General features: G+C 47.0%; 45 protein-coding genes and 1 riboswitch. Of the genes, 22 read left to right on the top strand and 23 right to left on the bottom strand.

Features of this window, described 5'->3' with window-relative positions:
• Positions 1-266 precede the first annotated feature (266 nt).
• The 3 genes from NDA03_RS24670 to NDA03_RS24660 form a co-directional block, all read right to left on the bottom strand.
• Positions 267-1,046 (bottom strand): superoxide dismutase, encoded by a 780-nt coding sequence (locus NDA03_RS24670; RefSeq protein WP_190535444.1) that lies wholly within the window; start codon positions 1,044-1,046, stop codon positions 267-269.
• A 180-nt stretch (positions 1,047-1,226) separates the two neighbouring features.
• On the bottom strand, positions 1,227-3,584 hold the full coding sequence (locus NDA03_RS24665) for a TonB-dependent receptor (protein ID WP_348239436.1): 2,358 nt from the start codon (positions 3,582-3,584) through the stop codon (positions 1,227-1,229).
• A gap of 92 nt (positions 3,585-3,676) precedes the next feature.
• A complete protein-coding gene (locus tag NDA03_RS24660) occupies positions 3,677-4,357 on the bottom strand; it encodes a tetratricopeptide repeat protein (protein WP_348239435.1) in 681 nt (226 codons plus the stop codon).
• A gap of 220 nt (positions 4,358-4,577) precedes the next feature.
• Between NDA03_RS24660 and NDA03_RS24655 the strand changes: the two genes are divergently transcribed.
• Both NDA03_RS24655 and NDA03_RS24650 read left to right on the top strand, forming a co-directional pair.
• On the top strand, positions 4,578-5,009 hold the full coding sequence (locus NDA03_RS24655) for a BlaI/MecI/CopY family transcriptional regulator (protein ID WP_190410694.1): 432 nt from the start codon (positions 4,578-4,580) through the stop codon (positions 5,007-5,009).
• Positions 5,000-5,842: a M56 family metallopeptidase gene (locus NDA03_RS24650; RefSeq protein ID WP_348239434.1), complete on the top strand. Its 843-nt coding sequence runs from the start codon at positions 5,000-5,002 to the stop codon at positions 5,840-5,842. Before NDA03_RS24655 ends, NDA03_RS24650 begins: the two co-directional genes overlap by 10 nt.
• Positions 5,843-5,939: 97 nt before the next feature.
• Here the strand turns inward: NDA03_RS24650 and NDA03_RS24645 are convergent, their stop codons facing one another.
• Complete coding sequence (locus NDA03_RS24645; protein ID WP_348239433.1) at positions 5,940-6,602, bottom strand: HupE/UreJ family protein; 663 nt, start codon at positions 6,600-6,602, stop codon at positions 5,940-5,942.
• 20 nt (positions 6,603-6,622) lie between these two features.
• A riboswitch (cobalamin riboswitch) is annotated at positions 6,623-6,773 on the bottom strand.
• A gap of 100 nt (positions 6,774-6,873) precedes the next feature.
• Here NDA03_RS24645 and NDA03_RS24640 point away from each other — a divergent pair.
• Positions 6,874-6,999 carry a hypothetical protein gene (locus tag NDA03_RS24640; RefSeq protein WP_277879644.1) on the top strand — a complete coding sequence of 42 codons (126 nt, stop codon included), beginning with the start codon at positions 6,874-6,876 and terminating at the stop codon, positions 6,997-6,999.
• Positions 7,000-7,011: 12 nt separating this feature from the next.
• Here the strand turns inward: NDA03_RS24640 and NDA03_RS24635 are convergent, their stop codons facing one another.
• From NDA03_RS24635 to NDA03_RS24620, 4 genes are all read right to left on the bottom strand, one after another.
• Complete coding sequence (locus NDA03_RS24635) at positions 7,012-8,760, bottom strand: ABC transporter ATP-binding protein (protein ID WP_190530465.1); 1,749 nt, start codon at positions 8,758-8,760, stop codon at positions 7,012-7,014.
• Positions 8,761-8,888: 128 nt separating this feature from the next.
• On the bottom strand, positions 8,889-9,935 hold the full coding sequence (locus tag NDA03_RS24630; protein ID WP_190410690.1) for a YdcF family protein: 1,047 nt from the start codon (positions 9,933-9,935) through the stop codon (positions 8,889-8,891).
• Between the two features lie 75 nt (positions 9,936-10,010).
• On the bottom strand, positions 10,011-11,498 hold the full coding sequence (gene pap / locus NDA03_RS24625) for a polyphosphate:AMP phosphotransferase (protein WP_348239432.1): 1,488 nt from the start codon (positions 11,496-11,498) through the stop codon (positions 10,011-10,013).
• Positions 11,499-11,727: 229 nt separating this feature from the next.
• Positions 11,728-13,218, bottom strand: coding sequence for a choice-of-anchor Q domain-containing protein (locus NDA03_RS24620; RefSeq protein ID WP_348239431.1), 1,491 nt, complete (start codon positions 13,216-13,218; stop codon positions 11,728-11,730).
• A 652-nt stretch (positions 13,219-13,870) separates the two neighbouring features.
• On the opposite strand from NDA03_RS24620, the gene NDA03_RS24615 reads away from it, so the two are divergent.
• From NDA03_RS24615 to NDA03_RS24600, 4 genes are read left to right on the top strand one after another with little or no spacing between them, the layout of a single operon-like run.
• Complete coding sequence (locus tag NDA03_RS24615; protein ID WP_348239430.1) at positions 13,871-16,525, top strand: filamentous hemagglutinin N-terminal domain-containing protein; 2,655 nt, start codon at positions 13,871-13,873, stop codon at positions 16,523-16,525.
• 59 nt (positions 16,526-16,584) lie between these two features.
• A complete protein-coding gene (locus NDA03_RS24610) occupies positions 16,585-16,728 on the top strand; it encodes a hypothetical protein (RefSeq protein ID WP_190410686.1) in 144 nt (47 codons plus the stop codon).
• Positions 16,729-16,773: 45 nt separating this feature from the next.
• Complete coding sequence (gene galE, locus NDA03_RS24605; protein WP_190410685.1) at positions 16,774-17,772, top strand: UDP-glucose 4-epimerase GalE; 999 nt, start codon at positions 16,774-16,776, stop codon at positions 17,770-17,772.
• Positions 17,765-18,166, top strand: a complete 402-nt coding sequence (locus NDA03_RS24600) for a hypothetical protein (RefSeq protein WP_190410684.1) — start codon at positions 17,765-17,767, stop codon at positions 18,164-18,166. The genes galE and NDA03_RS24600 overlap by 8 nt, the downstream gene beginning before the upstream one ends.
• Positions 18,167-18,210: 44 nt before the next feature.
• Here NDA03_RS24600 and NDA03_RS24595 read toward each other — a convergent pair whose 3' ends face one another.
• Positions 18,211-18,357, bottom strand: coding sequence for a hypothetical protein (locus NDA03_RS24595; protein WP_190410683.1), 147 nt, complete (start codon positions 18,355-18,357; stop codon positions 18,211-18,213).
• Positions 18,358-18,384: 27 nt separating this feature from the next.
• Between NDA03_RS24595 and NDA03_RS24590 the strand changes: the two genes are divergently transcribed.
• The 9 genes from NDA03_RS24590 to NDA03_RS24550 all read left to right on the top strand — a co-directional run bounded on the left by NDA03_RS24590 (position 18,385) and on the right by NDA03_RS24550 (position 27,368).
• Positions 18,385-18,696 carry a hypothetical protein gene (locus NDA03_RS24590; protein ID WP_190432809.1) on the top strand — a complete coding sequence of 104 codons (312 nt, stop codon included), beginning with the start codon at positions 18,385-18,387 and terminating at the stop codon, positions 18,694-18,696.
• A 240-nt stretch (positions 18,697-18,936) separates the two neighbouring features.
• Complete coding sequence (locus NDA03_RS24585) at positions 18,937-20,103, top strand: glycosyltransferase (protein ID WP_348239429.1); 1,167 nt, start codon at positions 18,937-18,939, stop codon at positions 20,101-20,103.
• Between the two features lie 160 nt (positions 20,104-20,263).
• On the top strand, positions 20,264-21,013 hold the full coding sequence (locus tag NDA03_RS24580) for a sugar transferase (RefSeq protein ID WP_190530365.1): 750 nt from the start codon (positions 20,264-20,266) through the stop codon (positions 21,011-21,013).
• Positions 21,014-21,566: 553 nt separating this feature from the next.
• Entirely contained in the window at positions 21,567-22,646 is a 1,080-nt protein-coding gene (gene gmd / locus NDA03_RS24575; RefSeq protein WP_190410680.1) for a GDP-mannose 4,6-dehydratase, read from the top strand.
• A gap of 129 nt (positions 22,647-22,775) precedes the next feature.
• Positions 22,776-23,720, top strand: a complete 945-nt coding sequence (locus tag NDA03_RS24570; RefSeq protein WP_190410679.1) for a GDP-L-fucose synthase — start codon at positions 22,776-22,778, stop codon at positions 23,718-23,720.
• 167 nt (positions 23,721-23,887) lie between these two features.
• Positions 23,888-24,460, top strand: a complete 573-nt coding sequence (locus tag NDA03_RS24565) for a 5-formyltetrahydrofolate cyclo-ligase (protein WP_348239428.1) — start codon at positions 23,888-23,890, stop codon at positions 24,458-24,460.
• Positions 24,461-24,783: 323 nt separating this feature from the next.
• Positions 24,784-25,581 (top strand): carbohydrate ABC transporter permease, encoded by a 798-nt coding sequence (locus NDA03_RS24560; protein WP_242030340.1) that lies wholly within the window; start codon positions 24,784-24,786, stop codon positions 25,579-25,581.
• Positions 25,582-25,910: 329 nt separating this feature from the next.
• Positions 25,911-26,387 (top strand): hypothetical protein, encoded by a 477-nt coding sequence (locus NDA03_RS24555; RefSeq protein ID WP_190535420.1) that lies wholly within the window; start codon positions 25,911-25,913, stop codon positions 26,385-26,387.
• Positions 26,388-26,750: 363 nt separating this feature from the next.
• Complete coding sequence (locus NDA03_RS24550) at positions 26,751-27,368, top strand: ElyC/SanA/YdcF family protein (protein WP_348239438.1); 618 nt, start codon at positions 26,751-26,753, stop codon at positions 27,366-27,368.
• An 82-nt stretch (positions 27,369-27,450) separates the two neighbouring features.
• Here the strand turns inward: NDA03_RS24550 and NDA03_RS24545 are convergent, their stop codons facing one another.
• Entirely contained in the window at positions 27,451-28,959 is a 1,509-nt protein-coding gene (locus tag NDA03_RS24545) for a CIA30 family protein (protein WP_348239427.1), read from the bottom strand.
• Positions 28,960-29,037: 78 nt separating this feature from the next.
• Between NDA03_RS24545 and NDA03_RS24540 the strand changes: the two genes are divergently transcribed.
• Together NDA03_RS24540 and NDA03_RS24535 are read left to right on the top strand one after the other, a co-directional pair.
• Positions 29,038-29,583, top strand: coding sequence for an HAD-IIIA family hydrolase (locus NDA03_RS24540; protein WP_348239426.1), 546 nt, complete (start codon positions 29,038-29,040; stop codon positions 29,581-29,583).
• A gap of 259 nt (positions 29,584-29,842) precedes the next feature.
• Positions 29,843-30,763: an alpha/beta hydrolase gene (locus NDA03_RS24535; RefSeq protein ID WP_348239425.1), complete on the top strand. Its 921-nt coding sequence runs from the start codon at positions 29,843-29,845 to the stop codon at positions 30,761-30,763.
• 53 nt (positions 30,764-30,816) lie between these two features.
• Here the strand turns inward: NDA03_RS24535 and NDA03_RS24530 are convergent, their stop codons facing one another.
• The 3 genes from NDA03_RS24530 to NDA03_RS24520 form a co-directional block, all read right to left on the bottom strand.
• The gene (locus NDA03_RS24530; RefSeq protein WP_348239424.1) at positions 30,817-33,270 is read right to left on the bottom strand and encodes an HD family phosphohydrolase; all 2,454 of its coding nucleotides are present in this window, start codon (positions 33,268-33,270) and stop codon (positions 30,817-30,819) included.
• Positions 33,271-33,511: 241 nt separating this feature from the next.
• Positions 33,512-34,399, bottom strand: coding sequence for an ADP-ribosylglycohydrolase family protein (locus tag NDA03_RS24525; RefSeq protein WP_348239423.1), 888 nt, complete (start codon positions 34,397-34,399; stop codon positions 33,512-33,514).
• Positions 34,400-34,491: 92 nt separating this feature from the next.
• Positions 34,492-35,184 (bottom strand): hypothetical protein, encoded by a 693-nt coding sequence (locus NDA03_RS24520; protein WP_348239422.1) that lies wholly within the window; start codon positions 35,182-35,184, stop codon positions 34,492-34,494.
• Positions 35,185-35,492: 308 nt separating this feature from the next.
• Between NDA03_RS24520 and NDA03_RS24515 the strand changes: the two genes are divergently transcribed.
• Positions 35,493-36,860 (top strand): mechanosensitive ion channel family protein, encoded by a 1,368-nt coding sequence (locus NDA03_RS24515; RefSeq protein ID WP_190535398.1) that lies wholly within the window; start codon positions 35,493-35,495, stop codon positions 36,858-36,860.
• 51 nt (positions 36,861-36,911) lie between these two features.
• Here the strand turns inward: NDA03_RS24515 and NDA03_RS24510 are convergent, their stop codons facing one another.
• From NDA03_RS24510 to NDA03_RS24500, 3 genes are all read right to left on the bottom strand, one after another.
• Positions 36,912-37,739: a DUF3153 domain-containing protein gene (locus NDA03_RS24510; protein WP_348239421.1), complete on the bottom strand. Its 828-nt coding sequence runs from the start codon at positions 37,737-37,739 to the stop codon at positions 36,912-36,914.
• Positions 37,740-37,795: 56 nt separating this feature from the next.
• The gene (locus NDA03_RS24505) at positions 37,796-39,103 is read right to left on the bottom strand and encodes a TldD/PmbA family protein (protein WP_348239437.1); all 1,308 of its coding nucleotides are present in this window, start codon (positions 39,101-39,103) and stop codon (positions 37,796-37,798) included.
• Between the two features lie 291 nt (positions 39,104-39,394).
• Positions 39,395-39,919, bottom strand: a complete 525-nt coding sequence (locus NDA03_RS24500; RefSeq protein ID WP_190410669.1) for a tetratricopeptide repeat protein — start codon at positions 39,917-39,919, stop codon at positions 39,395-39,397.
• Between the two features lie 333 nt (positions 39,920-40,252).
• On the opposite strand from NDA03_RS24500, the gene NDA03_RS24495 reads away from it, so the two are divergent.
• Entirely contained in the window at positions 40,253-40,813 is a 561-nt protein-coding gene (locus NDA03_RS24495; RefSeq protein WP_348239420.1) for a hypothetical protein, read from the top strand.
• 24 nt (positions 40,814-40,837) lie between these two features.
• Here NDA03_RS24495 and argB read toward each other — a convergent pair whose 3' ends face one another.
• The 3 genes from argB to NDA03_RS24480 form a co-directional block, all read right to left on the bottom strand.
• On the bottom strand, positions 40,838-41,731 hold the full coding sequence (gene argB, locus NDA03_RS24490) for an acetylglutamate kinase (protein ID WP_190410667.1): 894 nt from the start codon (positions 41,729-41,731) through the stop codon (positions 40,838-40,840).
• Between the two features lie 89 nt (positions 41,732-41,820).
• Complete coding sequence (locus tag NDA03_RS24485; RefSeq protein ID WP_348239419.1) at positions 41,821-42,396, bottom strand: shikimate kinase; 576 nt, start codon at positions 42,394-42,396, stop codon at positions 41,821-41,823.
• Between the two features lie 73 nt (positions 42,397-42,469).
• Positions 42,470-43,921 carry an NB-ARC domain-containing protein gene (locus tag NDA03_RS24480; protein WP_348239418.1) on the bottom strand — a complete coding sequence of 484 codons (1,452 nt, stop codon included), beginning with the start codon at positions 43,919-43,921 and terminating at the stop codon, positions 42,470-42,472.
• A 270-nt stretch (positions 43,922-44,191) separates the two neighbouring features.
• Between NDA03_RS24480 and NDA03_RS24475 the strand changes: the two genes are divergently transcribed.
• Positions 44,192-44,419 (top strand): hypothetical protein, encoded by a 228-nt coding sequence (locus NDA03_RS24475; RefSeq protein WP_190410665.1) that lies wholly within the window; start codon positions 44,192-44,194, stop codon positions 44,417-44,419.
• A gap of 46 nt (positions 44,420-44,465) precedes the next feature.
• On the opposite strand, the gene NDA03_RS24470 is transcribed toward NDA03_RS24475, so the two are convergent.
• Entirely contained in the window at positions 44,466-45,974 is a 1,509-nt protein-coding gene (locus NDA03_RS24470; RefSeq protein WP_348239417.1) for an NB-ARC domain-containing protein, read from the bottom strand.
• A 381-nt stretch (positions 45,975-46,355) separates the two neighbouring features.
• On the opposite strand from NDA03_RS24470, the gene NDA03_RS24465 reads away from it, so the two are divergent.
• Positions 46,356-46,547, top strand: coding sequence for a hypothetical protein (locus NDA03_RS24465; RefSeq protein WP_190410913.1), 192 nt, complete (start codon positions 46,356-46,358; stop codon positions 46,545-46,547).
• A 129-nt stretch (positions 46,548-46,676) separates the two neighbouring features.
• Here the strand turns inward: NDA03_RS24465 and NDA03_RS24460 are convergent, their stop codons facing one another.
• The 3 genes from NDA03_RS24460 to NDA03_RS24450 all read right to left on the bottom strand — a co-directional run bounded on the left by NDA03_RS24460 (position 46,677) and on the right by NDA03_RS24450 (position 50,484).
• A complete protein-coding gene (locus NDA03_RS24460; protein WP_348239416.1) occupies positions 46,677-47,414 on the bottom strand; it encodes a LapA family protein in 738 nt (245 codons plus the stop codon).
• A gap of 78 nt (positions 47,415-47,492) precedes the next feature.
• Positions 47,493-48,101 carry a flavin prenyltransferase UbiX gene (locus tag NDA03_RS24455; protein ID WP_190410662.1) on the bottom strand — a complete coding sequence of 203 codons (609 nt, stop codon included), beginning with the start codon at positions 48,099-48,101 and terminating at the stop codon, positions 47,493-47,495.
• 79 nt (positions 48,102-48,180) lie between these two features.
• On the bottom strand, positions 48,181-50,484 hold the full coding sequence (locus NDA03_RS24450; RefSeq protein WP_348239415.1) for a ribonuclease R family protein: 2,304 nt from the start codon (positions 50,482-50,484) through the stop codon (positions 48,181-48,183).
• Between the last annotated feature and the right edge of the window lie 365 nt (positions 50,485-50,849).

The raw sequence follows: 50,849 nt of genomic DNA, 5'->3' as shown, positions 1-50,849 counted from the left end.
AATCAAAACCAAGCGACTGTCAATTGGCGCTTTTCTACAGTCGATGCTCGCACAAAGTTCAAGCGTCTCTATCCAACTCCTAGCCTGTCATAATCTCTATGGTTAACTACTAGGCCGGGATGGCACTAACACAAAGAGTTTGCAAATAAATTTCCGGATTAAAGCTAAAGTAAGCTTTAACTTACTGGTCAGCCTTTAAACCCGTTTAAACGGGTTTAAGCTATTAGCCCAAACTTTAGTTTAGGGCTGAAATCAGCGGCATTCAACTAAGCTGATGCTTTCTCAAATCGCTGGTTTACTGCATTCCAATTAACGACGTTCCACCAAGCATCTAAATAATCAGCACGCTTATTTTGGTATTTCAAATAGTAAGCGTGTTCCCAGACATCATTGCCCATAATCGGATACATTCCTTCCATCAACGGACTATCTTGATTCGCCGTACTCATCACTTGCAACTTACCATCCTTGCCGCGAACCAGCCAAGCCCAGCCGCTGCCAAAACGCTTGCTACCGGCTTCATTAAATTGCTTTTTGAAAGCGTCAAAACTGCCAAAGCTTTGATTAATCGCTTCGGCAATTCTTCCCGTCGGCGCTCCACCAGCATTGGGTGCCATGATTTCCCAAAACATCGTATGATTTACGTGACCGCCGCCGTTATTGCGTACTGTAGTACGAATATCTTCTGGCACGCTATTGATGTCACGAAGCAATTCTTCAGGACTCTTGCCTTTGAGTTGCGAGTATTTATTCACGGCTTCATTCAGGTTTTTGACGTAGGCGGCATGGTGTTTATCATGGTGAAACCGCATCGTCGCCTCATCAATATGGGGTTCCAGAGCATTGTAGGCATAAGGTAAAGGCGGCAGTGTAAAAGTATTTGCCGTTTGCCCCTGCTGTTGTGCTTGCGGTGTCTGCTGCTGTGCTTGCTGGTTTTCACTTTTTGGAGTTGTTTGAGCTGCACAAGCTGCGGGGAAAGCCCCAATGACGGCTGCTCCGGCAGTGCCACCTAGCAGAAACAGGAAATTTCGACGATAAAGAGCCATAATTCAATCAATTTCGGTAGAAAGTTGCGCTTTCATCAAAAATTACACCTGTCTAGCGGCATAAATACCTCTATCTCAAGGAGGTAATTTCGGGATGACGACAGGATTGCGTTAAGCGATCGCTCTGACAAAAAGCAGTAAAATTCTACTCTTACCCTATCCAATACCCGTCCAAAACTTTTAGAAATTAGATTGTAAGCCAACTCGTAAAGTTAAACCGGGGTGATAGATTCGATTTGCTTTCTCGTACCTTACATCAGCCAAATTTTCTAAATTCACTGTAATCCCAAAATTTTTAGTAATCGGAATCCGACCGCTCAAATCTAGATTTAAGAAAGACGGGGAAAAATCTTTGTTACTCTCGCCAGGATTATTAAAGAAAGCTCTCCGTGCCCCGCCGTGGTAACTTGCATATAGATTCAATTGCCATCCTCCACTCGCATAACCAATCCCGAATTGTCCTACTGAGTAAGGAATTAAACCTAGCTGTAATCCTTTCTCTAAGCCGGTCTCAATTCGCGCATCTGTATAAGTATAGTTAAGAAAAGTTGACCATTGCGGAGTCATTTGCCACCGTAATGCTGCCTCCAACCCATTTGTATTAACTAAACCAATATTCGCCCAGCGTCCTGATATAACTCCGAGGCGATTATCTAAACGGCTGCCGAAATAGGTAAACTGTCCTACCAAATTTTCTAAAAACTGGATATCGACTCCAGCCGTCCAAGAAGAGCCGGTTTCTGGATTTAGATCCGGGTTCGGCAACCAGTTATGAACCGTATCAAAAACATACAATTGATCTAATCCAGGATTGCGCTGCACTGAAGCCCAACTGCCCCGCACAGCCACCGTTGGAGTAACAGCCCACCGTCCCCCGACACTGGGATTCAAATAGCTCCCAAAGTCACTATTAAAATTTTGCCGCAGACCAAAATCTGCCTGTAATGAGTTACTTATTTTCCAAGTATTTAAGGCAAATATTGCTGTATGAAACCTATCTCTGTTTTCACTTTCGTTCAGGGTAAGCTGATTAGGGACTGTACTTAAAACATTCCCATTTAAGTAGCTATTTTGTACATCGAAGCCCCAAGTTAGAGTATTTCGAGGAGATGTTTGCCATTGATGCTCTACCCTAGCATTGAGAGCTTGGGAATTCAGAGTACCAGTCCGGTAGAAGATATTTTGAGTCGGACCATAAGTATTAAAGTAATCCTGATTGTAAGAAAGTGTCGTTCTCAGAACAGAATCTTCACCTTCTCCTAGCAAAGCCTTCCAAGATAACCCAATATTAAAAGCATCGTGGTCTAATCTGTCTCTTTGCAGAGGAAACCCGAAATAAAGTAACCCCCGACGACTGCTAATTTTAGAAGCATCTAAACTAAGAGTATTTCTCGAATTCAAATCTAGCGAGATCCCGCCAAAGTAGTTACTAGTTGCGGTATCTCCGTTAAATAGAAGACCTTCAGAATCTCGATTTGCTGCACCTTTAGGGACAGCATAACGATTATCTGCTTCGTACTCTTCATAGCCGAGATTAAATCTTAGATTGTCCGCAGAACCCCCGTAGCTAATCCGATAGTTGGACTGATTAAAAGAGCCATATTCAACTGAAGCATTGAGTTTAGGAACTTCTTGCCCTTGTTTGGTGATGATATTAACAACTCCTCCAAAAGCTTCCGAACCATATAAAGTAGAACTGGTGCCGCTAGATAATTCCACTTGTTCAATTGCTTCTACTGGAATACTATTAAGGTCGGTAGCACCATGATAAGTATTAATATTCGTGTTGATAGGTCTGCCATTGAGGAGAAAAACAGATTGATTAATCGAATGCCCTCGGTAGTAAGTACCTGTATGAATATCTGCCCCGAAACCGGCATCATTAATGGCAAATCCAGGAAGCCCTCTCAATACTTCTGCTGCACTATTAGCGCCTTGCTTCTGGATTTCTTCTTGATTAATTGTATAGACGGGCGTAGATGTTTCTGGAAAAATTTCTCTTTTCGCCGTTACGACTAATTCAATTTCTTCATTTGTTCCTACTTGAACTTCTGGCTCAGTTGCCAACTCGCTTGATTCAAATGCTTCAGGCGTTTCATCAGACTCGCTATCAGGCTCAGATGCTATGGAATCAGTAGTATTATCTAGGTTGAAAATAAGCGCGGAATCACTTTGATTAACTTCTCCGGGCGGAATCCCAGCCTTTCCAATTATGACTACCTGAATACTATTAGAATCCAAAGGAGTAACAGATACAGCAGTGATTGCATCAGTAGGGTTGTTTTGATAGAAACGATTTCCTTCGGGTAAGCTCAACTGAGCATTGATGATGTTAGCGGTAAAGATATCGTTGTTGCTGGATGTCAAAATTCGAGAAAGTGTACCACCCGTAGTTTCTAAAATTACCTGAATGCCGTTACTTGTTGGAATTAAACGAATGCTAGTGACTTGTGTAACTTCAGCTAGAACTGGATGGCAAACTAATACTGCTACAGCATTCGCTACCAAAAAGCTATTGAACAGTAAGTGTTTATTCATATATTTTTTTCAATAAAGTTTTAGTTAATAATCGTTTTAGCTAATTGCTTTGAGTTTTAGCGATCGCATGGATGATTCAAGGTAACAAATGATTAAGAAACCAGAAAATGACTTGACGAATGAAGCTCTTTAATTTCTTGTAGTAAACTTTGATATTGTTGTCGTTTCCCTTGTTGTAGATAGAGATCGGTGGCTTTCTCAAAATCTGCTCTCACTCCCTGCTTATCTCCCAGCGTGTAGTGAATGAGACAGCGACAGTGATAGGCATCGCCATCCTGAGGATTGAGTTCAATCGCTTGGCTAAAGTCTTCTATTGCTCCCGGATAATCTTGTAGTTGGGAGCGGACAAAACCCCGATTATAGTAAGCTAAAGCGAGGCTGGGGTCGATCTCAATTGCTTGGCTAAAGTCAGCGAGCGCTCCTTGCGTATCTCCGAGGGCAGCGCGGGCAAGACCTTGATTCGTGTAAGCTTGAGCATTATCGGGATTGAGCCGAATTGCTTGGTTTAAATCAGCGATCGCTTCAGGGTAATCTCCGCTCAATACCTCGTAAACTCCGCGCTTGAAGAAGTCCTCAGCGCTCATTTGATCTGTATCGGTACTCGCCGTTAGCGTGATTTGTAATGGCTGAGCTTGAGCCATCGACGGCGAATTCAGCAGTGCCATTACAATGCTGAAGATAATGCTGAAGATGACAATCTTGCGGGAAAGGCGACTCATAACATAGACGTTGAGAACATAGATGTTGAGAAAGCACTGCGTAACACCCGTCATTTAGTAGCTAATTGCTCACAGGCTTTGTTTGTGTAGCCACAAACAAAGCCTGCCTACGCAGGCTCAATGTCAGTAGATTTTGCTCTGACTGGGATGCAACCCCATTATTTTGAGTTGAGTCGTTGTTGCCGTCAAAAGACAAGCTGTCAAACTTGAACAAGAGTGCAAGTCTGGAGTGTAAGCTTATTCAGAGATTGCACAAGGCACAAAGTTCAGATGTATGGTTCCTCTACCTAACTACCGTCCCAAACAACTTTCTCTTGGCCCTTTAGAAGCGGAGATTTTAAATATCGTCTGGGAACTCGGCTCTGCCACCGTTAAGGATGTACACGATCGCATTCTGGCTGACCCAGACCGGGAGTTAGCTTATACTTCAGTAACAACGGTGCTGCGTCGCCTGACCCAAAAAGGTTGGCTAGCTTGCGATAAACAAGAACGAAGCTTTTGCTGGCAACCTTTGGTATCGCGGGAAGAAGCGCAAGTCATTAAAGCTCACGAACAGTTACACCAGTTTTTGGCAGTGGGGAACCCGGATGTCGTCGCCGCCTTTGCAGATAGCCTAGATAGCGCTAGCGTAGAGCAAATAGAAGCGATCGCGCTTCGTCTTCAATCCGCACGCAAAGCGAGAGAGGAGGGAAAATCATGCATCTAGCGATGATTCTGACGGCGTTAGGATTGGCGTGGTGTCTGAGATGCACAGGGTTAGAGCCATCAGGAACTTGGACGCAACGCTGGCAACGATCCTTTGGGTTATTTTTGTTTCCGCCGCTGCTATTGATCGTGACAGCGATCGCAGTTATTTGCATGGGTGCAGACGGAAAGATGGGAGGACTGCAAGCCGGATGGTTCAGTTACTCCTTCGCCTGGGGATTTTTAGGCGTTGCCGGAATTTTATGTCTAAAGCTGGCACATGAAGGATGGCGTTCGGTACAACAGACACGCACTTATCCCCAAATCGAGCTTGAAGGTAAATTGGGTCGCCTTCTCAATGCCAGCGTTCTATTTAGCGCCCAAATTGGTTTCTGGCAGCCTGAATTAGTCGTCAGTCAGGGATTGTTAGAAACCCTCGATCGAGATCATCTAGAAGCAGTTCTCGCCCACGAACAAGCGCATTACTATTATCGGGATACGTTTTGGTTTTTCTGGCTTGGCTGGGTGCGCCAGATAACCGCTTGGTTGCCGAATACAGAAGCTTTGTGGCAAGAACTTTTACTATTGCGGGAACTTCGTGCGGATCGATGGGCGGCGCAACAGGTAGATCCCTTGTTGTTAGCAGAATCTCTGCTATTGGTGGTGAGTGTCTCGCCAGTACAGTCTGAAAGTTTCTGTGCGGCGTTCAGTGCCGTTGCCCCTCGAAACCGTTTAGAGGAGAGAATCGAAGCGCTTCTGGCACCATCAGAGGAGTCAGCTTCACCCAGCTTATGGCTTTGGCATTGGATACTTTTAGGGTTTCTGCCGCTAGTAACCGTGCCGTTTCACACTTAAATTTTGGCGTTGCACAATCAGGATAATTTCCTTTCAAATTTCGCGCAAAGACGCAAAGTTTTTGTTAGCGTCTTTGCACCTTTGCGCGAGATTATCATTAACCGAGGACGGAATTACTTAAGAAAACCACTCCAATCGAGCAGATAACCAAACCGGCAAATCGCTGCCAGGATAAAGGTTGAGTGGCAGATTTCCGGCTCACTGCATTGCCAAGCAGCATGGCAACCAAGGCAACGCCATATTGAATGAAAGTGAAACCCAGAAGGTAAGCAACAAGCGGCGTCATACCAGCACCGACGATTGCCTCGCCATAAGCATAGCCGTGAAATAAACCAGCAAGCGCTCCCAGCGCCAGAATAACCAGCCAGTTTGGTTTGTTTGGCGTTAGCAGCAGCGCCCCGAAGACAATCACGGAACCGGCGATCGCTATCTCAGCTGCCGGTAAATCTAGATTGAGTAAATGAATCCCAGTTCCCGCCAGTGCTGCCAATACAAACCCGGCTGGGATGAACGCGCCCCGCACTTGCCCAACCGCCAGTAATCCAATCGCCACCACAAACGCAAAATGATCCAGTCCAATCAAGGGGTGGGCTAGCCCTGAAAAGAACCCTTCAAAGAAATTAGACGGCGTCTTGCCACCCATTGGATGGTGAGCGATCGCCCGCTGGGCACATAGGAAAGTGCTAATTAAAACCAAAAATACAATTACCGTTCGGCTTTGCATCAGATTTAAGAAAGCAAAGCGTCTATCTTTAGACATATTCTGTACCTCGCAGATTTCGCAAATCAATTTCTCTCGGCGGGTATTCTGGCTGAGAGACCAAAACGACGGATCTCATTACAGCTGCGGGACAGCGACGGTTTTACACCGAACTTTCCCCGTTACCTCTGGTGGCTGCTCCCCACCAGAACCGATTGAGTAGGGCAATCATATCACTTCAGTGCTGGCATTTTAAAAAGTATGGGTAAAATGAACCTCAACTCAAACAGATGACTCCAAGAGCCGCTTTATTTGAGGAGGAATCGGAAAAATGTGCGTTAATTGTCTGCTGGGTTCGGCTTTAATGTTCTTTACACCCAGCGTTTCCGAAGTACCATCCAACCCGACGAATCAAATTGCATTACCTCAAGAAACTCAAATAGCGATCGCTACTTGAGTGCTACTAAAATTAGCTGAGGATTTCCTTTAGCTCGTGCTGGTTCCAAAGCGAACGGTAAAGTCCAGGTTGTTGCAAAAGTTCGGCATGAGTCCCAGACTGCACAATTTGACCTCGATCCATCACAAAAATGCGATCGGCAGTTGCAGCCGCAGACAATTGGTGAGAGATAAAAATAACCGTTTTGCGCTGGATGCCTTCCGAAAGATTATTCAAAATGGCTGTGGCAGTTTGATTATCAACGCTGGAGAGAGCATCATCCAAAATCAGAATCGGGGAATCCATCAGCAAAGCACGGGCGAGAGCAGTTCGCTGTCGCTGTCCCCCTGAGAGGGTGATGCCGCGCTCTCCGACAATGGTTTCGTATTGCTGGGGAAAATTGAGAATTTCCGGGTGAATTTGCGCTTGCTTGGCAGCATTAATAATCTCTGTCTGTTCGCTCAGAGGATTGCCGTAGCGAATATTGTTTTTGATGGTGGTACTAAACAGAAAGCTGTCTTGCGGGACATAAGCGATCGCTCCGCGCAAATCGGGCAATTTGATCTGCGTAATATCATTGCCATCTACGAACAAACTATCGCTTGGAATATCCACTAATCGCGGCAAGGCATTGGCAAGTGTCGATTTTCCTGAGCCAATTGGTCCCACAATCGCCACGGTTTCCCCTGGTTCAATCGTAAAGCTAACATTCTTCAGCGCGGGCGTTTCGGCTCCCGGAAACGTATAACTGAGTTGACGCGCTGTTAATTTACCGCTTACTTTTTCAACGGGTAATGCGAGTGCATTCGGAGAATCTTTAATTTTGGCTTCTGCCATCAGAATCGACTCAATGCGGTCGATACTCACCTCACCTCGTTGGTAAGCAGTAATCGTAAAACCTAGTAAGGCGGTCGGGAAAACTAATCGTTCAGTATAGAGAATCAACGCCAGAAAATCGCCAATTGTGATCGCACCCGCCACAATTGATCGTGCTCCAACCCATAGCAATATCAGTAAGCTGATAAAAGCCATGCCTTGAATGATTGGAAACAAGACATTTCTGGTCTTTGCTAATTGGATATTGGCTTGCAACAGGCGATTATTTAACCGGGAGAAGGCACGGCGTTCGTTCTCCTCCTGAGCGTAGATTTTAATCAGACCAATCCCGCTCATATCCTCTTGAATCAACTCGCTGATGCTAGAGAGTTCCTCTTGCAACACCAGCTGTTCGTTCCGTAGGCGATCGCTAAATAGCTGCACAGCGATCAGCATAAACGGATAGACTGCGATCGCTAGCAGACTCAGCTTCAAATTAATCGATAGCATCACCGGCAATGTCAGTCCGTAGGCAAAAACTGTATTCGCCAAACTCAATACGGCAAATCCCAGCAGACGCCGGATATTATCCACATCGCTAGTCGCCCGGTTAATCAAATCTCCAGCAGTGTTGCTCGCAAAATAAGACGGTTCCAGGGTGAGTAGATGCTGAAAAATCTTTTGTTTCAGGTCAAATTCTACTTGTCGCCCGACTCCAAACAGCAAGATGCGCGAAGCCATCCGCACTACCCACATTGCCGAAGCCAGAATCAGGATTAGCGCTACATACTTCCAGATTTGAGCGAAGTCGAACGCTTGGCGGAGTTCGTCAACGCTATCTCGAATCAGCAAAGGGATATAAACGCCCACTGCATTCACAACAAACAGCGCGATAACGCCTAAGGTAGCCTGTCGCCAGTGGGGACGCAGATAAGCACCCAATTTTTGCAGCCGAGAGTGAGCCATTCTGTGAGGACTGAGGATTAAAAACTGAGAAAAGGCAACAGACAAAAAACTTTCTTGCAACCTGCAAGAAGCTTTCGCCTAACATCCAATCCCAAACCATCGTAGACGAATTGGCGCTTGTGCTGCTTCTATAAAACGAGGGGTGTCAACCAGCCGCGTAAGAAGTAGTAGATGAAAGTGAGATATTCTTCTACCACTCGCGTTGTCGTGACTAGCGCTTCCACGGTGGGAACAAAATCCGTGACGGTGATGCGTCGGGCAGGCGTTGCCCCACTTTGAAAGGTAAAGAAATCTGTAGCTCTGGGAATGACCGTGACGCCCAAATTGGCAAACGTAAGGTTGGCACGGCGAATATTTAAGCCGGAGGCAACGAGAATAATCCGGCGCGATCGAATACCGCGCTGCCTCAAGATTTCCTCAACCCTGACGGCACTGGTGCGGAGATCAACCCCACGCGGTTCAATCACAATTCGGTTGCGGGGTACACCCATCCTGACCAGCAGCGCCGCGACATCGTTAGCCTCGTTAACACTATCTTGATTTCCTGTCAGCTCCGCTCTAGGTCCTGCACTGACAATCACTAAGGGGTCATTACCGCTCCGTAGCTGTTCTTGATACAGCTGAGCAGAGTATAGAATACGATCGCCCGTATCAGTTAATTGAATCTGCGTCCGGTAGGGAAGATTGGGTTGTGTCGTCCCTCGCCCCAGCACCACAATCGCCCCCACAATTTGAGATCCGGTCGGCGTAATATCAGCCGGACATTGAGTTTGACAAATCAGTTGCCGTCGTTGCTCCAGTTGAATCGCCTCCACTTCCGCTTGCTGAGCCAGCCAGTAGGCAACGATTGGCAAACTAGACAACAGCAAAACGAAGAAGGCTATCCTAAGTTGGTTCCAGGCTACGCCTGTTAGCGCATTCTTTTTCACTCCACCAATGGCGAACAACAAAAGCATAATCGACAACCCCAACGGTTTGAGCGGAAACGAAAGAATGTTCCAGGCACTCGATACCAACCTTTCATTGGGGTTGTAAAACGCCATCACCATGATGACAAACAACAGCAGCCCGCCCAACCAAGCGAGATATTGTTTGGGAATCCATCGCACTAACAAAAAATAGACTAAGGTGCCAATCAGCAGCCACAGCAGAACCCGCGTTAGTAGTAAAAACATAGTAGGTAATTGGTAATGGGTAATTGGTAATGGGTAATTGGTAACGACTATTCACCAGCGATTACCGACTGCCTCTTATTGACGTTTCAATTTTGCCCGAATCGCCTCGGTTACGGTTTGAATTACCTTAACACGGGCATAGTATTTATCATTCGCAGCAACAATTGTCCAGGGAGCGTTAGGAGTGTTCGTCCGCTGAATTGCTTGATTGACTGCCACTTCATAGAAAGCCCAATTGTCCCGATTTCGCCAATCTTCGGCGGTGAGTTTGTATTCTTTAAAGGGGTCATTCTGACGCGATATGAATCGCTGATACTGTTCTTCAGGACTAATATGCAGCCAGAACTTGACCAAAACGTAGCCTGCATTCGTCAGTTGGCTCTCAAACTCATTGATTTCCTGGTAGGCTCTGCGCCATTCCAGTTCTGTGGCAAAACCTTCAACACGCTCTACTAACACTCGCCCGTACCAGCTGCGGTCATCAATGCCAATTGTCCCTGCTGTTGGCAACCACCGCCAGAACCGCCAGAGGTAGTGATGCGCTTTCTCTTCATCCGTAGGTGCTGCGAAGGGATGAACGGCATAACTGCGGGGGTCGAGGACATCGGTTAAGCGTTTGATGGCTCCTCCTTTCCCAGCCGCATCCCAACCTTCAAACAGCACCAAGACGGGCACTTGATGTTTGTGAATCTTCATCTGAAGCTTCAGCAGTTCTACTTGGGCATCGCGTAACTGCTTTTTGTACTCATCCCTGGAGAGAGCAAGATTGAGATCGACTTGCGCTAAGAGATCCGGCTCTGCTGGGTTGAGGTGTTTTTGAGGGGGTACAGGGGTGATAGGCGTCCGAATGTGAAGTCGGTCGAGGGCTTCTGTAAGAGTGGCAGCGAATTGGGTGAGGACTTTGACCTGCGCCCAGCGTTGGCAGTTGCCCTCCACTAATGTCCAGGGGGCGGAGCCAGTGCTGGTTTGGACGAGCATTTCTTCGGCATAATCTACATATTTACCGTAGTGTTTCTCTTGTTTCCAGTCTTCCGGACGCACTCGCCAAGCGTCTAACGGATCTTTGGCATATTCTTTGAGTCGGTGCTTTAATTCTTTGCGGCTTAGATGAATCCAGAATTTAGCGATCGCATTTCCATCATCCACCAGTTGGCGCTCAAAGGCGTTTATCTGGGCCATCACGCTTGGGATTTTTGAGTCCTCGATTCGTGCAAACAGCCGGTCTTCTAAAACATGGGTGTACCAGCTATGATAAAAAATCCCAATACTGCCCTTTACTGGCAGTCTCCGCCAGAAGCGCCACAAAAAAGGGTATTGTTGCTCTTCCTGGTTGGGAGGCCAAATCGGGTGAACCGTAAACCCTCGCGGGTCCATGTAATTGACCATTTTCTTGACTAAAGCACCTTTCCCCGCTGCCGCCCAACCTTCCAGCACGACAATCATGGGTAGCTTTTTGTCCCAGCAAGCCTTTTGAAGCGATCGCACCTGACGCATTAGCGTCTCAATCTGAGAATCATAGATATTTTTATCGAGGCAAAGATTCAAGTCCAGCGTATCTAGCATGATGTTGACTAGAAAAGAGCAGTACCTTTAACTATCTCCTAGTCTTGCACTTGTTGCGCTGACTATTCAGTAACAATCTGCAAATGTCAAAGCTTAGACATAAAAATACAGGAGCCAAAAACAAGAAGACAAAAGCGCTTTTTCTTCTTGTTTTCGGCTCCAGGCACTAGATAGTTTGAAAAGAATCGGTAATTGGTAAATTACATCCCGTTACCAACTACCCATCTGATTATTTTGCTTCAAATGCTCCGATATCGCAAACACCACCTTGCGGTCTGGCAACACCTCGTTGATCCGTTGCCAAGCAAGTCGCGTTATTTCCTGTATTAATCGCTGGACTCCCTGCTAATAAGGGTAGAGTCTGAGTCAAACCACCAGTCGCAGAAAGTGCACCTAGCATTGGTTCAACAATCGTGATGCCAACCGCGCAGTTTTTGTCAGTGGGATCGTTTGGGTTTTTGGCGGGAAATTGGATATTGTTGCCGCCATTAGTCATTTCGTCAGAACAATTCTGCTTAATATTCCAGGTATTCCCGCCATTATCCGCTTTATTGTTAGCGATAATTGTATTTTTCAGGGTTATATCTGGACTGCTGCCAAAAATACCAGCCCCCATAAACCCAGCATAATTGTTAGCAATCGTGACATTATTGATGGTCATCTTGCCACTGGTTCTCATGATTGCGCCGCCTAGACCCCCCTTGGCATCTGGAGTCACAGCACGATTCCCTGAAAAAGTAGTATTAGAAACTTCTGCGCTTACGTCATTTCCCGTCCACAGTCCCCCGCCCTGATTCGCAGAAATGTTGCCAGAGAAGGTAGTGTTCCTCACTATAAAAATAGTGCTGTTTGTTCCGGCAGTGTAATTAGGGGCAGTTGTGGTGCCACCGACCACGAAAATAGCACCGCCAAATCCTTTGTCGCCAGTGCCCGTAACGCTATTTCCAGAGAAGGTGTTATTTTCGATTGTCGTCGTATTGTTGTTATAAAGTTGATTAAAAAAAGCCCCACCTTGATTGGTGGCAATATTGTTTGTGAAGGTGTTGTTCCGGAGAATAATTTTACCTAAATTACCATTCGCACCATCATTATAAATGGCACCACCCGCCCCCCCAGGAGCCACAATTCCAGCGGTATTTCCCGTGAAAGTGCTATTCGTTACGGTTAAGTCGCTGAGCAAGTCATAGATTGCTCCGCCAAGGCTAGCTTGGTTTCCGGTAAAAGTGCTTTTATCTACAACAATTGTACTTTCACTTTTACTATAGATGGCACCGCCTCCGGCCTCTCCAGGCTTCGTGGATTTGTTGTTGTTAAAGGTACAGTTAAGTACCACTAACTTACCTCTGTAGCCGCTATAAACGCCGCCACCATTTTCGGTACTAAAGCCATTCGCAATAGTGAGATTTCTTAGGGTCAATTGAACGAGGCTATCAGTGGAAAAAATCCGATTAGTTCCATTTCCGCTGAGAGTTACTACACTTCGTCCGTCGATTACTGTATTCGCGGAAAGTACCTTTTCTTTCACTACAATCGTATGCGGACTAGAACCACAATTAAAGGTTACAGTCCCCCCGCCTACTAAAGCAGTATCTAAAGCAGCTTCAGTACAACTTGCAGCGGTTCCGTTCCCGACAGTTCCAGCCGCCTCAGCTTTTTGATGTGAGGAAATCGTTAAGGCAACACAGAAAGCGAGAGTTAAGAAATAGAGTGGTTGTTTCATACCAAAAACCTCATTATTCAATATTAGAAGAGATTTATTGTTTGCAATTGCATGACCAAATGAGCTTACTTATTTTTGGGCGTAGAATACTGTGCAATTGCAAAAAAAGTTGGAGGTGAGAAAAGTTAGAAGCTGAGCTAACAACCCAGATATTTGACAGACTCAATATTTGTTGGTTCCCTAACAAATCCGGCAGTCTCAGATCGAGGAATAAGTTGTAATCTGAAATAGAGTCTTTACCGAAAATAGGAATTTTAATCCTCCGCGAATATACGTAGTTTTAACTTTGTAAAATTGTCTTACAACAAGCCTTGTTAAATACTTCTTTGTTATAGCTGTCAATCCGGAAACCTTTTCAATGTTCAGTAAATTTACACAGGTTTTATAGTATTAAACCATTGCCAAAGTACAAATATGTTTTTATTTAAAAATAGAAATCATGGTTAACCGTAGAATTAGCTATTAATTCGTACTTCTGCGTACACAATAAAAGTACTTTTATCCCTATATTTACACAAATAGAGTTTAATAAAATTCGCTTTTAGAAATATTTTATTTATTTATTAATGAAGCCTGTTTGAGATCCTGATAGTTCTATCAATCCTGGTAATGAGGAGCAGGATAAATCATGACCCCAATGGGTTAACACCAGATGAAATCAGCTTTTGAAAGTTCTGGCGTATTGCTTAGCTTACTTGCCGTTGCACCAGCGATCGCTGTGAAACCGGCACAGGCAGAAACGATTGTTCCAGCTCAAGACGGTACGGGCACAATTGCCGCTCCTGAAGGCAATACAATCAATATCGGCGGAGGAAAACTGTCTGGTGATGGAGCAAACCTTTTCCACAGCTTTGAGCAATTTAACCTCAATGCAGACCAAATCGCTAACTTTATTTCTAATCCCAAAATTGAAAATATTTTAGGCAGAGTAGTGGGTGGAGATCCCTCTACCATTGATGGCTTAATTAAAGTCAGCGGAGGAAATTCTAATTTATACCTGATGAATCCATCGGGGATTATATTTGGTGCCAATGCCAGATTGGATGTGCCGGGAAGCTTTACCGCAACCAGTGCTACAGGGATTGGTTTTGGCTCTAATTCTTTTAATGCTAGCGGCGATAATAATTACGCAACCTTAACGGGAATGCCCAGCAGTTATTCGTTTAATACTGCTCAACCGAGTGCTATTGTCAACTCTGGAGAACTAGCAGTTAAAGAAGGGCAAAATCTTACCTTGCTGGGTGGCACTGTTGTTAGCCAGGGAACGCTGTCAGCACCAGGAGGTAAACTGATTGTGGCAGCAGTACCAGGACAGAATACCGTACGGATTAGTCAACCCGGTCAATTGCTAAGTTTAGAAATTCAACCCATTTCTTCTGATGCTAGTCAGCCTTCAACCGGAACAGTTTCCTCTCTACCCCAACTACTAACGGGTAGTAAAGCGGGAAATGCTACGGGACTCACCACAAATAGCAAAGGAGAGGTAGAACTAACAGGTTCTGGTATCAAAGTAGAAGCGGGGGATGTGGTAGTCCGTCAGCTCAATGCGGGAACAGCTACACTTTCAGCCAACCATAATTTGACCCTGGTTGAAAGCCAAATACAGACATCTGGGGATATGAATTTGCTGGCAAAAGATACCGTGCGAGTGCGGGATAGCGTCGCGACTCCTTTTGTGGCAAAGGCGGGAGGGAATCTCACCGTTCAAGGCAATCAAGCGGTTGATATTTTAGCGCTGAATCATCCAGAAACACCCTTTCAAAGTGGCGGCAACCTCAGTTTAATCAGCGATGGAGTGATTTCTGGAGATGCTCACTATTCAGCAGGGGGTAATTTCTCAATTCTCAACTTATCGGGAGCAGGTGGCAAGTTTCAAAGTATCTATGACCCCATCATTACTTCCGATGGCGATGTCATGCTTGATTCTTATACGGGCGCTTCCCTGAAGATAATCGCAGCCGGAAAAATTACGATTAGCGGAGATATCGTCATTAATGCGATCGATCCAGAGGTAGACCCTAATAGTCGTGCCTTGATTTTACAAGCAGGTGCCGCTGGGACAACTGATAACGTACCCTTCGCCGAACCCTTTCCGGGTGCCTCTCCGGAATATTTTGACGATGCAGGCGCAAATCCCTCCTACACAACCTTTGTGAAATCTCCTACCTCAGCCGGAACGATTACAGTTGCAGGAACCATTAAATCTGATGATTTATTGGGACCAGCGGAACCTTTAAATGTTACCTTGTCGGCACCGGGTGATATTAATGTTCAAACCATTCAGTCGTCTGGTGGAAATATAAGTATTAGCAGCACCAGCGGTTCTATTAATGCCGCCGATCCAGTTAATCAAGTTTACAATTTAGACTCTCGCAATCGCCCTGGTAATGCAGGTGCAATTACCCTCAGCGCCCCATCGGGAAATATTACAACCGGAGATATCTTTTCCTCTTCTGATAACTTTGGCACGGCTGCTTCTGGGACTGGCGGCGCGATCGCAATTAGCGCCGGAGGCAATATCAAGACTGAAACCATAGATTCCAGTTCTAAGTGCAATTCTTGCTCTTCCTCTGGCAATGGCGGTGACATCACGCTGATTGCTGGTAATGATATCGCCGCCAAAATCATTGATGCTCAGAGTCTTGGCAGTGGCACTGGCGGTAATGTAACTATCGCGGCGGGACAGAATCTCACCGTTGATAATAAGTTTGTTACTTTTACTTACAATAACCCCAGCATTAACACGACCGGAACGGGCGGGGGTGGAGCCATTAATATCAACCATCACGGGGGAGTCCCAGTCCCTGCGACTCCATTTGTCGTTGGAGATCCCACAACGAACGGAACTGCCCAAGCCATCACCACGGGCACTTCGACAATTTCGCCCCCCGAATCTTTCCCCGGTGGAACTGTTCAGGGCAATATTACGATCAATACCACTCCTCCACCGCCAATTCCCGCGCCAATTCCTGCACCAAGTCCTGCACCAACTCCCGTGCCAAGTCCTGCGCCAACTCCTACCCCCATACCCAGTTCAAATCCCCAACCGGAACCTGGGAACCAACCCAAGACAGAAATTGTGACAGACTTTCAAGGAAATACACTCTCACCTGTACCAGTAGCGGGTGCAGAAAATCAAAGACCGATTTTGTGTACGGTAGAGAGTCTCGAAGATGAAAAGCTGCCAATTTTACACAGGTTGCCTCGCTGTCAAGAACGCCGCGATCGCCGCAATCAACCACCGGCAAGCTCTAAAACCCTGTTTGTTCCCCGACAACAAAGCGATCGCGCGATCCCTCAAAAGTAATCAATGTCGCTAAAGCGCTGGGTTGTAAGCTCAGCCGCAAAAATCTCTAAGATATAATTTTGAATCGCACAGAAATGGGGATGCTTCCGCGTTTCTGTGCGATTTTCCGACGAAAGAGGTATGCGATCGCTAGTTTGGTGAAGGAAAGTATTTATAAGGAACACAAGCTCTCTTACCGAGGACAACGCATTGCCCTCAGTTAGCTATCCTTATAAAGCACTGATTCAAAGTTTGAGAAGGTATTGAACGTGTCGCAAGTCAAACCAACCATTCTGGTGACGGGTGGAGCTGGATATATTGGAACCCATGCCGTACTGGCGCTGATCAAGGCAGGCTATGGGGTAGTGGTATTAGATAACCTGGTGTACGGACATCGGGAATTGGTGGAAAATGTACTCAAAGTAGAACTGGTAGTGGGAGATATGAGCGATCGCGCTCTCCTCGACCAACTCTTTGCCACTCGCAACATTGCGGCAGTTATGCACTTTGCCGCCTATATTGCGGTGGGAGAGTCCGTCACCGATCCCGCCAAATACTACCAGAACAACGTCGTTGGCACTTTGACACTGCTAGAAGCAATGGTGGCAGCAAACGTGAAGAAATTTGTCTTTTCTTCCACTTGCGCCATCTACGGGATGCCCCAGGAAGTTCCCATGACCGAACACCATCCCCAAAATCCCCTCAGTCCTTACGCGACGAGTAAGTGGATGGTAGAGAAAATTCTGGCAGATTTTGATATTGCCTACGATTTAAAGTCCGTGGCGTTCCGCTATTTCAATGCTTCTGGTGCGAATCCCGATGGCTTACTCGGTGAGGATCACGAGCCAGAAACGCACCTGATTCCCCTGGTACTTCAGACAGCTTTGGGCAAACGGGAATCTATCTTCATTCTCGGCACCGATTACCCGACCCCAGATGGCACCGGAATTCGGGACTACATCCACGTCAGCGACTTGGCAGATGCTCACGTTTTAGGGCTAGAGTATCTCCTGCAAGGGGGAACGAGCGATGTCTTTAACTTAGGCAATGGCAATGGTTTCTCAGTCAGAGAAGTGATTGAGACAGCCAAGGCGGTCACGGGGCGGGAGATCAAAGCAGTAGAACGCGATCGCCGTGCCGGGGACGCCCCTATTTTAGTCGGCAGCAGCGATAAAGCAAAAAAAATCCTCGGTTGGTGTCCGCAATACGCAGACCTGAGTAAAATCGTTGCTGACGCTTGGCAATGGCATCAGCATCGTCATGGATAATTCTGGAGTGGAAGTTAGATTAGGTCGTTTAGAATCGATTGTTGAACAAATTGCAGAGGCAGTACTTGCCAGCGCTGACACAATTGACCGTCTTGGCGAACGAGTAGATGCTCTTACAATTCAAGTTCAACAACAGGGAAATCTTAGGGAGGCAGTAATTGCTACTAATGAGACAATTAACCGCCTTGCTGACCGAGTGGATGCCCTGACAATTCAAGTACAAGAACAGGGGCATCAAGTCCAACAGCAGCACTATCAAATTTTTGCCTTAAGCGATGCGGTGCAAACCTTGGCAGAAACCCAAGATGATTCTCTTGTTCGGTTGATGCAGCTAACAGAAGCTTTACAACGCCTTGTGGATGCCATTGAAGCAACCGAAGAGACCGAATCTTAATCTCGGTCTCTGGTTTGCCATCGTATCCCGATTGGCTGTCAATCCTAGGGAAATAAAGTGGAAGTACCCATCAACTCATCAGGAGAGTTTTCATGCACTTTCTTCGTCGGTACGCTGTCATCCTTCCCGTGACTGCCGCCGTCAGTTTCTCGATCGTCAGTTGCACCGAAAGCAAAATCACTCAGTGTCAAAAGATTTTCAAGATTACCAATGAAACGGTGAATGAAACCAAAACCGTGACCAATGGAGGTCAGAATAGCTCTCCAGAAGCGCTAGCTAAAACAGCCGAGATTTGGGATAAATCAGCTCAAAAAATGACAAATATTAGCGTCAACGATCCAAAGCTTAAAAAGTTTCAAGCTGATTTTATTAGAATGTATCGAGAGAGTAGTAAGGCAACTCGCGAATATGTTTCAGCTCTCAAAAAAAGGGATTTTCCCGCAGTTGACGCTGGATTTAAAAAATTGCAGAAATCCTATAATCCAGAAAAAAATTTAGTAAACGGGATAAACAGTTACTGTGGAAGTTAACCAAAAGCTGCCTGCGATTTCCACTCGCTCTCTAAAGCTCAAAAAAGTAGTAGAAGAGAAGAATCAGGCTATTTTTCTAAGCTAAGTTCTAGGAAGTCTATTTTTAATTCCCTGTAATCCAGTGTCAGGCGTGCAAAAGGGCGGTAATGCACTTAGAGTCTACAGCGATCGCTCTTGAGCTAGCGATCGCTGGCTGAGGAGTGAGTAAAATTTACACTCAGCCCTTAAGTACGCGCAACTGTGAAGTCAGCTTTGTCATTAAAGTATGCCCTCGTCCATGAATGGTTGACCCCCGAAGCTACTGGCGGGTCAGAACTTGTTGTCCAGGAGATCCTCAAGCACATTGATGCCGACCTCTATGCCCTAATAGACTTTGAATCCACCAATCCCGAAAGTTATCTCTTCAATCGCCCCATTGGCACCACATTCCTGCAACACTTCCCGAAAGCCCGCAGTGGCGTCCAAAAATATCTCCCTCTATTGCCGCTAGCAATTGAACAGCTAGACTTACGTGACTATGACGTCATTCTCTCCTCTGCCCACGCTGTCGCCAAAGGAGTCCTCACCAGCCCACAACAACTGCATATCTGCTACTGCCATACGCCCATGCGCTACGCCTGGGATTTAACTTTTGATTATCTAGACAGTAGCCGACTAGGACGGGGTCTCCCAGGCATCCTGACGCGGTATCTCCTTCATCAACTGCGTCAGTGGGATGTACTCTCCGCAAACCGCGTTGATTATTTCATCGCCAACTCCCAACACACCGCACGTCGCATCTGGCGCTGCTATCGGCGGCAAGCAGAAGTCATTTATCCACCCGTCAATGTTGAGCGATTTTCCTTTCAGCCCCAAAAAGAAGATTTTTACCTCACCGTTTCCCGGCTGGTGAGTTACAAGCAAGTATCTTTAATTGTCCGATCTTTTAACCAACTGGGACGCCCGCTTGTGGTGATTGGCACGGGGCCGGAACTTGACGAAATGCGCCAGCTAGCGAAACCCAATGTAAAAGTGCTAGGGTCACAACCAGATGATGTTGTTGAGCAGTATATGGCTCAAGCAAAAGCATTTGTATATGCAGCCTGTGAAGACTTTGGCATGGCGTTGGTAGAAGCCCAAGCTTGTGGCACTCCTGCGATCGCCTATGGTGCTGGTGGGGCATTAGAAACCGTTCTGGATATTCGGGAACACCCGACACAGGGAACTGGCTTATTTTTTCCAGCCCAAACAGAAGCGGCTTTGATAGAAGCGGTAAAAACCTTTGAAGCATCGCAAGGATTATTTAATCCGGAGATTGCTAGAGTCCGCGCTTCTCAGTTCGCCCCTCAAACTTTCCAGAAGCGCTATCTAGCCTTTCTAGAGAGCTGTTATCAAGAATTTCAGTCATCCTCAGCCATTCGTCCCTAATCATCAGTCATGCTCTTTAGCCGGTTGCTAAAAACTCATGACTAATGACCAATGACCCATGACTAATGACCAAATTCTACTTTCTGGGACTCCATTAGCTGTCTTCAGGCGTCTTGTGGCTTTATGATCGGGACTGTGTGGTGTGAAGTGAAGGAGTAAGATGACTGCCGAAAGCCAACTTATCTCCGGCAAGATGTTGTGGGCGTTCGTGAAGCGAGGTTTTCAACCACTCGCGCCGACAGGTAGGCCCAGAGGTTTGAGCAAACAGCGAGACCTCCCCCTACAGCGTCTAGACCGAGATTTCGCTAAGCGATGTTTTGATGTTCTGTTTTCACTGTCGGTTTTGATTTTGTTTTCTCCCGTTTACCTGTTGTTGGCCTTGCTGATTGCTCTGAGCACACGAGGTCCAATTTTTTATGTCCAGGAACGAATCGGGAAAAATCATCAGCCTTTTGGTTGTCTCAAATTCAGAACGATGGTGCCAAATGCAGACGAAGTGTTGCTGCAAATGATGGCAACCTCACCTCATCTGCGTCAGGAATTCGAGGATAATTTCAAACTCAAAGACGACCCTCGAATTACATGGATTGGTAAATTCCTACGGGTAACTAGCCTGGATGAGTTTCCCCAATTCTGGAACGTTCTTAAAGGGGACATGAGCGTTGTCGGGCCAAGACCTCTCGTTGCCGAGGAGTTGTCAAAATACGGACATCACATTGACAAAGTGCTGACGATTCGACCTGGAATCACCGGATTATGGCAAGTTTCTGGGCGCAATGACATCCCTTATCCGCGCCGAGTCCAGATAGATGTCTATTACGTCAATGCCAGGAATTTCTGGCTGGATTTGTGGCTAGTTGTAAAAACAATTGGCGTTGTCGTTTCCCCCAAAGACAATGGTGCCTACTGAAACATAGCTAATGTTCGGCAATCTATAACTCAAGTCAAGTTCTTTGAACAACGGCTCCTACAGCTTTCCTCCTTGTGTAGAGAGAGCTGTAGTATTTTGTCGTTCATCGTTTGATGAGTTAGTACAGCGCTGGGAGTTACGCTTGCCTCTACAGCAGGTAAACTCTTCATGTCTAATTTCAGAGTTTAGATAAATTGGTTGTTGTAATGGCGATTAATTAATTTGTGTCGCTCAGAATTTATGCAACAGGTATTGTAGGTACTCTTGCAAGAAGCTTTTCCCCTCTTCTTTGCTCAACATTTAGTCCACCGTCGAAATACGTAAGTCTTATTGCCGAGGCTTAGAAGAATCTACGTATATTCCTGATGTTGCGCCAGAGATTTTGCGTTAACGTAAGGAGTGAATTAAGGATTTCCTCTACTTACAGAGGGATTTTTCATAAATTTGGGTGCAAGTGACTCTTGCTGCAATGTTAGCGAGAGAAAGCTTACAGGATAATTACCAGTTACTGTTAAGACGATTGTTTCGTCACAGGCTATAGGGAATACTAAGTATGACGCAACGCAAGCGAGCGCTAATTACGGGCATTACGGGACAAGACGGTTCTTACTTGAGCGAATTTTTGCTTGAGCAAGGCTATGAGGTTCACGGGATCATTCGCCGGACTTCTACATTTAATACAGACCGAATCGATTATATGTATGAAGACCCTCACAAAGAGGGGGTGCGGTTGTTTCTGCACTATGGCGATTTAACCGATGGCACAACTCTACGCCGGATTTTAGAACAAGTCCAGCCGGTAGAAATTTATAATTTAGGTGCCCAATCCCACGTCCGCGTTAGTTTTGACTCGCCGGAATACACCGTTGATGCGGTTGGGATGGGGACGCTACGCCTTTTGGAAGCGATTCGGGACTACCAACAACGTACTGGCATTGAGGTACGGTTTTATCAGGCGGGTTCTTCTGAGATGTTTGGTAAGGTACAAGAAGTGCCTCAGAAGGAAACCACACCGTTTTATCCTCGCAGTCCTTATGCTTGTGCGAAGCTTTACGCTCACTGGCAAACGGTGAATTACCGAGAATCCTACGGGCTGTTTGCGTGTAACGGGATACTTTTTAACCATGAAAGTCCGCGGCGAGGAGAGACGTTTGTAACGCGCAAGATTACCAGAGCGATCGCTCGCATTGTTGCCGGGAAGCAGAAAAAAATCTACCTGGGCAATCTCGATTCCAAGCGGGATTGGGGCTATGCAAAAGACTATGTAAGAGCAATGTGGCTGATGCTACAGCAACAGGAAGCGGATGATTACGTTGTAGCCACAGGAGAAACTTACTCCATTCGTCAATTCCTGGATATTGCCTTTGAACACGTCAATCTAGATTGGAAAGACTACGTAGAGTTTGACGAACGCTATTTGCGCCCAGCGGAAGTAGATTTACTGATTGGCGATCCCACGAAGGCGCATCAAAAGCTGGGTTGGAAACCATCGGTTACTTTTGAAGAATTAGTTCGCTTGATGGTAGAAGCGGATATGCAAGCTTTGGGCTTGAATTGTCCGAATGGCAATGGTTCGCACTCCCCTCTGGATCTTGCCACGATTCGCCAGAATGTAGGTAGTATGCACGATTAAGTCGTTTTGACTTGTAGGGGCAAGAACGATCCCCGCGCCCTACTGAGTGATGAGTGATGAGTTTTTCATTAACTCATCACTCATCAATTTTTGGAGATATCCTGAATCCAGTGGAGGATGGCAAGAGATATGGCTACTTTAGATTTAAGCGATAAACGGATTCTCGTCACTGGCGGAGCTGGTTTTTTGGGGCGTCAGGTCGTAGATCGGTTGTGTAAAGCCGGAGCCGATCAAAACAAGATTACGATACCGCGATCGCGCGAGTACGATCTCCGCTCTTTAGAACACTGTCAACGCGCCGTTGAGCAGCAGGATGTCGTGATTCACCTCGCCGCTCACGTCGGTGGCATCGGTCTGAATCTGGTAAAACCCGCTGAATTATTCTACGACAACCTGATGATGGGCACTCAACTGATTCATGCTGCCTATCAAGCAGGAGTTCAAAAATTTGTTTGTGTAGGGACTATCTGCGCTTATCCCAAGTTCACGCCAGTACCATTCAAAGAAGATGACCTCTGGAATGGCTATCCGGAAGAAACTAACGCCCCCTATGGCGTTGCGAAGAAAGCTTTACTGGTGCAACTCCAATCCTACCGGCAGCAGTACGGCTTTAACGGCATTTACCTGTTACCAGTGAACTTGTATGGGCCGGAAGATAACTTCGATCCCAAGAGTTCCCACGTAATCCCCGCCTTAATTCGCAAAGTCCACGAAGCTCAAGCTAGAGGCGATAAGCAGCTACCTGTATGGGGCGACGGGAGTCCCACTCGCGAGTTTCTCTACTCTACAGATGCTGCTTTGGGTATCGTCATGGGTACCCAGGACTACAATGGCGCAGAACCCGTCAATTTGGGAACGGGTTATGAAATTTCTATTAAGGATTTGGTAGAACTGATTTGCGAACTGATGGGCTATCAGGGCGAAATTATCTGGGAAACCGATAAGCCGAACGGTCAACCGCGCCGCTGTTTAGATACAGAACGGGCGAAGCAAGAGTTTGGCTTCACTGCCCAAGTGGACTTCAAGCAAGGGCTGAAGAACACAATCGATTGGTATCGGCAACACGCTGAGTAAGCGTGAAAAACTCGCCAGTGTAAAGAACCCGTTTTGCCGAACAAAACGGGTTTCTGCGTTGTCAGGAGCGAAAGTAGCGGTCGCGATCGCAAAACAAGTCCGCAAGATATCGAGTCCAAGGATGGACGATAGCCTCCCCTCGCCACAAACCTTAAGTGATAAGACTTGTGAACAAAGTCAATCATCAACTGGATAAACAGCAATTGAGGCGATCGCTTCTCAAAACACGGCAATTGATGCCGGTGGAGGAATGGAGAGAAAAGAGCGATCGCATCTGTACCCACCTGGAATCTTCCCACCTATTTACCCAATCCAAAACGGTCTTAGCTTATTTCAGTTTTCGACAAGAACCTGACCTTAGCCCTCTCATTAGCGCTCGTCGCCAATGGGGATTTCCTCGCTGTGTTGGTGATCGTCTTATTTGGCATCTCTGGAAACCTGGAGACTCCCTACAAAAAGGTGCCTATGGTATTCTTGAACCGCACCCAGATAGCCCTGTTTTACACTCAACAGAGGTAGATTTAATTCTTGTGCCATCTGTAGCTTGTGATGTGCGGGGATATCGTTTAGGTTATGGTGGTGGTTATTACGATCGCTTGCTCAATTCATCTGAATGGGCAACCAAATTAACTATCGGCATTGTCTTTGACTTTGCTTTTTCCCTAGAGTTGCCAATTGATAGCTGGGATAAATCTTTGCAGGGCATCTGTACAGAAACGGGGTTGAGGATGATGCGATGAAATCTCAATTTCTCAATTTTTATTTTTTAATTTCCGCGCAGAGGACATTGTCCTCTGCGCTCCAACCACCTACTTAGAACAAGCATTTGGTTAGACCAATACACTTACTATAATATGACTTAATTAGATTAAAAGCAAGATTTTTTCCAAGAATAAACATCATAAATTATTAATAATAATAGAAATAATTATTTATTTTTTATTGACTGATTCCAATTAAAGAAAACAGCTATTGTCGCCCAATGATAAATTCCAAAACTCAAAAAACAAACGTGATATATCGCCTTTTTACAACTCAAAACTCAAAAGTTAAAACTTTTTGGATGTATGGGTTCCTGGGAGCGATCGCGCTAGTGATGCTTTTTCCTCTACTTTGGCTCATCAGTACTTCCTTAAAATCTCCCACTGAAAATATCTTTCAGTTCCCACCCCAGATAGTGCCACAAGAGCCGACATTCCAGAACTTCATCACCGTTTGGCAAACCAATCCCTTTGGTCAGTATTTGTTCAACAGTACCCTGGTGGCAGTGCTGACAGTGGGCTTAAATCTGCTATTCTGCTCGCTTGCCGCTTACCCCTTGGCACGGCTGGATTTTCGGGGGCGGGACATGGTTTTTGCGGCTGTCGTCTCCACGATTATGATTCCGTTCCAAATCGTGATGATTCCCCTGTACATCTTGACCGTACAGCTAGGTTTGAGAAATACCTATTTGGGTGTTATTTTGCCAAGCATCGCCTCTGCCTTCGGGATTTTCTTGCTGCGGCAAGCATTTCAGGGCGTGCCCAAAGAACTAGAAGAAGCGGCTCGGATGGATGGCTGCTCGGAGCTAGGCTTGTGGTGGCACGTCATGCTTCCAGCAATTCGCCCAGCACTGGTAACGCTGGCAATTTTTGTCTTTATCGGTTCTTGGAGTGACTTTCTCTGGCCCTTAATTGTCCTCGACCGACCCGAATATTACACCCTCCCCTTAGGTGTCGCTACCCTTGCCGGGGCATTATCCCTGGATTGGCGACTGGTAGCAGCGGGTTCTGTCATTTCCATTACTCCAGTGCTGCTTGTCTTCCTCTTTTTGCAACGATATATTGTGCCGACAGATGCAGGGAGCGGCGTCAAAGGTTAATGGTGCTTCAGATCAAGGCGATCGCGCAAAGATTTATCAAAGCACCCTATCCAACCAGAAATTTCCCTTAGAAACAGAGCGGTGCCACTGTTAGCTTTATTTTCAGTTCCAAGAGTCCTGAATTCAACCCGAAAGCGATCGCGCACGAGAGATTTAAGTGGATTCACCTCGATTTAAGTCATGCAATCAGGTGATGGAAACTCACCCAATCGGGTGAACTTTGTGGGAACAACCTGGCTGTTTGCGAAATTTCAATGACTCAGATGGATGTTTCAGAAGTACCTAATTTAAATTCTTGCAGCGATTTCCTTCAGGAGCAGTCACTCTCTATGATTCACCACATTTCTCTCCCCGCTGAAAATCCCCTTCACGTCGCCAATGTCTTTGCAGAGATATGGAATGGGAAGGTTGCCCCATTCCCACCAAATCCAGGCAGTTATATCGTTATTGCTGGCGATGAGTACGGGACGATGATTGAGATTTATCCGGTTGGTACCGAAATGATACCTGGTGAAGGTTACGAGCAGGCAGCATTCATTCAAAACGTTTTGTACTCACCGTTTACAGCTACCCATGCTGCCATATCTGTACCGACGAGCCAAGAACAGATTGAGAAGATTGCCACCCGTGAAGGCTGGCGCGTGCTGCGCTGTAACCGGGACTCGTTTTTTGATGTGATCGAGTTGTGGATTGAGAACAAGCTATTGATTGAACTGCTACCCCCGGAGATTGCCCCTCAATACGTAGCATTTATGCAGCCACAAAACTTGGAGAAGTTGTTCTTTGCCACTGCTAGCGCAGCGTGAAACGTGGATTAGACAGGCTGGGCGTTTCCTACTCTGCCTAATTAGACAAAGTTGATTCGCTCGTTAATCTTTCAAATTCCGATCGGAAGAACAACTGAAGACGTAGAGGTATAGAAATTAGTTTTCTTCCGGATATAGCTACGTTGTCTATGTAAAACAAAGATTAGTTAGATGCACCCTGATGTTTACCCCTGGAGACAAGCCAGGGGTTTTTCTTTTTAAGGGGTTATTTTGGCCGATTGATATTTTCCGGAGTTGGGATGCAATTCCTTGAGGCTAGCTAGAACAGATTTCTGATAACGTTTGGGGGGAGTTTGATTGAGCGTGCGTCAATGGTTTTTGTCTAACTGGCGTCGTGTTTTTCTGCTCCTCTTGTTGGGAAGTGCCGCGATCGCTCCAGCGACGATCTACTATGTGAATGCAGTTACCAGAAGCGATCGCTATACCGATCCTGCCCAAGTTCCGGCTGAGCGTGTCGCCATTGTTCTTGGTGCAGGCGTATTGCCCGACGGTAGCCCCACACCGATGCTAGCCGATCGGGTGGAAGCGGCTGTGCAACTTTATCAGATGGGTCGCGTTAAAAAACTCTTAATGACGGGCGATAATAGCCGCACCGACTACGATGAAGTGAGCGTGATGCAGCGCTACGCAAGCGATCGCGGTGTACCGGCTGCTGATATTGCTCTGGATTATGCTGGTTTCAGCACTTATGAAAGTTGCTATCGCGCACGAGAGATTTTTGGGGTGACACAGGCGGTTGTCATCACGCAGCAGTTCCACTTGTCACGCGCCGTGTATACTTGCCGTCAATTAGGTGTGAATGCGAGCGGCTTGGGTACACCCGATTGGGGACGGTATGGAGATGGGGTGATGAAATCTTATACAACGCGGGAAGCACTCGCGACGGTGAAAGCCGTTTTAGAGGTGAATCTTCTCCGTCCTCAACCAACTTTTTTGGGGCAATTTGAGGGAATAAAGTAGGGACAGGCAAATATCTGTAAAGATAGTAGACTTCTTGCACGGAGTTTTTTATAAAACCGCAGAGGCAAGAAGTCTATTTGTTTTACGATTTGATTGCTGCAATGCGATCGCTTTGCAAGCTGGAGAATAAGCTTTCCCAGTCGGGATTTTGGCTATCTTCTGCCTCTTTTACCTCAAAGGTGAGATTACACGCTTTCGGTTCTTCTAGCGATCGCAAGCACAATTCGGCAATATCTTCCCGGCTGACTTTGCCCCGAATATTGTCACCTTGCTCGAAAACTAACGCCTTGCCTCCCGGTTCTTCAGTCAACGCACAAGGTCTAATAATTGTGTAAGGAATTCCACTTTCCCGGATACTCTCTTCCCCGCGCAATTTCCAAGTAAGGATTCCTCCTAGTTGGTCATTCATTCTCACCGCTGGTGGTTCTTCCTCTAAATTAATGCCAGGACGACCAGGACGAGTTACACCTGCCGAACTGACCATGATAAATTGAGGCACCGCGCCGCCATAAGCTTTGATTGATTCCACCTGCAAAGCAAAGCCGCCTGGTGAAAATTTTGGATTTAGTTCTCCGTCGTATTCAAACTTGCTCAGCATCAACTGGAACGAGCAAATTTTGCTAGGGTTAATTGCTTCGCCATCTTGCAAAGTTTTGGCGCGAAACACAGGAGTTAAGTCAGCGAAGGGAACGCGAACATCGATCCAGGTATTTGCTACGGTATCAAAAGAATAAGAATAAGCAACGCCATCCCATCTGGATTCGGTGCGGATAAAAAATTTGTAGCGTTTTCCATCGCCTCTAACGCGCAATTCCACACCCTCGTATCCTGCCAAATTAATCGGAGTGTCGAAGTTGCGGGTGCGAACGGAAGCAAAACCTCCAGAGTTGTCGGTTGATACGTTACCCGCAAACAGCGCTGTGCCTTCCACCAGTTGTATCCCACTTTGGCTTACGCCACCCATAACGACATCATCCACCGCACCCCAAGTATTCTTGATGTCATCTGAAAGGTTGCTAAAATCAAATACTACTTTTTCAGCTCCCCCCTTCGTCTGAGGGCTAAAGTAGTTGGCAGCAACTTGCACTAAGTTCTTGATGCCTTGATAATCCAGGATTTCCGGGCTGTCTACGACTTCGGGCATATAAAACTTGATACCCTGATAATACTTCGCCCGATCCGGTGTATCTCCCTCAACTGGCTGCACTCGAACACCAGTGCAACAAATCACAGCACTAACGTTCGACATCATTTCCGGAGTCAACGTTTCTGGGATGGTGATATCTCCCTCAAAGAGTTCTACGTTGTCGCCAAGCATTTCCCGCGCTTTCTGAGTATTTCTGACAAGGGCACGCACTGGATAACCCCGTTCAACCAGTCGCCGCACGACTCGCTTACCAACACCACCCGTCGCCCCAGCAACCAGTATCACTCCCACGCGCTTTCCTCCAGTAGGTTTGTCTTGATTATCCTTGGTGCGACCTTGCAGCAACCGCTGAAGGCAGTTGAAGAAAGGAATCACCTCGAAATAGGTCAGCGTTTGCAAAAATCTGCCGAAATCCCATTTAGATCGGTTATTTTGATTCGTCATTTTCTTGTAAAATTCACGTTTTTAGCTGATTCCCTTTATCTTTGTTTAATAGCCCACTGATTTGAAAACAACTCTCTAATGGAGCAAGATCCTTCAGCCGTCAATGCTGAAACGAATTTACTCATCCTCGATCTTGATGGCACGGTGCGATCGCCACTCTCAGATAACAAGTTTATCCAGCGTCCCGGCGATCAGCAGATTATTCAAGGCGCTGAGGGAGCGATCGCTTACTTTGCCGCGACTGGCTGGAAAATTGTCGGCGTAACCAATCAAGGGGGTGTCGCCAGTGGTAAAAAATCTCTGCAAAGTTGTATTAGAGAGCAGCAATACACTTTGGGATTATTACCAGAGATAGAAGAAATTTATTTCTGTCCTGACTTTGAAGGAAAAAAGTGTTTTTGCGTAACCTCCAGCGATGTTGTTAACCACAGCCAGCACTCTGAATCTGGGAAGTTTCGCAAACCGAATCCAGGAATGCTGAATTTAGCGATAGAAAAGCACTTGCCAGACAAAGTGTTAATGATCGGCGATCGCTCGGATGACAGAAATGCTGCAAAAGCCGCAGGTATCAAATTTCAGCAAGCAGAAAGCTGGAGGCAAACTTATGGCGATACTGACGTTTGAACGGATGGGAATGAGGATGCGATCGCCAACTCACTCTTTCCAATCCCAATCCGGTAGGTGAGTTAACAATTATTGTGCCAGAATCAGTTATTAATGCTTACGCAACTGTAATTGCAATTGATTTTGCTCCAGCAAATGCAGATTCATCGGTTACTATTTCCTTTAGTCCAAAATTGGCTGTCTTTTAACGCAAAGAGCGCAAAGGTAAGCGCAAAAGTACGCAAAATTAAAGATGTAAGCTTAAGGTTTGTTAGCGCTTATGCTTCAGTTTCAGCCGCCTGGTTTTGAGCAAAAAGTCATAGAAACCTCCCTCGGTTCGATGGTTTACTATACCGCAGTAGAGGACTCGTGGTTAGGGCAACGACAAGCTGAATTGCCACCGTTAATCTTCCTGCATGGCTTTGGTGGCGGAGCTTCTGCCTACGAGTGGTCGAAGGTGTACCCGGCTTTTGCAACGACTCACCGTATATTCGCACCAGATTTAATTGGTTGGGGAGAGTCAGCTCATCCAGTCAGAGATTATCAAATTGCAGACTATTTGAAGACGCTGACGGAGTTTATTGAGAAAATTGCGATTTCTGGAGGAGAGCAAAGCTTTACCCCGGTAAAAGTTGTGGCATCTTTGCTGACGGCGGGTTTCACAATCCGTCTGGCAACTGAACGTCCGGAGTTATTCCAAACGCTATTTTTAGTATGTCCATCTGGGTTTGCCGATTTTGGGCAAGATGCTGGGCGCAGATTACCGCTTCAAGTAATTGGGACGCCGCTGTTAGATAAGCTAATTTATACGCTTGGGGCGACAAACGAAGTGGCGGTGCGGAGTTTTCTCGAACGGTTCTTGTTTGCTCAGCTAGAACGATTGTCTGAAGAGATAGTAGAGGCTTATTTGGCGTCAGCGCAGCAGCCGAATGGGGAATACGCGGCGCTAGCGTTTTTGCGGGGCGATCTTTATTTTGACCTCGCCCTGTATATCCAGCAATTGACGGTGCCGACTTTTATCCTGTGGGGTGAGGAGGCACAATTTATCAGTGTGAATCTAGGGAAACGTTTGGCTGCACTCAATCCAAAAGCAATTCGCCGGTTTCAGCCAATTGTAGGAACGGGAGTGCTACCTCATTTAGAGCAACCAGAAGTCGTAATTGGACTGCTTCAAGGTTATTTCTCAGCAGCGAATTGCTAATTGTGTTTTTCTCAGCCTGCGAAGTAGAGCGCAGCTACGCGAATCCTCTTCTATTAAACGGATGCTTTACATCCTTTGTCTGAGCTAACCGTAAATTTGGGATAAGCAATGCGTTGGTGATTATATTGTTGCCAGACTTGGACGAAAACTTCCGCAATGCGGGATAGTTCTTCTCGCGTTAACCCAGACTCAGCTAACTGGCTGTCTTGCCAACGGGCGCGGAGAATTTTGTTAATCATAGAGAGGGCTTGTTCTGGAGTTGCATCTTTAAGCGATCGCAATGCTGCCTCACAGGAATCTGCCAACATCATTATCCCCGTTTCTCGCGACTGGGGAATCGGGCCATCATAGCGGAAATCTTCTTCCCTCACAATTTTAGTGGGGTCTTTCTCGGCTATCTGCTGCGCTTGGTGATAAAAATAGGCAATCAACATTGTTCCCTGATGTTCCGGGATAAACCCCTGAATTGCTTTGGGCAACCGGCATCGCCGCGCCATCACCATGCCTTCAGTTACGTGCTTTTTAATAATCTCAGCACTCTTCCAGGGGTCATTAATTTCATCATGCTTGTTGGGACCGCCCATCTGATTTTCAATAAATCCTAATGGATCGTGCATTTTCCCAATATCGTGGTATAAAGTACCAGCCCGAACAAGTTCTACATTGCAGCCCAGTTCCCGCGCTGCGGCTTCTGCCAGGGTGGAAACGAACAGCGTATGTTGAAAAGTTCCGGGCGCTTGAGCGGCTAAACGTTTCAACAAGGGACGGTTGGGGTTCGCGAGTTCCGCCAGACGAATCGGTGTCACCAAGTCAAAGACGTGTTCTAGATAGGGACTCAGACCCAGCGCCACAATACTCCACGCTAAACCGGAAAAACCGCATAAGGCAGCTTCTTGGAGTACGGTGTACCAAATTGAACCTGTTGCGGCACCGAGAATCAGATTTACAATCAGGTAGACAGTGCCTTGAGTTAATCCGACGCCAACGCCAAGGAAAGCGAGTTCTTCGCGCGATCGCATTTTCCCTGCCAGTAAGCTCATCATAATTCCACCCGCAGCACCCGCCACCAAACAATCCCAAGTAATGGGCAGGCTAACCGATAACACGCCACCCAGCAGTCCCACAACGGTGACACCCAACGCAGAACCGTAGAAACTGCCCACCAATAAACCAACTGCTGGCAAATTCGTATAGCGAATACCCAAACTCACTAGCACTGGCGTACTCAAAGTCAGCAGCAATATCAGCAAGTGATCTCGTTGCCGGATTTGGGGATAAAATCGCTGTTCCACCCGCCAGAACGTACACACGCCACCCGTGACCAGAATTCCAAAACCAATCAATCCAGACCAGCTAAGGCTCCGGCGGCTTAATTGAAAATACTCTAACAGCACAAAATCTGCCTGGGAGATGGTTTCACCGGCGCGGACAATCACCTCATCCTGCCGAACTGCGATCGTTTGCAGTGCCACCGCTTTTGCTGCCTGTTCTGCCAGTTGTTTCGTTTGTTCTGGATCTTCTATTAAGTTGGGGCGCAGTCCCCAGAGCAACATTTGGGTTGCCACCGGCTCAGCTTCCGGGGGAACGAGCAAATTCATTTGCACTCTCAACGCTTGCTGTAAGATACTGTTAGGCAAGCCTGGGGGAATCCCTTGGGTGAGCATCCGTTCGGCAACCTGGGGGATGCCGGTTTTTGTTTGCTGCCAAGCTTCATTTGACAAGTCAAGCAGGGAGGCATCGTAGCGCCTTTCTGGATTGCCATCTGAGAAGGCGGCGACAGCTTTGGCGTATTGCGCGCGGGCTTGGTTAATCGTGCTTATTAGGGCTAAAAAATCTTGAGGACTTGCGGCCTGATGGTAAGCTTGGAGTTCGGCGACAGCAGGTGTTGCGGAAATATTCGATTGACCGTTGGCATCTGGCAATAACCCTGACTGGGGTTGATTCACTTTCATGTCAGTGTCCACCGCGGCCAATATAGAGCGCCACTCCCACTCCGCGCACTTGCGGAGGTCAATCTGAGTGGCAGCAGACAATATGGCAGTCGGAACCATTGGAAAAGAACCGGCTAGTTGTCGGAGGTCGTCGGCGGTACGAAGCGATCGCTCCAAATCATCGTAAACTTGTTCGGTTACGTCTTGCTGGATCGTCAAGACGGGCACGGCACCTGTGCGGGCTGCCTTCCGTTTTTCTTCTGTGGTGAAAGTATCTACGACATTAGCGTCAAAGGTTGCCCGAATCGTCTGCGGTGCTATCTTGCCGACGGCGAGCTTTGGCGCATTGTAGTAGCGCTGCCCCATTGTTCCGGTGAGGGACACCACTGCCAGCAGCCAAACAATCCGAGGACGGTTTCTGCGGTTTTGGAGAGTAGCGCCAAGACCTAATCCTAGACCTTGCCCTGGTATAGCGGCAGGCGAATCAAAAAGTCGGGATGGTAAAAGACTGCGAAGGGGCTGGTACGTCCGCCGCCATTGATCAAGCTGGTGCGTCAATGACTGAAGCGTCTTCATGTTTATAGTATGGCTGTCGTTTTAGGCGACAGGAGTGATGGTAGCGAAAAGTAGATTGGCATTCATAAAAGGCACCTTACAGCAATCTTTACCCTTAATGGCACCCCTTTGTTGGCTTCATCCTACCTTACAAAACACTGCCCAAATTGCCTATCCCCCTTGGGGGATTTATCCGATTAAATTTAATTTTCTTTGACCAGCTTAGCTTGCATGGAGTAGCGATCGCTGGTATTAAAAAAAATTAACGCCGTTGAATTACATGGGGCGCTGCTACGGCGCTTATTTGCTGGACTTGCTTTGCTGTTGAGGCATCATAAACACCAGACCAAACAGCAAGGAGATTGTCTGCTAGTTGAAACAACTGAGCATCTGAGGCGATTCCCCACTTAGGTTGATTCCAAGATAGCCGCCATCCCATAGGAATGCCCACTGTACTGTTATACGCTCCCGATAAAGCACCCGCGATCGCGCAGGTAATCGGGGGTTGGTAGCCGCTACGGGCAGCACGGGCGACACTCAGGCGAAAATCTTCTAGAGTACTGAGGAAGCAGTAAAAACCCAGAGCGATGGGGGTACTCTGGGGCTGGGCATTCCGACATAGTTGAGCGATCGCTATTTCTAAGCCCGCATTTTCTGCTAATAAAATTTGGACTTGCTCTAATTGTTGCACCAGAGGCGTCTGGGAATCTCCTAAGAAGGCAAGGGTTTTGGGAATCAAAGTAGCCCGATTGAGTTTTTCTCGAAGGCATTGAGCGATCGCGTATCCCACTGCTAACGCCCCATCTCTTAACTCTGGCTCATCTTGCCAGATGCTGACAACTTGTTCTAAATTTTGCCGCAGTTTGGCTTTATATTCATGGGAGAACAGCACAATCGGCAGTGTGGCAATAATCGCTCCTGGCGTAGGCGCGTTAGCACTGTTCGCGTCTATCTCCACAAATTTTTCCGTGAGGTGACGCCAATCTGCGAAATCAAATTTACCCTGCTCAATTAAGCTTTCTGCACCCCAAACCGCCATTTTGCCCCAGCTAGTAGGCTGCTGAGACTGTTTTTTGCCCAAAGGGGTGAAATCCCCGAATGCAGCGCCCAACAAGGTGCCGCGAAACCGACTTAACAGAGAGTAGCGCATGATTTCTATCGTAGAGGCGATCGCGACTTAGACAGCGTTCTCTCAACATCTGCCGTGCTATAGTCTACCGTCTCCCCAGTAGAATCGCATCTTCACTGAAAATTTTCCCTTGTAATGACTTCTCCCGTTTGGATATTTTTCAAAAAAGGAATGCCTATCCAAACTTCTATCGAGAAATTATAAGATGAATTGTAGTCATCGACGATATAACATCCATTAAAACTGCGAGTTTTCTTCAGGGAAATATTCCAAATCGGCGGAGAAACACTCCAATATTTAGCTTTTTCACTAGATTCGTTTTGTAAATTTGTTTTACTAATTTTATAAGGAACTTCAACAATATCGATTAAATCATAAGCATATTCATATTTGTCCAAAATACTTAGAATATCTTCCCAGCTTTGAACTTTTATTTTTTTGTCAAAAATTCGTGAATTCAGCCAAGAATTACCAATTTCAACCAGTTGTTTCGCGATTAATTCTACCCGATGCTTGTCTTGCTTGAGAAACTCTAAATCTTCGGGAAGTAATACCCTGTTGGGTAGGATAGTCCAAACTTCAAAGGAAGTCTCTGTCTCTGTATCAAATGAGAAAGTAGATTTTTTTATACCTGGTATGTCTTCAAAAACTTGCACAGCACTAATAGGTGCTAGGGAGTCTAAGTATTTAGATTTAGTAGAACCTATTTCAACTTCTGGTAAATCTTTTGGGTAATTCTCAGCTAAATGATAATCTGGAGCCTTACATAGCTCTTCTGGAAGATAGGATTTTGTTGAAGTTTGCACTGCGCTTCTCCATTGCAATAATTTTTGTTTCAACAGAGTAGCAGAGCGAGTAAGACTATTTAGTGTTGCAGTTTACTAAAAATAAAGAGTTTTAATTATCAAGTATTTTCATCCGCCTAAAGATAGATAAAAAAATGAATAACGAACACCAAGCGATCGCTCATCAAATTTTATAGACGGAAAACAAGTCAAGTATGGGGAAGAGAAATGCAACAACTGAAACTTAGAGTAAGATTCCCTATCTATAGTAAGAATTCAGATGCCAAATGCGCGAATTATGCTAAATTTGGTCGTCCTTCGGAATGGATATGAAAATTCTTTTTCATCGTTGCACTGGGCAGCAAGGCTCACAGCGACTCCAGATTTTAATTGTCATTACCAGCATTTTCTTCATTACCATTCCATCTGGACTTGCCCAGGAGGCTACCTCGCCAAAATCCACACCCGTAAGGATTTCAACTGAAGAACAATATTTTGCTGATGTTGTTGTCAGAGGACGCCCAGTTTTTCAAGTAGGTAGTTTATCGGGAATCAGCGCTCAAGAGCGATCGCAAATTATCAATCGGCGGATTGCCAGTATACTGCTGCAATCAGAGGCTTTGGGGCAAGTCACCGTTAAACCAGACAATCCACGGAAGATAGCCACCTTACAACTCAATAACCGAGTCTTAATGTCAGTAACTCAACAGGACGCCCGCGACTTTGGGGTGTCTGTAGAGGTGCTTGGCGAGAAATGGGCGAATCAATTAAATCAAGCTTTCAAAAAACCGCCCCTAGCCATTGATGTTGGACAGCGACTTTATCTTACCGTGCGCGATCTGGTACGGGACGCCATCAGCAGCTTGCCCTTAATTTTAGGGGCATTGGTCGTCGTTGGCATCACCTGGGTAGGTGCTAGAGGCGTGCGTTACATTGCTTTAAAATGGGCGCAGAAAGAGACAGAAGGCGATCGCAGCACTGAAATTCTGATGGGGCGAGTGGGATACGGTGGAGTTTGGGTTATTGGCTCTGTCATCGCTCTAGGCGTCTTGGGGCTTGACATTGGGGCTTTGCTGGGGGCATTGGGACTTACCAGTGTCGCGATTGGTTTCGCCCTCAAAGAGGTTTTCAGTAACTACATTTCCGGAATGATTTTACTTGCCGCCCGACCTTTTCGGTTAGGCGATCAAGTGACGATCAAGGAATTTGAGGGAACCGTTACCCAAATTCAACTGCGGGCAACTACTCTAAATACCTATGATGGGCGGAAGGTGTATATCCCAAATCAAGAAGTTTTCCTTGCTAGCATTATTAATAACACAGCTTTCAAGCACCGCCGCAGTTCGGTTACGGTTGGCATTGCCTATGGTGCCAATATCTCTACTGCTAAACAAGTGATTACTGATGCCGTTCTTAAAGTCAAAGGCGTGCAGCCAAAACCAGTGCCAGAAGTCCTTGTCCGGGAACTGGATTCTGGCAAGGTGAATTTGGAAATCCGCTTTTGGGTGAATTCTCGGCGTTTGGAGTTTTTAGAAACCACTTCTAAAGCAAATGAGGCGATTAAAGAAGCCTTGCACAAAGCGGAGATTGAAATACCCACCGAAATTTATACATTGTTAGTACGCAAATCGCAGACTGAGGCTGATGTCTACCCCACGGACTGGGATTCCCAGAAGCGGCTTCCGAACGGCAAGTAAGCTGTTCTAGGCTCCCAGTCTGTTAGCTCCGAATAAAGCGCGATCGCTTTTTTACGGCACCTGTGGCACCGATGGGGGTGCAGAACTGACACCGCTTCCCTTGCCTCGGTTGTATTTCAAATAAAACCCTGCCACTACTAACAAGATAATCATCAGGGTACCAATACCGAGGGGACTGGGAAGCCAGAATACCGCCTCAAGATGGTTCACCTCACCGGGTTTGAGCGTCCAAACTAACAGATGGCCTTTCTCTGAGATAACTGGGTTGAGTGCATTCTCCGCCTTCTCAACACTCCGCGCCCCCCAAGGGGTTCTCAAGCTAAAGTCCAAATCGAACAGCGAACCGGGACTAACGATAACGTTACCGTTAGTAGAAAGAACGCCGAGCGATCGCAAATCCAAATCGTAGCTTAAGCGATTCCGTATCCAGAACAGGAAATTCCCCTGTCTCAGACTCAGGTGGGAATTAATCTTTGGTAAATCTGTATCTGTCGTCGCCTGAGAACCTTTCTTTGCCGGGGGATTAAAAAACTGGTTAAACTTCTCCTCCAGTTCCGCACCGCTAGCAAACGGAATTGTCACCACAACTTCCTGGTTTGAGATGCGCTTCGTTTTCCCTTGCAATTGTCGCGCCCGATGCTGAAGGCTATCTAACCATTCCTGTGCCTGCTCGCTGCTCAATGCCGTCAGTTGTTCGCCCAACTTGATATGCTGGACAATCTCGCCACGGTTCGGATTCTCGAACCTCACCCCAGCATCATACTGAACGCAGCCCGACAGCAATACGACCGCTAACAGCATCGCCCAAAGAACCCGCATTTTCGGCAATACTTTACCGAAAGCACCCCTCGCACTCTGACTCAACACAGCTAACTTCACGCCTTTCTCTCCTCCTTACTTCTCTGGTTGCCTTCTCTCGTGCCGGAAGTCGTTCGTTACCCTTGCCGCGCCGCTACACCCAACTGCTGGAACAACAAACTCGGCAAGAAACTACCCCCGCCTACCCATTCCGGCTTATCGCCCAAATCCACCAAATTTTTAAACGCCTCAAAAATACTACCAGCCACCATCGTATTCTTGACTCGACCGACAATCTGACCTTTTTCTACCTTGTAGCCTAAATCCAGATTGACAGAAAACTCTCCCGCCATTTGATTCGACTGTCCAGCACCGAGAACCTGATCCACAATCACCCCCTCATCCATGCTGGCAATTAAATCCGCTGTCGATGTCTTCCCAGGCGCAAAGCAGAGATTTACTAACTCTGGGCTGGGACGCGACAAACCACCCCGAAAGCCGTTTCCTGTTGACTCACAGCCAGCCCTGGCTGCCCAGCGCCGATCCCAGTAAAATTCTTTCACTGTGCCTTTCTCAACAAACACTTTGCGACGGGTGGGCGTGCCTTCATCGTCAAAAGCACAGGCAGATGGCCCGATTCTGGGGTCTTCAAATAAATTTAAGCGTTCGTCAAAGAGGGTTTCACCCAGTTTACCGACCAGAGGAGAGGCTTTTTGGACGATACTTTGACCGGAGAGAACCGTCTTAAATAAGCGTCCGATGGCACTAGCGGCGGCTCTAGGATTAAACAGAACGGGGAAAGATCCGCTCTGAATGGTCGCTGGCTGCTCTGCTAGAGCGTATTTTCGTAACAAATCTTCTAGAAGGCGATTAAAATCTGGGACGCCTTCACGGGCAATATCGGAGCTATAAACCTGGAGAAAATCTTCACCCCGTACCAAATTCCCCGAAAGGCTGGCACTAACAACCTGGCTGGTGCGCGAGGCGTAGACATCCGCACTGGTTGCAATTTTTACATTATTTGTCCGGACGTGGAACCCCACATCTACCAGAATATCGGAGTTGTAGTCGTGGATTTGAGAAATTAAGCGATCGCCTACTTCCACTAATTCCTGAGTTGCTGGTGGCGTGTATTTTTTTTCGGGTTCCGTCACCTGTACGCCCGCCGCAAATTCAAACTCAGCCTTGTCGCCAATTTCTGAAGTTTGTACGGCAGCATCCACCAAATCTTCCAGCCGCGTCAAGTCTGTGGAACTGGCAAAACCCAGCCTCCCCTCGTGTAGCACCCGCAGCGCGACTCCTTGCAGTGCTTTGGTTTGCAGGGATTTTAAGCGATTGTTTTCAAACTCAACTGGTGTGTCTTGGCTTGATAGATAGTAAACCTCAGCGGAGTCGGTTCGTCCCTTCGCCAATTTCAGAATCTGCTCCAGCGTCGCATCAGTCACCATCTCAGGTTCTCCCGCTTCACCCATACCATCTTAAAGCTACCAGAGGGACTCGTCGCACTACTGCCCTAAATACCGCTGTAAAGACAGACAGGAAGTTTACCGACTGCTGCTAATTGTTCTACGACTTTTAATTGGAGAAAAATCTCCTCAACAACTCAAACAGAAGCTGGATTTGCGATTAGATGAATTTTCCCAACCTAGGAAAGCCCATCCAGTCACGCCATATTGGGCATAAAAAAAGGTTTGCGGGAAGCCAAACAAGAACCCAATCACAGATAAAATTAGCGTTCAAAAATTAAACCAAGCTAATCCACCGAGTGTCAAACCAATGGCAACCAAGGCAACCCAAATAAACAAATTGTCCTTGGTATTTACTTGGCTGAGATCGATGGGTTCCGGTTCTGGACGCTTTTGAGGAGTTTTCGTAGCACCCTGAAGATTGCTCCCCCGGCGAAATTCCGGTTCGCTGTCAGCGAGAGTTGTGAGATCGGGAATCTCTGTCAACCATTCTGGACGCCTGCTGAGTTGCGGGGCTTCCATAATGTAGAGTAGGCGACGGCTTTGCTTGCTAGTTTGTGGATCGGGATGATGTCGCAGCTGTTTGCAGAGGGCGATCGCTTCTGTTGTTTGTCCTGCTGCTTCGTAAGCCGTCACCAGCCAAATCAAGATTTCTCCTCCCAATCGGGAGTTTCGAGTCACCAAGCTACTTGCCTTCTCTAAATGCTGCACTGACTGGCGGTAATTTCCTCGCTCAAATGCTGCTGTGCCAGTCTGGTACTCGGTTCTAATAATTTCCTGGGTTTCTGAATTCACTGTGCCAATTGAATTTAAAGAGAACTTTTTTGTGCTTTGTACGTCATCACCGATAGCCTCTTTAAATTTTAGCGAAGCAGATTATCCTGTAATCAAGACGGCTAAAATCAATTGCCTTTGCCAGGGTTTTCCAGAGCATCCAAAGACAAAAATTGCAAGCTGCCAGCTCGGAAGATTTATCGTCTGTAACGGGTGGTTTCTGTTTCGTTGTTTCAACATCACCCGTTCAGGTGAATCAACGAGGGGAATTTTCCTCGCCTTGCCAGGGTTTATCTTAAGAAGTCATTTAAACTTTCATACTTAGCACCATCCAAAAGATTAGGATGTAAAACCATGCTCAAAACCCTACCTCTGCCGTTGCATTGTTTTCATCGGTTTTGCCTTGCTACCGGCTTAGCACCCTTGACGCTGGGCATTACGGTACTAACAGGGGCGATTTCCCCAGCCAAGGCACAATTAATCATTCAGCAAGGCGTGCCTACTTATGGATTTCCCCAGCATGGAGTTCCCCAGCCGTCGTCGGGTAGCTTTGTTTATGGCAGTCCGATTCCCAGTCCGATTCCGATAAACCCAACGACGGGGATGAGCGATCGCGGATCGAGTAATTACTATCGAGTCAATCCAAACCCTTATCCGAGTTATCCCGACTATTACCAGGGTTATCCCAACTCCTATCCGAGTTATCCCGACTACTATCAGGGTTATCCCAACTCCTATCCGAGTTATCCCGGCTACCCGGTAGGATCGCACAGGAGAGTCAACAACTCGACACTGATCAACCCCACCTTAATTAATCCCCAGATTCGGGATTCTATCCTGATTAATCCAGTGATTGTGAATCCACGAGGCAATCGCAGACGCTTCAACCAACCCAGGCAGATTATTATTCGTTAATCGCGCACGCCTAAGTCATAAACCCTAAGTCATAAACTCAGAGGCGATAATCATCGAGCCGATACCGGCGTCGGTGAAAATTTCTAATAGCAGTGCGTGGGGAATACGACCGTCAATAATATGAGTAGCCCGAACGCCTTGGGCAAGCGATCGCACGCAACATTTCACCTTGGGAATCATCCCACCGCCCACGATACCCTTCTCAATTAGACGCCTCGCTTCGGCGATATCCACTTTGGCAATCAGAGTGGAGGGATCTTTGTAATCCTGCAAGATCCCTGCTGTATCTGTGAGCAAAATCAACTTTTCTGCCCCCAAAGCTGCCGCAAGTTCCCCAGCTACGGTATCCGCATTGATGTTATAGGCTTGTCCACTGTCATCGGTTGCCACGCTAGACACTACAGGGATATATCCGCTACTGACCAGCGACTGCAAAAGCTTGATATCAATACTGTTCACTTCTCCCACAAAACCAATGCCCTCTACCCCTTCTGGACGGGCTTTGATCAAGTTGCCGTCTGTGCCGCAAAGTCCAACAGCGGAACCGCCAGCACGGTTAATTAAGGAGACAATTTCTTTATTGACCCGACCCACTAAAACCATTTCCACCACCTCCATTGTGGCGGCATCGGTCACGCGCAGGCCATTTTTAAATTGGGGTTCGATTCCCAGTTTGCCCAGCCAAGAGTTTATTTCTGGACCACCGCCATGTACCACGACGGGACGCAAGCCTACACAGGATAAGAATACAATGTCGCGCATTACCTTATCTTTGAGCGAAGCGTCTTTCATCGCCGCGCCGCCGTATTTAACGACAACGGTGCGACCGGCAAATTGCTGGATGTAGGGTAGTGCTTCGCTTAGCACTCGAACGCGAGTCGCTTCAGCTTTCTTGAGGTATTCGCTATCGTTAAGCATTGCTTAGCAGGATGATGCCAGTAATCGTTTTCTAGAAGTTTAGTGCATACTGGCGTCTGCGGCACGATTAGAGGCGGCTGTTTCCAGTTTTACTGACCGTTATTGTCTGGCTTTGGCTTAAGAACTGCGGGAATTGCTTCAATTACTTGCGTCGCAATTTGTTCGGGAGTTTGCCCCTCGCCAACGGTGATGTGCAGGTCGGCTTGGGCGTACAGCGGTTTTCGTTGCTCAAACCGCTTTGGGAATTCGGTCGCGATGTCAGCGTTTTTTAACAGAGGTCGGGTGGTATCGTTTTGCAAACGGGCGACTAAAAGTTCCACAGGGACATCCAGCCATACGACGAGACCGTGCTGGAGATAGCTCCAATTTTCTCGCTTCAGGATAATACCGCCGCCAGTAGCGATCGCTAACTTCGTATAAGCCGACAATTCGGACAGCACTTGGCTTTCCAGCTTCCGAAAGCTTTCTTCGCCGTCACTGGCAAAAATCTCATTAATCGATTTTTTGGCAACTTGCTCAATTACAGCGTCGGTATCGAAAAAGCGATAATCCAGATGCTGTGCCAATAAGCGTCCTACGCTTGTCTTCCCAGCACCCATCATGCCAATCAGATAGACATTGATGCCCTTGAGTCGGTCGCGCAGGTTCTGATTGCTTTTTTCCATATTTACAATTGCCAGAGCGATCGCTGTCCTAGTGTAACCATCAACAGAAGAAATTAACTCTTTTTCCTACATATCAAATTTCCAAGTAGCTATCTTTATCCAAGTCTTCCAGCGACGATTGCCACTTTTCTACCAATCCTCCGCGCACGCTGCTTCTTACCCAAGGATGCAGATCGTAGCGGGGATTGCCTAGCTCATCTTGTACGTCTTCAATCAAATACCATCGTCTTAGATCCGCCAGTGCCGCATCCAACTCTGAATCCAACAATTCCCCAACTTGAGACAACTCGGCTCTGCTAACCGTTACATCTACCCCGCCCATATAACGCAGTACACTTTTTGCTGCCACATTGATTCGCTGCCACGCTGCCTCCAGACAGAAGCGGTAGAAGGTCTCAACTTGTCGGCTGGCAAGCTTTAATTCCGACAAGATTGGCTCAAGTGCTTGATCGTGGAATACTCGCCCAGCCAGGAAATGCAGTGCTAAGGGTGCGCCGCAAGACAATTGATGCATTTGATAAAGCTGTTCGTTGCTTGCCTGCTTGATTACCGAAATGTTGTTGTATTTTGCCTCATCCTCCAACAATTTAGACGACCATCTTGCTTCGAGTCCTGGGATTTCAATTAATCTTACATAGGGAGGTTTAGTTCGGTGTCGGCTGGTAATCAGTGCCCGACTGGGGTTGAGCATTTTGATAAGGTTCGCCAGAATATCTTCAACTTGTGCGGTCTCCGCATTATCCAAGACGACAAGCAATTTCTCTGCTCTCAAACGCTGGTGAACTCGCTCAGGGGGACAATCCAGTTGATGCGCGATTTCATTTAAAAATTTCTTCCACGTCAGCGCCTCAAACTGCTTTTCCTGGCTGATGTAACCATCCACCCACTCGCTTTGCCTCGCTGTCACCCACACCACATCCGCGAACAGATTTCTGTCGAGTGCTTCTTTCGCAATTTGGCTGGCAGCTTCAGATTTGCCATACCCTGGACTGCCGCTGAGGGAAAAAATAGAGAGTTCTGTGGGATCGTCCAAGCGGTTCAATACTTCTTGAATGAAGCTTTCTCGCCCCCACACCATCCGACATCGCGGATTAGGGATAAACAAGCCCCACTGGCGTTTTTTGCCCCGATCTAGTGGCGCTTCGGTTGGGGCGTTGACGGTTTGATTTTCCTCCCAGCATCTTATACCAGGAGTGGTAGATAAGGAGTCTTGAGAACCGACCTCTTCCCCGATTGGACAGGATAGCACGCTCTGAGAATTGTCGGGAGCATTCTGAGAAAACTCGCTCCATTCATCATAGGAACAGTTCAATAACAGATGACATAAGCCATTGGCAATCCGATACTCGCAGGTTTGGCGGCTCTCCGAGTTCAAAATTGCTTGTAAAGCTTGGCGGGAGGGTTCAAGTGTATTGAGTTGTTTCCGCCACGCACTCAAAAATTCTTGCATTAAGGCACGCTTGCCTTCAGGCTTGTACTTTCTGTTGAATTCTTCGTGTAGCTTTTTCTTTAAGCTTGCGGACAAAAAAACGTTACTGTTATCTCTTCTGAGGTCAAATCCACCAGCCATATAGATACCGATAGACCTTTTTGCGTATTTCTGACAAAATTTGGAGCTTTGTGTCAACAAAATCCTGCAAACTATTAACTTGAGCAACCAACTTGGCTTTAAATTACTTTGAAATTACCCTATAATTGCTTTGTTTCAATTTCAGTAATGTTACGGTTGCCTAATAAGGTTAAATTGTGAAGCACGGTAATCTCACTTAGGATCATCAAAGTTGGGTGTTCTACCATGAAAAATAACCTCAGCAATATCCGCGAAGTCGTCCAACACGCTTTGAGTACAGGCTACTTAACTGTTGCAGCCGAAGAACAGCTGCGGAGACTTTTAACAACTAAGTATGGATTAGAAGACTTCAACGCTTTTATGCAGTTGCAGCAAGCTGCAATGCTGGGTCAAGTAAGGCAAGAGTCCCGCGAACTCGCCCTTTCTCAGCGACTTTCCTGTGGGAGATGCTAGCGGCTAAGCCAAGCATTGGCGAAAAATCGTCCTTTCCAGCCCTTTGTTAACCCGGTAATGTTAGACGACGGTTGGTTTCGTATCTCCCAGATGGAGCGTTAATTAGCCCCAAGCTTAATAAAAGAGCCACATCTTTAGTCGTCATTTCTTCACAAATCTGCTCAACTAATTTGTCAGCGAGATACGCCCTGACAACAGGTGGCAAGGTGAAATTATTCGAGGTTTTTTCAATCAGCGATCGCCGTCGCAAAGATTCCATTGCTTCTAGCTGCTGCCGTTTCGATACTCCCGGCACCACCTCGTCTCGCAAGGAACGTATAGGAATTAACTTGTGACGAATTGCCAGCCAGTACATTACTTTTTTTTCTAAGTCCGAGAGGCGATTGAACTGCCGATCTAATAGATCTCGGATATCCCCAAAGACAACCAACCCTTCTGCTAAAAAGTCGGTGATGTTCCCGTCAAAGACATCTTGAATCGTCGTTGCCACAATTTTCAGGACTAACGGATTCCCGGCATAGCGGTTGATCAGGACTCTACATTCTTCAGCTGAGCCAACTAAACCTTTGAGTTGCAGTAACTCTTGTCCATCGGATGCTGACAACCCCCTCAGTTCTAAGGAACGAATGGGTAAGTTTTCCCCTTCTAAGGATGCAATTTCTTTCGGTTTCTCCCGACTGGTGAGAACCAGACAGCTAGGATGGCGTTCTTCTCCCAGACGTCGGAACAGTTCCCCATATCCCTCATATTCGGGACGATAGTATCCAGCGTGTTGGATAGGAGATAAAACTTCCTCAGCTCGATCGAGGACGATCAGACAGCGGTGCGATCGCAGATAAGCCATCAGTAGGGAAATTCCCTCGTCTGCGGTTGCGTCACCGATGATTTCCTGTCCCTGCGACAGAAATTGAACTAAGTTTGCCACCAAATCTTGAACTGATGGAGCATGACGTAGCGATCGCCAAATGACAAACTCAAAATCTTGCTGAATCTGTTCTGCTAGCTTTACAGCAAGAGCAGTTTTCCCGATTCCCCCTATCCCCAACAATGCCACTAAGCGGCAGCTGTCGTGGACAATCCACTGCTCTAAGGTTGCCAGTTCTTCCTCGCAACCGTAGTAAGCTGCTACATCAATCACTTCTTCCCAATCCTGGGAAGCGATCGCTGTCCCGATGGCAGATGTCTCAGCTTGACCGTGTTCGGATACGTTAGCGGAATCTATTTTATATCCAGCTTTTGAGAGCAAGTTGGTGACGCGGCTCCAGTTCTTGATTTTTATAACGTCACCCGTCTGGCGAATCAGGAGTTCTTGAATGTATTTGTACAGCCCATTCGATAAGTAAACTCTAACGGCACTGCTAGTGCGACTTTTGTAGACAGTGTCTGCTATTTCTGCTGGACTATAGCCACACAACAATCCTCTTAAGAATTTCTTCTCAACGGGTGTCAGACTCCTTCCTTTGGCAGATGCTAAATCTATATAAAGCTTCTCCAAATGCCAATTATTTGCTGCTTCTGTAAACTCGTCGTCCTGCCGCTCAACAGTTGATACCATTGTCTCGCGTTGCTAACCCCAATAAAGGCTGTCAACGCCTGATTCTAACGGATTAATTATGAAATCCTAACGAAGTTAGGATGAAGTTCTAACGAATTTAATAACGATTGTTAGATGAAGTTTCTTTAATATTTTGGCTATCCTTAAATTTTAGGAAGACTTTATCTAACTTTCATCTAAAGTTCATTAAAATTTCACAGTTTTTGAGAGGGAGAAAAGAGGTGGAGCGATGGTTTTCCTAGGTTTTTACGGCATTACCCTACCCGGCGGCTCAATTATATTGCCCTGCCTCAGAAAAGGCATCCGTAAATTAACTGACGTGAATTCCCTATTTCAAAACCTAATGGTTTCTCCTGGTATTGATTGAGTTGGTGAAAAATTATGATGCTCATCCGCGAACTTGTCGAACAAGCACTGACTATTGGATATTTAACCGTTGAAGCTGAAGATCAACTACGACAGTTATTAAGAAAAAAGTATGACAATGAGGATTTTAATGCCTTCATGACCTTGCAGAAAGCCGCAATGACAGGTCTTGTTAAGCAGCAATCGCGCGAACTGATGCGGTTATAAGCAGTAGTTTAGAGTTAATTCTTGGGGTTAATGACTTGAGCATTCAGGAGTCAAAATAATAAAGCGTGTGAATGCTTCCCCGGAGAGGGGTTGAGGGAAACCCTCGCAAAAAAAATTCACCCTCTAGGCTTATCGGTTCTTCCAATCAGTGTCAAACTCGTCGTCCTCGTCTTCAAATCCCCAGTCGTCCTCATCCGGATTGGTTTTCCGTACAGGTTCAGGTTCCTGATAGGGCGGGGTAATTACCCGATAACTGGCATCATAAACGGCTTCAGTTTTTCCCACCCCAGAATTGCGCGGTTCCCGGTAGCTGTAAGAATAGACGGAACCCGATCGAGAGGCGCTTTTCGGTTCTTGCTGACGCTCGTAAGTTGTACGTTCTTCTACAGATTCTTTTGCAAACGGTTGTCGGCTTGGAGTGCGATCGCGTGGTTCCTCCAATTCATCCCCCCAATCATCATCCTCCGCAACCTCCTCTTCCCAGTCATCTCCATCCGCATCGGTATTCGTTGGCTCTGGCGGAGGGGGAGGGGTGTAACTGGTTTGTTGAGTGGTAGAGGTTTGTTGAGTGGTATAGGTAGATTGGGCCGTTTCACGCCGCGACTGGTTGGAACGAGGGGGTTCTGTGGCTTCTAGTTTGCGGATGCGTGCTTGTAAGGGACGCCGTTGCAGATAGCTCAACAATTGCAAGAAACTGCCAGCCAGGGCACCCGTTGCGATCGCTGCCAAAATCCAAACCCCTACAGGTAGCACTTGCGTCTTAGCACCCAAAAATACCAGCGCTAGCACCGGCGACAAATTTTGTAAAGCAAGTAGTGCTACGGACCCTAGCACCAACATCAGCAGTAAAATCCGAATCGCAGGCATAATCTATTAAAAATTAAAAATTAAAGCTTAAAAATGCAGAATTTCTTCTTGTATTTTCAATTTTACATTTTTAATTTTTCATTTTCCTTCCCATCGGTTAATCGGGATACAGTCAATATCTAGCTGATCTAAGGCACGCGCCACCACAAAGTCTACTAAGTCTTCAATTGTTTGGGGATTGTGATACCAAGCAGGAATTGCTGGGACAATTCGGGCACCTGCTTCTGCCAAAGCCGTCAGGTTACGCAGGTGAATCAAGCTAAAGGGCGTTTCGCGGGGCACAAGAACCAGTTTCCGCCCTTCCTTGAGTTGGACATCTGCTGCTCGCTCCAAAAGGTCGGAACTTAAGCCAGCTGCCAGTTTCGCCACGGTACTCATACTACACGGCATAATCACCATCCCTAGGGTGCGGAAGGAACCACTGGCAATATTGGCTCCCACATCGCCCCAAGGATGGCAGTAAAGTTTACCCTGCGTTTCGACTCCAGCTTGCTGTCGCCAAAATAGTTCCTGTGCCACTGCTTCTACAGGCATCCGGATAGTTTGCTCTGCCTGCCAAACCATGTAAGTAGATTTGGAGGCAACCAGTTCAACGCTGTACTCAGCTTGGAGCAGAAATTTTAAGGCACGTACGGCATAAATTAAGCCAGAGGCACCCGTGATGCCGAGGATAAGGGGTTTGGTCATTAGTAGTAGGTAATGGGTAATTAGCTAAACGGTTAATGGCTCATGGTTCTTGAACACACCATGAGCCATTAACGATTAGCTATTCATCCAATTCAGGATCGGCAGAAGGATCTGCTTCTATATCCTCATTGCTGGCTTCGCTACCGCCGCCGACAATGACCAAGTCAATTTGCTGACGATAGTAATCAACGCTCTTAACTTGGACTTCCACGCGATCGCCTAGACGATAAGAAACGCGGCTTTTCCGTCCTACCAGGCAAGCATGACGGGAGCGAAACTCGTACCAGTCATCTTTAAGAGAGCTGACGTGTACCAGTCCTTCCACCAGCAAGTCTTCAATTTCCACAAAGAACCCGTAAGACTGGACGCCGGTAATTAACCCCTGGAAGACTTCTCCCGTGCGTTCCTTCATTAGCTCGGCTTTTTTGAGTCCTTCCAGATCCGCTTGTGCGTCTGAAGTCAGCTTTTCACGCTCATTGAGATGCACAACGATACCCTGTAGCTGGCTTTCTAAATCTTCTTGCACGTCTGGTGGCAAGACATTCCAGTTGATATTGCCGTGGGCGGAACTATGACGCAGATTCACGCTTTCTTTGGCGCGAGTGGTTCGGCGATCGCGTCCTTTGTCAAATACAGCAAGCAATACCCGTGACATCAGTAAATCTGCGTAGCGTCGCAGCGGTGAGAGACAGTGGGTGTAGGGGCTTTCGTCCTCGCCTATCCCTAAAGCCAAACCAAAGTGAGAGCCTGGAGCTGTACTGTAACCACAGGGTCTCAGGGTGGACTGCAACAGATACATCAAGACTCGCTCTGACTGGGATTGAGCGAACATTTGAGTGAAACGTTGATAATCCCGTGATGTCACCGCTTCTTCCTGCTCTAGGCGCAGTTCCATGCCCAGATTACTCGCCAACTTCATCAATTCCTGCACATCCTCCGGGTCTGGAGAAGGCTGAATGCGATACGTTGCAGGCAGAAAGAGTGCTTGCAAATGGGTAGCGATCGCTTGATTTGCCAGGAGCATCAACTCTACGACTAGAGAACGCACTCCTCCCGAAAATACAATCGCTCCTAGGATGCCTTCATCGTTGTAGGGCAATTGAGTACCGGGCAGATTCAGTTCAAATCCTCCCCTCCCTAGGCGCTGTGCTTTCACTGCCGGACTCAGCTCGTAAAACAACTGACTGAGCATTTCAAACACTGGCGCTTCGGCATCTTGATGACGCTCTAAAATTGCTGTCGCTTCGTCGTAACTGAGTTGGCGATCTACTTGAATCACCGTGGGTTGAATCTCATACTCCACCATTTGTCCGGTGGCGGAATCGAGAGTTAACAGTACCGAAATTGCTAAGCGAGCTTCGCCCGGTACCAAGGAGCAGCGACTGGCAACAGCATCCGGCAGCATTGGCAGCACCATGTCTCCGAGATAGACGGTGTTTCCCCGCTTGCGAGCTTCCCGATCCAGCGCTTCTTGTGGCTCAATGTAGTGAGCAACATCCGTGATGTGGACGCCCAACTGCCACAGTCCAGCTTGTGTTTTGTTAAGAGTCAGAGCGTTTTCTGTGACGTGCTGAGCGGTTTCGTTCTCACTTCCCGCTCCTGAAGGCTCAGGAATAAAGGCAAGCGTTAACAAATTCCGCAAATCCAGCCGGTGCTTGAAATCTTTTTGACTCGGCTGTTTGGGCAATTCCTCTGCGGCTCTAAGCACCTCAGATGGAAAGTTGCGAGGTAAGTCGTGCTTGCAACAGACAATATCGGTGTCTGCGGCGGCTTCTGCATTACTGCCGAGAATGCGAGCGACTTTGCCAATCGGCGGCTGCGATGCCAGGGGATAGCGTAAAACTTCGACGTGAACCAGGTAATCGACGGCTTCCGCCAAGTTTTGACCGTTCGGATGCAGATTCAGTTCAAATAGCAGCCGATCGTCTAGAGGGACGGCTCTAAAGCCGGTTTCGACTTGCTTGACTCGTGCTAAGACCGAGGGATTGGCTCGTTCTAGAATCAGCCGTACTTCCCCTTCTGGAGAGCGTTTGCGGTTTCCTTCTTTGGTGACTTTGACGAGAACGCGATCGCCATTCCAAGCGGTACTCAGATGGCTTTCTCGGACGTAAATATCCTCCGCTCCTTCTACCTCCTGAATGGCAAAGCAAAATCCTTTACTCGAACAGCGCAGTTTGGCTTCGACGACATCTTCTTCTTGGACGCGCCGATACTTACCGCGATCTTTGACCAAAATGCCAATTTTTTCTAAGGCATCCAAGGCAATTTGTAGTTTAGTTAAGCTCTCTTCATCCTGGCAACGCAGTTTTTTTTCCAGAACCTTAGGAGCGACTAATTTGTCATCTGTGAAATTAGAAAGTAGTGTAGCGATTGAAAATTCCATGCAGCTATGAGTTTGCCTCCACCATAAAAACAATTCTGTTTGTCTACATTTGTCAGCTGATAGAGACGAGCTAACCTTATCTCTACAACAGTTGCTTCTTTCTTCTTGCCGACTACTGACTGTTGACCGCTGACGATTGAAAGCGATTTTTCTCCTTGTTATCCTGACGCCATGCTTAGAAAGCATGGGTATTTTTACCCTGATGTGGCAGCGCCAAATTCGCCGCGTTTTTAACAAATGCCTCGCTGCTACCTAGTAGTTAACCACGATAGTTTTGACAGATAAACAGGGATCGGGGAAACTGGCTAAAACCCAAAACTTCCGATGCCAGAAAAATATACAGTCACGCTCAGCAACGAAGAACG

Source organism: Trichocoleus sp. Lan (assembly GCF_039961855.1).
Classification (GTDB): Bacteria; Cyanobacteriota; Cyanobacteriia; order Cyanobacteriales; family FACHB-T130; genus FACHB-T130.
This window is presented reverse-complemented; position numbering and strand designations above follow the sequence as displayed.

Coding starts and splice junctions, on each gene's coding strand:
- pap (WP_348239432.1), bottom strand. CDS start 11,498: ATGCTAGATACGCTGGACTTGAATCTTTGCCTCGATAAAAATATCTAT.
- NDA03_RS24580 (WP_190530365.1), top strand. CDS start 20,264: ATGACTGCCGAAAGCCAACTTATCTCCGGCAAGATGTTGTGGGCGTTC.
- NDA03_RS24455 (WP_190410662.1), bottom strand. CDS start 48,101: ATGACCAAACCCCTTATCCTCGGCATCACGGGTGCCTCTGGCTTAATT.
- NDA03_RS24470 (WP_348239417.1), bottom strand. CDS start 45,974: ATGGTATCAACTGTTGAGCGGCAGGACGACGAGTTTACAGAAGCAGCA.
- NDA03_RS24450 (WP_348239415.1), bottom strand. CDS start 50,484: ATGGAATTTTCAATCGCTACACTACTTTCTAATTTCACAGATGACAAA.
- NDA03_RS24615 (WP_348239430.1), top strand. CDS start 13,871: ATGAAATCAGCTTTTGAAAGTTCTGGCGTATTGCTTAGCTTACTTGCC.
- NDA03_RS24530 (WP_348239424.1), bottom strand. CDS start 33,270: ATGAAGACGCTTCAGTCATTGACGCACCAGCTTGATCAATGGCGGCGG.
- NDA03_RS24485 (WP_348239419.1), bottom strand. CDS start 42,396: ATGGAAAAAAGCAATCAGAACCTGCGCGACCGACTCAAGGGCATCAAT.
- NDA03_RS24495 (WP_348239420.1), top strand. CDS start 40,253: ATGCTCAAAACCCTACCTCTGCCGTTGCATTGTTTTCATCGGTTTTGC.
- NDA03_RS24535 (WP_348239425.1), top strand. CDS start 29,843: ATGCTTCAGTTTCAGCCGCCTGGTTTTGAGCAAAAAGTCATAGAAACC.
- NDA03_RS24600 (WP_190410684.1), top strand. CDS start 17,765: ATGGATAATTCTGGAGTGGAAGTTAGATTAGGTCGTTTAGAATCGATT.
- NDA03_RS24650 (WP_348239434.1), top strand. CDS start 5,000: ATGCATCTAGCGATGATTCTGACGGCGTTAGGATTGGCGTGGTGTCTG.
- NDA03_RS24540 (WP_348239426.1), top strand. CDS start 29,038: ATGGAGCAAGATCCTTCAGCCGTCAATGCTGAAACGAATTTACTCATC.
- NDA03_RS24525 (WP_348239423.1), bottom strand. CDS start 34,399: ATGCGCTACTCTCTGTTAAGTCGGTTTCGCGGCACCTTGTTGGGCGCT.
- NDA03_RS24665 (WP_348239436.1), bottom strand. CDS start 3,584: ATGAATAAACACTTACTGTTCAATAGCTTTTTGGTAGCGAATGCTGTA.
- NDA03_RS24515 (WP_190535398.1), top strand. CDS start 35,493: ATGAAAATTCTTTTTCATCGTTGCACTGGGCAGCAAGGCTCACAGCGA.
- NDA03_RS24630 (WP_190410690.1), bottom strand. CDS start 9,935: ATGTTTTTACTACTAACGCGGGTTCTGCTGTGGCTGCTGATTGGCACC.
- NDA03_RS24570 (WP_190410679.1), top strand. CDS start 22,776: ATGGCTACTTTAGATTTAAGCGATAAACGGATTCTCGTCACTGGCGGA.
- NDA03_RS24645 (WP_348239433.1), bottom strand. CDS start 6,602: ATGTCTAAAGATAGACGCTTTGCTTTCTTAAATCTGATGCAAAGCCGA.
- NDA03_RS24635 (WP_190530465.1), bottom strand. CDS start 8,760: ATGGCTCACTCTCGGCTGCAAAAATTGGGTGCTTATCTGCGTCCCCAC.
- NDA03_RS24660 (WP_348239435.1), bottom strand. CDS start 4,357: ATGACGGGTGTTACGCAGTGCTTTCTCAACATCTATGTTCTCAACGTC.
- NDA03_RS24460 (WP_348239416.1), bottom strand. CDS start 47,414: ATGCCTGCGATTCGGATTTTACTGCTGATGTTGGTGCTAGGGTCCGTA.
- NDA03_RS24555 (WP_190535420.1), top strand. CDS start 25,911: ATGATTCACCACATTTCTCTCCCCGCTGAAAATCCCCTTCACGTCGCC.
- NDA03_RS24465 (WP_190410913.1), top strand. CDS start 46,356: ATGATGCTCATCCGCGAACTTGTCGAACAAGCACTGACTATTGGATAT.
- gmd (WP_190410680.1), top strand. CDS start 21,567: ATGACGCAACGCAAGCGAGCGCTAATTACGGGCATTACGGGACAAGAC.
- NDA03_RS24560 (WP_242030340.1), top strand. CDS start 24,784: ATGTATGGGTTCCTGGGAGCGATCGCGCTAGTGATGCTTTTTCCTCTA.
- NDA03_RS24670 (WP_190535444.1), bottom strand. CDS start 1,046: ATGGCTCTTTATCGTCGAAATTTCCTGTTTCTGCTAGGTGGCACTGCC.
- NDA03_RS24475 (WP_190410665.1), top strand. CDS start 44,192: ATGAAAAATAACCTCAGCAATATCCGCGAAGTCGTCCAACACGCTTTG.
- NDA03_RS24620 (WP_348239431.1), bottom strand. CDS start 13,218: ATGAAACAACCACTCTATTTCTTAACTCTCGCTTTCTGTGTTGCCTTA.
- argB (WP_190410667.1), bottom strand. CDS start 41,731: ATGCTTAACGATAGCGAATACCTCAAGAAAGCTGAAGCGACTCGCGTT.
- NDA03_RS24545 (WP_348239427.1), bottom strand. CDS start 28,959: ATGACGAATCAAAATAACCGATCTAAATGGGATTTCGGCAGATTTTTG.
- NDA03_RS24640 (WP_277879644.1), top strand. CDS start 6,874: ATGTGCGTTAATTGTCTGCTGGGTTCGGCTTTAATGTTCTTTACACCC.
- NDA03_RS24655 (WP_190410694.1), top strand. CDS start 4,578: ATGGTTCCTCTACCTAACTACCGTCCCAAACAACTTTCTCTTGGCCCT.